This window comes from Parashewanella tropica (assembly GCF_004358445.1).
Lineage (GTDB): Bacteria > Pseudomonadota > Gammaproteobacteria > Enterobacterales > Shewanellaceae > Parashewanella > Parashewanella tropica.
In genome coordinates this window covers 87,501-145,171 of record NZ_CP037951.1, presented here as the reverse complement: position 1 = coordinate 145,171, position 57,671 = coordinate 87,501, and the positions used below count along the sequence as shown (strand labels likewise).

Annotated in this window: 52 protein-coding genes, 4 tRNA genes and 2 rRNA genes (2 of these 58 cut by a window edge); 21 read left to right on the top strand and 37 right to left on the bottom strand. The window is 43.1% G+C overall.

The features are described 5' to 3' along the window. Window positions 1-835, bottom strand: the 5' portion of a protein-coding gene (locus tag E2H97_RS00640; RefSeq protein WP_133405329.1) for a metal-dependent hydrolase family protein. The gene continues 446 nt to the left of window position 1, outside the view; the window shows 835 of its 1,281 coding nt (coding positions 1-835); the start codon lies at window positions 833-835; the stop codon falls past the left edge of the window. A 66-nt stretch (window positions 836-901) separates the two neighbouring features. Between E2H97_RS00640 and E2H97_RS00635 the strand changes: the two genes are divergently transcribed. Next, window positions 902-1,831 carry a phosphotransferase gene (locus tag E2H97_RS00635; protein ID WP_133405328.1) on the top strand — a complete coding sequence of 310 codons (930 nt, stop codon included), beginning with the start codon at window positions 902-904 and terminating at the stop codon, window positions 1,829-1,831. Between the two features lie 67 nt (window positions 1,832-1,898). Here the strand turns inward: E2H97_RS00635 and E2H97_RS00630 are convergent, their stop codons facing one another. After that, on the bottom strand, window positions 1,899-2,423 hold the full coding sequence (locus E2H97_RS00630; RefSeq protein WP_133405327.1) for an outer membrane beta-barrel protein: 525 nt from the start codon (window positions 2,421-2,423) through the stop codon (window positions 1,899-1,901). 270 nt (window positions 2,424-2,693) lie between these two features. On the opposite strand from E2H97_RS00630, the gene hemN reads away from it, so the two are divergent. After that, entirely contained in the window at window positions 2,694-4,070 is a 1,377-nt protein-coding gene (gene hemN, locus E2H97_RS00625; RefSeq protein ID WP_133405326.1) for an oxygen-independent coproporphyrinogen III oxidase, read from the top strand. Between the two features lie 49 nt (window positions 4,071-4,119). Here the strand turns inward: hemN and E2H97_RS00620 are convergent, their stop codons facing one another. From E2H97_RS00620 to E2H97_RS00605, 4 genes are all read right to left on the bottom strand, one after another. Continuing rightward, window positions 4,120-5,145, bottom strand: coding sequence for an ABC transporter ATP-binding protein (locus tag E2H97_RS00620; protein ID WP_133405325.1), 1,026 nt, complete (start codon window positions 5,143-5,145; stop codon window positions 4,120-4,122). Beyond that, the gene (locus E2H97_RS00615; protein ID WP_133405324.1) at window positions 5,145-6,842 is read right to left on the bottom strand and encodes an ABC transporter permease; all 1,698 of its coding nucleotides are present in this window, start codon (window positions 6,840-6,842) and stop codon (window positions 5,145-5,147) included. Before E2H97_RS00615 ends, E2H97_RS00620 begins: the two co-directional genes overlap by 1 nt. A gap of 213 nt (window positions 6,843-7,055) precedes the next feature. Then, window positions 7,056-8,066 carry an extracellular solute-binding protein gene (locus E2H97_RS00610; RefSeq protein WP_133405323.1) on the bottom strand — a complete coding sequence of 337 codons (1,011 nt, stop codon included), beginning with the start codon at window positions 8,064-8,066 and terminating at the stop codon, window positions 7,056-7,058. A 122-nt stretch (window positions 8,067-8,188) separates the two neighbouring features. Continuing rightward, window positions 8,189-8,371 carry a hypothetical protein gene (locus E2H97_RS00605; RefSeq protein ID WP_133405322.1) on the bottom strand — a complete coding sequence of 61 codons (183 nt, stop codon included), beginning with the start codon at window positions 8,369-8,371 and terminating at the stop codon, window positions 8,189-8,191. A gap of 121 nt (window positions 8,372-8,492) precedes the next feature. Between E2H97_RS00605 and E2H97_RS00600 the strand changes: the two genes are divergently transcribed. The 3 genes from E2H97_RS00600 to E2H97_RS00590 all read left to right on the top strand — a co-directional run bounded on the left by E2H97_RS00600 (window position 8,493) and on the right by E2H97_RS00590 (window position 10,461). Continuing rightward, window positions 8,493-9,071 (top strand): TetR/AcrR family transcriptional regulator, encoded by a 579-nt coding sequence (locus E2H97_RS00600; protein WP_133405321.1) that lies wholly within the window; start codon window positions 8,493-8,495, stop codon window positions 9,069-9,071. 86 nt (window positions 9,072-9,157) lie between these two features. Beyond that, entirely contained in the window at window positions 9,158-9,703 is a 546-nt protein-coding gene (locus tag E2H97_RS00595) for a hypothetical protein (protein ID WP_133405320.1), read from the top strand. Between the two features lie 89 nt (window positions 9,704-9,792). Next, window positions 9,793-10,461 (top strand): outer membrane beta-barrel protein, encoded by a 669-nt coding sequence (locus E2H97_RS00590; protein WP_133405319.1) that lies wholly within the window; start codon window positions 9,793-9,795, stop codon window positions 10,459-10,461. Window positions 10,462-10,566: 105 nt separating this feature from the next. Here the strand turns inward: E2H97_RS00590 and E2H97_RS00585 are convergent, their stop codons facing one another. Then, window positions 10,567-11,136 carry a YceI family protein gene (locus E2H97_RS00585; RefSeq protein ID WP_133405318.1) on the bottom strand — a complete coding sequence of 190 codons (570 nt, stop codon included), beginning with the start codon at window positions 11,134-11,136 and terminating at the stop codon, window positions 10,567-10,569. A gap of 9 nt (window positions 11,137-11,145) precedes the next feature. Continuing rightward, the gene (locus E2H97_RS00580) at window positions 11,146-11,700 is read right to left on the bottom strand and encodes a cytochrome b (RefSeq protein WP_133405317.1); all 555 of its coding nucleotides are present in this window, start codon (window positions 11,698-11,700) and stop codon (window positions 11,146-11,148) included. Between the two features lie 116 nt (window positions 11,701-11,816). Here E2H97_RS00580 and E2H97_RS00575 point away from each other — a divergent pair, with 116 nt between their 5' ends. Next, window positions 11,817-12,686, top strand: coding sequence for a LysR family transcriptional regulator (locus E2H97_RS00575; RefSeq protein ID WP_133405316.1), 870 nt, complete (start codon window positions 11,817-11,819; stop codon window positions 12,684-12,686). Here E2H97_RS00575 and E2H97_RS00570 read toward each other — a convergent pair. After that, a complete protein-coding gene (locus E2H97_RS00570; protein ID WP_170308214.1) occupies window positions 12,683-13,363 on the bottom strand; it encodes an SDR family NAD(P)-dependent oxidoreductase in 681 nt (226 codons plus the stop codon). The two genes, E2H97_RS00575 and E2H97_RS00570, sit on opposite strands and share 4 nt — an antisense overlap. A 150-nt stretch (window positions 13,364-13,513) precedes the next feature. Here E2H97_RS00570 and E2H97_RS00565 point away from each other — a divergent pair, with 150 nt between their 5' ends. Next, a complete protein-coding gene (locus E2H97_RS00565; RefSeq protein WP_133405314.1) occupies window positions 13,514-15,022 on the top strand; it encodes a leucyl aminopeptidase in 1,509 nt (502 codons plus the stop codon). A gap of 78 nt (window positions 15,023-15,100) precedes the next feature. Here the strand turns inward: E2H97_RS00565 and E2H97_RS00560 are convergent, their stop codons facing one another. Then, window positions 15,101-15,286 carry a hypothetical protein gene (locus E2H97_RS00560; RefSeq protein WP_133405313.1) on the bottom strand — a complete coding sequence of 62 codons (186 nt, stop codon included), beginning with the start codon at window positions 15,284-15,286 and terminating at the stop codon, window positions 15,101-15,103. A 293-nt stretch (window positions 15,287-15,579) separates the two neighbouring features. On the opposite strand from E2H97_RS00560, the gene E2H97_RS00555 reads away from it, so the two are divergent. Together E2H97_RS00555 and E2H97_RS00550 are read left to right on the top strand one after the other, a co-directional pair. Further along, entirely contained in the window at window positions 15,580-17,703 is a 2,124-nt protein-coding gene (locus E2H97_RS00555) for an ankyrin repeat domain-containing protein (RefSeq protein ID WP_133405312.1), read from the top strand. A gap of 144 nt (window positions 17,704-17,847) precedes the next feature. Beyond that, window positions 17,848-19,167 (top strand): ankyrin repeat domain-containing protein, encoded by a 1,320-nt coding sequence (locus tag E2H97_RS00550; protein ID WP_133405311.1) that lies wholly within the window; start codon window positions 17,848-17,850, stop codon window positions 19,165-19,167. Window positions 19,168-19,278: 111 nt separating this feature from the next. On the opposite strand, the gene tuf (E2H97_RS00545) is transcribed toward E2H97_RS00550, so the two are convergent. The 4 genes from tuf (E2H97_RS00545) to rpsL all read right to left on the bottom strand — a co-directional run bounded on the left by tuf (E2H97_RS00545) (window position 19,279) and on the right by rpsL (window position 23,741). Continuing rightward, window positions 19,279-20,463, bottom strand: a complete 1,185-nt coding sequence (gene tuf, locus E2H97_RS00545) for an elongation factor Tu (RefSeq protein WP_133405295.1) — start codon at window positions 20,461-20,463, stop codon at window positions 19,279-19,281. 84 nt (window positions 20,464-20,547) lie between these two features. Beyond that, entirely contained in the window at window positions 20,548-22,644 is a 2,097-nt protein-coding gene (fusA, locus tag E2H97_RS00540) for an elongation factor G (RefSeq protein WP_133405310.1), read from the bottom strand. A gap of 170 nt (window positions 22,645-22,814) precedes the next feature. Beyond that, on the bottom strand, window positions 22,815-23,285 hold the full coding sequence (rpsG, locus tag E2H97_RS00535) for a 30S ribosomal protein S7 (RefSeq protein ID WP_121839258.1): 471 nt from the start codon (window positions 23,283-23,285) through the stop codon (window positions 22,815-22,817). Between the two features lie 81 nt (window positions 23,286-23,366). Next, window positions 23,367-23,741: a 30S ribosomal protein S12 gene (rpsL, locus tag E2H97_RS00530; RefSeq protein ID WP_121839259.1), complete on the bottom strand. Its 375-nt coding sequence runs from the start codon at window positions 23,739-23,741 to the stop codon at window positions 23,367-23,369. A gap of 222 nt (window positions 23,742-23,963) precedes the next feature. On the opposite strand from rpsL, the gene E2H97_RS00525 reads away from it, so the two are divergent. After that, window positions 23,964-24,467, top strand: coding sequence for a hypothetical protein (locus tag E2H97_RS00525; protein ID WP_133405309.1), 504 nt, complete (start codon window positions 23,964-23,966; stop codon window positions 24,465-24,467). A gap of 146 nt (window positions 24,468-24,613) precedes the next feature. On the opposite strand, the gene E2H97_RS00520 is transcribed toward E2H97_RS00525, so the two are convergent. The 10 genes from E2H97_RS00520 to secE form a co-directional block, all read right to left on the bottom strand. Further along, window positions 24,614-25,093, bottom strand: a complete 480-nt coding sequence (locus tag E2H97_RS00520; protein WP_133405308.1) for a hypothetical protein — start codon at window positions 25,091-25,093, stop codon at window positions 24,614-24,616. A gap of 144 nt (window positions 25,094-25,237) precedes the next feature. After that, on the bottom strand, window positions 25,238-29,443 hold the full coding sequence (gene rpoC, locus E2H97_RS00515) for a DNA-directed RNA polymerase subunit beta' (protein ID WP_133405307.1): 4,206 nt from the start codon (window positions 29,441-29,443) through the stop codon (window positions 25,238-25,240). Between the two features lie 82 nt (window positions 29,444-29,525). Beyond that, window positions 29,526-33,548, bottom strand: coding sequence for a DNA-directed RNA polymerase subunit beta (gene rpoB / locus E2H97_RS00510; protein ID WP_133405306.1), 4,023 nt, complete (start codon window positions 33,546-33,548; stop codon window positions 29,526-29,528). Between the two features lie 41 nt (window positions 33,549-33,589). Then, window positions 33,590-33,760, bottom strand: coding sequence for a hypothetical protein (locus tag E2H97_RS18755; protein WP_170308213.1), 171 nt, complete (start codon window positions 33,758-33,760; stop codon window positions 33,590-33,592). A gap of 54 nt (window positions 33,761-33,814) precedes the next feature. After that, window positions 33,815-34,183 carry a 50S ribosomal protein L7/L12 gene (rplL, locus tag E2H97_RS00505; RefSeq protein ID WP_121839263.1) on the bottom strand — a complete coding sequence of 123 codons (369 nt, stop codon included), beginning with the start codon at window positions 34,181-34,183 and terminating at the stop codon, window positions 33,815-33,817. Window positions 34,184-34,240: 57 nt separating this feature from the next. Continuing rightward, window positions 34,241-34,744, bottom strand: coding sequence for a 50S ribosomal protein L10 (gene rplJ, locus E2H97_RS00500; protein ID WP_133405305.1), 504 nt, complete (start codon window positions 34,742-34,744; stop codon window positions 34,241-34,243). A gap of 327 nt (window positions 34,745-35,071) precedes the next feature. Further along, window positions 35,072-35,770, bottom strand: a complete 699-nt coding sequence (gene rplA / locus E2H97_RS00495; RefSeq protein ID WP_121839265.1) for a 50S ribosomal protein L1 — start codon at window positions 35,768-35,770, stop codon at window positions 35,072-35,074. A 4-nt stretch (window positions 35,771-35,774) separates the two neighbouring features. Then, complete coding sequence (gene rplK, locus E2H97_RS00490; protein WP_133405304.1) at window positions 35,775-36,203, bottom strand: 50S ribosomal protein L11; 429 nt, start codon at window positions 36,201-36,203, stop codon at window positions 35,775-35,777. Window positions 36,204-36,351: 148 nt separating this feature from the next. Further along, window positions 36,352-36,903 carry a transcription termination/antitermination protein NusG gene (gene nusG, locus E2H97_RS00485; RefSeq protein ID WP_133405303.1) on the bottom strand — a complete coding sequence of 184 codons (552 nt, stop codon included), beginning with the start codon at window positions 36,901-36,903 and terminating at the stop codon, window positions 36,352-36,354. Window positions 36,904-36,912: 9 nt separating this feature from the next. Beyond that, complete coding sequence (gene secE, locus E2H97_RS00480; RefSeq protein WP_133405302.1) at window positions 36,913-37,284, bottom strand: preprotein translocase subunit SecE; 372 nt, start codon at window positions 37,282-37,284, stop codon at window positions 36,913-36,915. Between the two features lie 478 nt (window positions 37,285-37,762). Between secE and E2H97_RS00475 the strand changes: the two genes are divergently transcribed. Further along, window positions 37,763-39,079, top strand: a complete 1,317-nt coding sequence (locus E2H97_RS00475; protein WP_133405301.1) for a M28 family metallopeptidase — start codon at window positions 37,763-37,765, stop codon at window positions 39,077-39,079. 49 nt (window positions 39,080-39,128) lie between these two features. Here E2H97_RS00475 and E2H97_RS00470 read toward each other — a convergent pair whose 3' ends face one another. Beyond that, the gene (locus tag E2H97_RS00470) at window positions 39,129-40,187 is read right to left on the bottom strand and encodes an MBL fold metallo-hydrolase (RefSeq protein ID WP_133405300.1); all 1,059 of its coding nucleotides are present in this window, start codon (window positions 40,185-40,187) and stop codon (window positions 39,129-39,131) included. A 106-nt stretch (window positions 40,188-40,293) separates the two neighbouring features. Here E2H97_RS00470 and E2H97_RS00465 point away from each other — a divergent pair, with 106 nt between their 5' ends. From E2H97_RS00465 to E2H97_RS00450, 4 genes are all read left to right on the top strand, one after another. Next, window positions 40,294-40,920: a TetR/AcrR family transcriptional regulator gene (locus E2H97_RS00465; RefSeq protein ID WP_133405299.1), complete on the top strand. Its 627-nt coding sequence runs from the start codon at window positions 40,294-40,296 to the stop codon at window positions 40,918-40,920. A 77-nt stretch (window positions 40,921-40,997) separates the two neighbouring features. Then, window positions 40,998-42,077 carry a YjgN family protein gene (locus E2H97_RS00460; RefSeq protein ID WP_133405298.1) on the top strand — a complete coding sequence of 360 codons (1,080 nt, stop codon included), beginning with the start codon at window positions 40,998-41,000 and terminating at the stop codon, window positions 42,075-42,077. Window positions 42,078-42,086: 9 nt separating this feature from the next. Further along, window positions 42,087-43,115, top strand: coding sequence for a M48 family metallopeptidase (locus tag E2H97_RS00455; protein WP_133405297.1), 1,029 nt, complete (start codon window positions 42,087-42,089; stop codon window positions 43,113-43,115). Window positions 43,116-43,259: 144 nt separating this feature from the next. Then, window positions 43,260-45,767: a hypothetical protein gene (locus tag E2H97_RS00450; protein WP_133405296.1), complete on the top strand. Its 2,508-nt coding sequence runs from the start codon at window positions 43,260-43,262 to the stop codon at window positions 45,765-45,767. Between the two features lie 32 nt (window positions 45,768-45,799). Here the strand turns inward: E2H97_RS00450 and tuf (E2H97_RS00445) are convergent, their stop codons facing one another. The 5 genes from tuf (E2H97_RS00445) to E2H97_RS00425 all read right to left on the bottom strand — a co-directional run bounded on the left by tuf (E2H97_RS00445) (window position 45,800) and on the right by E2H97_RS00425 (window position 47,477). Continuing rightward, on the bottom strand, window positions 45,800-46,984 hold the full coding sequence (gene tuf / locus E2H97_RS00445) for an elongation factor Tu (RefSeq protein ID WP_133405295.1): 1,185 nt from the start codon (window positions 46,982-46,984) through the stop codon (window positions 45,800-45,802). Window positions 46,985-47,111: 127 nt separating this feature from the next. Continuing rightward, a tRNA-Thr gene (locus tag E2H97_RS00440) sits at window positions 47,112-47,187 on the bottom strand. Between the two features lie 10 nt (window positions 47,188-47,197). Next, window positions 47,198-47,271 (bottom strand) — tRNA-Gly (locus E2H97_RS00435). A 40-nt stretch (window positions 47,272-47,311) separates the two neighbouring features. After that, window positions 47,312-47,396, bottom strand: a tRNA-Tyr gene (locus E2H97_RS00430). Window positions 47,397-47,401: 5 nt separating this feature from the next. Further along, a tRNA-Thr gene (locus tag E2H97_RS00425) sits at window positions 47,402-47,477 on the bottom strand. 236 nt (window positions 47,478-47,713) lie between these two features. Here E2H97_RS00425 and coaA point away from each other — a divergent pair. Further along, the gene (gene coaA / locus E2H97_RS00420; protein WP_133405294.1) at window positions 47,714-48,664 is read left to right on the top strand and encodes a type I pantothenate kinase; all 951 of its coding nucleotides are present in this window, start codon (window positions 47,714-47,716) and stop codon (window positions 48,662-48,664) included. A gap of 16 nt (window positions 48,665-48,680) precedes the next feature. Here the strand turns inward: coaA and birA are convergent, their stop codons facing one another. The 4 genes from birA to E2H97_RS00400 all read right to left on the bottom strand — a co-directional run bounded on the left by birA (window position 48,681) and on the right by E2H97_RS00400 (window position 51,672). Then, window positions 48,681-49,643, bottom strand: a complete 963-nt coding sequence (gene birA, locus E2H97_RS00415) for a bifunctional biotin--[acetyl-CoA-carboxylase] ligase/biotin operon repressor BirA (RefSeq protein WP_133405293.1) — start codon at window positions 49,641-49,643, stop codon at window positions 48,681-48,683. Further along, complete coding sequence (murB, locus tag E2H97_RS00410; RefSeq protein ID WP_133405292.1) at window positions 49,636-50,661, bottom strand: UDP-N-acetylmuramate dehydrogenase; 1,026 nt, start codon at window positions 50,659-50,661, stop codon at window positions 49,636-49,638. Before murB ends, birA begins: the two co-directional genes overlap by 8 nt. A 276-nt stretch (window positions 50,662-50,937) precedes the next feature. Further along, window positions 50,938-51,249 carry a helix-turn-helix domain-containing protein gene (locus tag E2H97_RS00405; protein ID WP_133405291.1) on the bottom strand — a complete coding sequence of 104 codons (312 nt, stop codon included), beginning with the start codon at window positions 51,247-51,249 and terminating at the stop codon, window positions 50,938-50,940. A gap of 18 nt (window positions 51,250-51,267) precedes the next feature. Continuing rightward, window positions 51,268-51,672 carry a hypothetical protein gene (locus E2H97_RS00400; RefSeq protein ID WP_133405290.1) on the bottom strand — a complete coding sequence of 135 codons (405 nt, stop codon included), beginning with the start codon at window positions 51,670-51,672 and terminating at the stop codon, window positions 51,268-51,270. Window positions 51,673-51,837: 165 nt separating this feature from the next. Here E2H97_RS00400 and E2H97_RS00395 point away from each other — a divergent pair, with 165 nt between their 5' ends. Further along, window positions 51,838-52,359 carry a flavodoxin family protein gene (locus E2H97_RS00395; protein ID WP_133405289.1) on the top strand — a complete coding sequence of 174 codons (522 nt, stop codon included), beginning with the start codon at window positions 51,838-51,840 and terminating at the stop codon, window positions 52,357-52,359. Here the strand turns inward: E2H97_RS00395 and E2H97_RS00390 are convergent. Continuing rightward, entirely contained in the window at window positions 52,326-53,126 is an 801-nt protein-coding gene (locus tag E2H97_RS00390; RefSeq protein WP_133405288.1) for an MBL fold metallo-hydrolase, read from the bottom strand. The genes E2H97_RS00395 and E2H97_RS00390 overlap by 34 nt on opposite strands. Window positions 53,127-53,566: 440 nt before the next feature. On the opposite strand from E2H97_RS00390, the gene E2H97_RS00385 reads away from it, so the two are divergent. The 4 genes from E2H97_RS00385 (at window position 53,567) to E2H97_RS00370 (ending at window position 56,084) form a co-directional block, all read left to right on the top strand. Continuing rightward, window positions 53,567-53,974, top strand: a complete 408-nt coding sequence (locus E2H97_RS00385) for a hypothetical protein (protein WP_133405287.1) — start codon at window positions 53,567-53,569, stop codon at window positions 53,972-53,974. Continuing rightward, window positions 53,974-54,396, top strand: a complete 423-nt coding sequence (locus E2H97_RS00380) for a hypothetical protein (protein ID WP_133405286.1) — start codon at window positions 53,974-53,976, stop codon at window positions 54,394-54,396. The genes E2H97_RS00385 and E2H97_RS00380 overlap by 1 nt, the downstream gene beginning before the upstream one ends. Window positions 54,397-54,460: 64 nt before the next feature. Next, the gene (locus E2H97_RS00375; protein WP_133405285.1) at window positions 54,461-54,919 is read left to right on the top strand and encodes a hypothetical protein; all 459 of its coding nucleotides are present in this window, start codon (window positions 54,461-54,463) and stop codon (window positions 54,917-54,919) included. 100 nt (window positions 54,920-55,019) lie between these two features. Continuing rightward, window positions 55,020-56,084 carry a CNNM domain-containing protein gene (locus tag E2H97_RS00370; RefSeq protein ID WP_133405284.1) on the top strand — a complete coding sequence of 355 codons (1,065 nt, stop codon included), beginning with the start codon at window positions 55,020-55,022 and terminating at the stop codon, window positions 56,082-56,084. A gap of 226 nt (window positions 56,085-56,310) precedes the next feature. Here the strand turns inward: E2H97_RS00370 and rrf are convergent. Both rrf and E2H97_RS00360 read right to left on the bottom strand, forming a co-directional pair. After that, window positions 56,311-56,426, bottom strand: a 5S ribosomal RNA gene (gene rrf, locus E2H97_RS00365). A gap of 118 nt (window positions 56,427-56,544) precedes the next feature. Beyond that, window positions 56,545-57,671 (bottom strand): 23S ribosomal RNA (locus E2H97_RS00360) (it continues 1,765 nt past the right edge of the window).

The following is a 57,671-nucleotide window of genomic DNA, read 5'->3' as shown; positions in this document are numbered from 1 at the left end:
TTTCTTTATCAAGATAAGTGCCATGTTCAATGGTGTTTACCCCAGCCAAAATCGCCCGTTTTATGCCTTCTTTACCGTGACCATGAACAGCGACTTTAAAGCCATAATCTTTAGCGGCAGCCACAATAGCTTTCAATTCTTTATCAGTAAACTGTGGGTTTTGACCACTTTTCGCCATGGATAACACACCACCAGTAGCGGTGATTTTAATGAGATCTGCCCCTTCTTTGTAGCGCTGACGTACTGCTTTGTAGGCATCTTCAGCCCCATTGATCACGCCTTGTTTCGGACCGGGATCTCCCATCATGGTAAGTCTTCGCCCATTGGTTGGATCGGCATGACCACCTGTGGTCGCTATCGACTTGCCAGCGGTATAAATCGTGGGTCCTTGAATATAGCCTTTATTAATCGCAGTTCGTAACGCGACAGATGCATTACCACTGTCGCCTAGCTCACGTACCGTGGTAAAACCCGCCTTGAGGGTTTTCTTGGCAAATAATGATCCTCGCAGTGCAATATCGGCAGGATTAAGGGTGTAAGGCTCCATATAGGAATTGGGGCTCATTTGAAACGAGAGGTGAGTATGCATATCGATAAACCCGGGCATCACAGTTCCCATTCGATAATCAATCACTTCATCACCTGATTTAGGCGTGATATATCCTCGCTTGATATCTTTAATACGGTCATTGTCGACAACTACTGTCATTTTCTTTTGTGGCTTATCAGATTTACCATCAATCAGTTGTCCAGCATAAATCAGTAAATCGGCATGGGCGGTAAAACTGGCACTCAATGTTCCCAGCAATATTAGTGGTAGGGCTTTGGTTGTCATTATGTTACCTTTTTGTTTGTTTTTTCACAGAATAAGTGACTCAATCTCTCATGACAAGGAGTATTCATGGAGCAAGTTTGGGATAATAATGGCTGGCTTGAACAAGTTAATGACTGGGTTACAAAGCAGTTAAACATACTGGGAATCAATAGCACTGGAGGGTTACAGCCAGTATCTGGCTGGGGGCTGGGACATGTGTTGAAACAACCAGCAGAACAAGGCGATGTTTATTTTAAAGCAACGGCTAAGCTGCCTCTGTTTTCTAATGAAGCCGTGCTATCTCAGTACCTACATTCCATCAATATGCCCACACCCGAAGTGTTGGCCATAGAAGAGACACACCAATATCAATTAACCAAGGACTTTGGTTGCGGGTTGGCTGAAGACAGTCCGGCGGCAATATGGGCAGGGGCATTTGAGCAATTTGCTCAGCTGCAATTAAAAAGCATGTCTTATCTCAAAGACTTCAGCAAACATGGTTGCTTACATCGTCCGATCTCTGGCGTGGTCGCTCAGTTGCAATATCTGATTAAACATCCCGAATTACCTTCGTTGTTGGATAGCGAAATATTACTCGCTACTGAAAAAACCATTGCAAAGCTCTCACACAATATCGATGAGCTTAGTCAATTGGAAATAGGAGAAGCCCTCGTTCACGGCGATCTTCATATTGAAAATGTGGCGATGAATGATGATCAATATCTCTTTTTTGATTGGAGTGACGCCTGTATCAGCCATCCCTTTATTGATGGCACTTATCTATATCGAATGCCAGACTCTCAAGATAAAACCCAAATCATAAACGCCTATCTTAAACCGTGGAAACAATACTATGATCCACAGCAAGTAGAGCATGCTTGGCAACGGTGTGAACATGTATGCTATGCCCATCAAGCGGTCTCTTATGCTTCTATGATGTTACACTTATCTCCACAAGCAAGAGCCGAGCTTAATGCGACATTTCAAAATGCGTTTAAAAGGTTTGCTTATTTATGATCTCTTACTCAAAACGGCTTCTAAATGAAGAGCCACGTAAGTGGCTCTATTAAATGTGGTTTCGAATTTAAAAATGGTAATGGAAACCTACGGTCAATTGTCGATAGTCATCAAACCAATCATACGCAATATCAGCCGATACTTTATCCGAAATGCGATAGCCGAGCCCTCCACCAAAACCGAATTCCCATTCATCATCGGTATAGACATTCCGGCGATCATTGACACTTTTAGCGTCACCATCAATATTGACATAATTAGGCTGAATAAAAAGGCGAATACCATTTTCAAACTGATACGAACCTCGTAAGCTGAGCATAAAGTAGCGTTCTAATTCAAGATCATAGTCAGTCCCTTGATAACTCACTTTGTCGTCACTGATCCCTGTTGCTATTCGGATATTCGGTGTTAATGAAAAGCCATTGTTGAGTATAAATTGATAACCTAACTCTCCTTCGATACCACTAATGGAGTAATTATTTTTGTTGCTATCATTCATAACATTAATGTAATGAAGGCCAGCTTCCCAGTTAGCCAGAGCGATTGAAGAATTACCTAATAGCAAAAGTACAAATGCGGCTCTCTTTAGCATAATGTTTCCTTACCTTATGACTTAAAAATTCCACATCAGTATAGTTAAGGTTTACATATTTACATTGTTGACAACGGGATATTAATGCCTTCATTTGGGTTAACATCAAATATGACTCAATCCCCACTCCAAAGTTTATAGTTAACAATAACGGTAACCTCACTTATCCACTGTCAAAAGCACAATATGCGTTAGATCAAAGTTTTGCGCTATGGTATCAGGCATACTTCACACACTTTCGCTCATTCTAATTAAAGCCGGAGAAGCATTGTGAGTTATTCCTCAAAGATCCGCTGGGATCAATCCATGATTGAAAAGTACAACTACAGCGGTCCACGTTACACTTCTTATCCAACGGCGCTAGAATTTGACGCGAGTTTTACAGAAGACCAATTTTTAAAAGCAATTGAGACCAGCAAAAGCCGTCAGTTGTCGCTTTACATTCATATTCCATTCTGTGCCAAGCTTTGCTATTACTGTGGCTGTAATAAAGTCATTACGCGCCACAAACATAAAGCTGAGCAATACCTAGAGTATTTAAAGTCTGAAATTTTGGCCCGTGCGCCACTGTTTAAAGACTACCAAGTAACACAAATGCACTGGGGTGGCGGTACTCCGACATATCTAGAACCTGAGCAAATCTTGTGGCTAACCGATCAATTGAAATCAGCCTTTAACTTTGTTGATGATGGCGAATTTTCGATTGAAATCGACCCAAGAGAAATCGAACTGTCGATGCTTGATACCCTAAAACAAGCGGGCTTTAATCGTATTTCAGTGGGTATTCAAGATTTCAATAAAGAAGTCCAAGTTGCGGTTAATCGCGAACAAGACGAGCAGTTTATCTTTGACTTAATTGGTCGAGCTAAAGAACTCGGATTCCAATCCACCAATGTCGATTTGATCTATGGTCTTCCGCATCAAACCGCTGAGAGTTTTGCTAAAACCATTGCGCGTACTATTGAGTTATCCCCTGATCGCTTATCAGTATTTAACTATGCACACTTACCTGCCCGTTTTGCTGCGCAGCGTAAGATTAAAGACGAAACCCTGCCTTCACCACGTGAGAAGTTAGAGATCTTGCATCAATCCATTGAAGGTTTAACGGGAGCGGGTTATCAATTTATCGGTATGGATCACTTCGCTAAACCTGATGATGAGTTAGCCAAACTGCAACGAGCGGGCAAGTTACACCGTAACTTCCAAGGCTATACTACTCAAGAAGAGTGTGACTTATTAGGGTTAGGTGTTTCTTCTATAAGCCAAATTGGCGATTGTTATGCGCAAAACCAAAAAGAAGTCAAAGACTACTACCAAGCCATTGATGACAAAAACAATGCGTTATGGAAAGGTTGCTCGTTAGATAGAGATGATGAAATCCGCCGCGCTGTGATCAAACAGCTTATCTGTCATTTCGAATTAGATATGGCAAAGATGGAACAAGAATTAGGTATCGAATTTGAAAGCTATTTTGCTGAAGACTTGAAGCTGCTACAAACCTTCATTAATGATAAGTTAGTCAATATTGATGACCGAGTGATCACCATTGGTGAAACCGGACGTTTATTGATCCGTAATATCTGTATGTGCTTTGATAAATACTTCCGCGAAAAGGCACGTCAGCAACAGTTTTCCCGAGTGATCTAAGACACTGTATTTTATAGGGTAAGTGGTCAAAACACTTACCCTACTTTCTTTATTCGACAATTCTATATGGGGTGTTCTGATAATTTAAGGTGATATTTTCTGGAGCACTCACAGATAGTAAGTGCTGACTAACGATTTTAACTCTTTGCCTTATTTCGTTATCAACAGTGATATCAATCAAATACTCTCTACCTGTAAAGGTTTGCTCAATGTGCTCAACACTAATGCCTTGATTTGAATGCGCAACTTCAATGTCTTCTGGTTTAAACAGCCACTGTCCTGACTCAGTTAACTCGAGTACCTGAAATATCTTATTGGCCTGCTCAGTTGAAAATACATTACCACATTCCATAAACTCAGCGACTTCAACCGATGAGGGCTGATTAACCAACTGTAATGGCTCACCAAACTGAGCGATTTTGCCCTCCAGCATCACCGCCACTTTATCGGCAAACGCAAACGCCTCTTCTTTAGCATGGGTCACAAAAATACAACTGACCTTAGCTTTTTTGAAAATCGCTTTTAGTTCAGCCATCATCTGACGTTTTAATTGCGCATCGACATTAGAAAATGGCTCATCCATCAAGAGTAAATTGGGCTTAGGAGCTAATGCCCGTGCCAAGGCAACCCGTTGTTGCTGTCCGCCAGACAGTTGATGCGGATAGCGATCACCAAATCCAACTAAATCCACCAGCTGTAAACACTCATCAATTCGATGTGCTTTTTCGCTCTTATTCAGTTTTGAAAGCCCATAACCAATATTATCCGCTACTGTCATATGTGGGAATAACGCGTAGTCTTGAAAGATAAAACCAATATTACGCTTTTGCGCTGGCACAAAATCATCACCAAACACCGAAATACCATTAACGTGGATCTGACCTGAATCTGGCGTTAATAATCCCGCAATACATTTAAGTACGGTGGTTTTACCGCAACCACTTGGACCTAGCAGACAAAGGCTCTCACCGATAGCCAGTGTCAGATCCAACCCTTTAACTATGGATTTACCCGAAAAAGATAAATTTATCTGATTGAGCACTAATGCCTGACGAACAGATGATGAATGTGACATTAGTGCACTCCTTTATTTTGGCGATGAAGAAACAGCAGCGGTAACATGCTCACAATGATGATCAGCAAAGCGCCTAATGCGGCATGCTCTAACTGCTCATCACTGGCATATTGATAGACGTAAGTCGATAAGGTTTCAAAATCAAACGGACGTAACAGTAAAGAGGCGGGTAACTCTTTAATGCACTCGATAAACACCAATAAAAATGCGGTAAACACGGCTGGGCGCAATTGAGGTAAGTTAATGTCCTTAAACACCTTAAAGCGAGATGAGCCCAACATTCGTGCCGCATCATCTTGATGCTTTGGGATCTGCTCATACGCTGACTGCACACTGCCGTTAGCAATAGCGGCAAAGCGCACCACATACGCCATGATCAGGGCAAACACACTGCCCGATAATATTAAGCCGACTCGCGGCATATTCAGCTCAACCAAAAGCTTATTGAGCATCAAGTCAGTGCTGCTGAGTGGGATCAATAAGCCAATCGCGAGCACCGTTCCCGGTATCGCATAGCCTAAAGACGACAGTGATAACTTAACTTTAGCGGTTTTTGATTGAGTAATGCGCTGCTCTTGATTCCACAATAGTGCAATCAGGCTCGCCACCGTCGCCGCTATTACCGCCAGCCACAAGCTGCTGGATAAATGCTGCCACAATTGCCCTTGAGTATTTTCCTGCCAGTAATCAGTGACGAATTGGATCAGATATCCCACAGGCAGTAGTAAGGCCAATACGAGCACCGTCAGTGAGTAGCCCCAGATCAAACCTAATTGCTTTTTCGAGGGTTTGGCTCGTACCAGTACATCATTTGCGGCTTTTTCAGTGAAGTATTGTTGCTGTTTACGACTGATTTTTTCAATCCACAACAAGCCTAAAACCAACATCAACATCATCAATGACAACTTGGCGGCGGTCAATAAACTGCCATAAACCAGCCATGCATCATAAATGGCGGTAGTTAGGGTATTGACCGCAAATAGCTGCACGGTACCAAAATCAGCCAATGCCTCCATCGCAATCAAGCTACAGCCAATCACTAAAGCGGGTCGTACTAATGGCAGTTGTACTGTCCAAAATATACGTTTGTTACTGGCGCCAAGCATTTGTGCGGCGGCGGTCATTTGCGGGCTTTGTTTGCTAAAGGCATTCGTCAGTAACAAGAACAAATACGGATACAACGCCAAGGCGAGCATGATGCAGGCACCGGTAGTCGAGCGAACATCGAAAAACCAATATTCCGTTGGTCGCTGCCAATTGAAAGCCTGGCGTAGCCAGCTTTGAATAGGGCCGGCAAAATCCAACAATTCAGTATAAATATAGCCAGACACATAGGCAGGCATTGCCAAGGGCAAAATCAATAACACTTGCAGCAGTTGTCGCCCGCTAAATTGATAACGGCTACACCACCATGATGTTGGCACAGCCAGCAATAAAGCAATCATCACACTGCCAAACATGACAGAAAGGCTGTTGACGATATAGTGATCCAGCACCGTTGCTTTGATTTCAGCAAAGCTATCATCAACGACACCAGAGAATTGTGAGGTAACGACCAGATAAATTAGCGACAGTGCGGGTAATAGTAACATTGCCGTACCGACAGAGGTCACCCCTTTGAGAAAAGCAAACGCTCGCCCATGCGTAACATTGGACGAGCGTGATAAAAAGTTAAAGCGGTAGCGTTTGTTATTCAATGTCGAAACTCGATGTATGAACTAAATTAATCGTCCATTTACAAGCAATAGTACGGACGCCAACTGAAACGTACATCCATGTACTGACGACCGTTACATCCTGTAACGGACGGTTGTCTTACCGCACTATTGCTTCCACCTGAATCCACCAGCCACTCTGTGAATGTCTACATCAAATTTTACGTTGCTTTAACATACAATGCGATTTCAGGATTATAAATCAAAACCCACTTTATCGACGAGCTTTAATGCCTTTTGACGATTTTCAGCAATCTTCTCAAGAGCAATGTTATCTGCCTTAAACTCACCCCAGCTTTGTACTAGCTTAGAGGGTTTTACTTTAGGATTTACCGGATATTCCATATTCAACTTAGCATAAAGACCTTGCGCTTTATCACTGGCTAGGAAGTCGAGTAGTTTTTGCGCCGCCACTTTGTGAGGCGCGTGCTTTGCCATGACCGCACCAGACACATTGATGTGCGAACCACGACCTTTTTGGTTAGGGAAATTCAGATATACTGCATCAGCCCATGCTTTTTGCTTACTGTCTTTGATCATCTTGCCATAGTAATAGCTGTTACCTAATGACACATCACACAGCCCTTCTTTGATCGCTTTCACCTGAGCACGATCATTACCTTGAGGTTTACGAGCCAAATTTGCTTTTACACCGCGTAGCCATTGTTCCGTCTGGGCTTCGCCATCATGGGCAATCATTGAAGCAATCAAGCCTAGATTATATGGATGTTTACCACTACGAGTACAAATACGACCTTTGTATTCCACTTTGGCTAAATCTTCATACTTCAAAGCACCAAGCTTGCCAGCACGATCTTTTGAAGAGTAAACATTACGAACACGTTTGGTTAACGCCAACCAATGATTTGCAGAATCACGAAACTGTGGTGCGATGTTGTTAGATAGACCAGACGTTAATTGATAAGGCTGAGTTAATCCTGAGTCTTTTAACTCTAATAACTTGGAAAAATTAGACGTCAGGACTAAATCCGCTGGCGACAACTCGCCTTCTCGCTTCAGGCGTTGAATCAGTCCTTTCTTAGCAAAAACCACTTTGGTTTTAATGCCCGTTTCTTTGGTGAATTGCTCAAGAATGGGCTTGATCAGAAACGGTTGTCTGAACGAATAAATGTTTACTTGTGACTCTGCCGCTTGCGCGCTTAATGCAGAAAAAGCCAAAATGGATGTTGCTAATAACCGTTTCATAATTCACCTCACAAATGATAATGATTCGCATTTTATCACTTAGTTTGGCGATGAAAAAGGTTTGAGATCATTTTTTCAACATTTTTTACATCAAGCGCATCATATTTGAATGTGGTTTAGAGCTATCCAAAAGAAGGATAGATAAAACAGCTTGCTGCCACCAGCGCCCATACCAACATGGTAAACCAATACATCCCAGGCTCAGAGTCACGACGATACGCCTGCCAGATATAGGCTTCACCACGAACCAAATCGAACAACAACCACAATACTAATGCAAAACCTAACCAGTATGACCAAGGCATAATTAACACCATTTATTTTCTAGATGACAATTTATAAATTACTCGAAAATCAATTTAATTGTCAAGCAGACAATTAAAAAGTAGAATAAAGACTGTATTCCATAATTTAAGAGTCGTTTTCATGGCAAGACCAAGTTTAGCAAGCACCCGACGTGAAGAAATCTTAGATGCGCTTGAGCACTGCATCATAGAAAAAGGCATTCAAGCAAGTTCACTCGAGTATATTGCTGATACTGCCAATATGAAACGCACTATATTACGCCATTACATTGGCAATCGCGACGAAATCATTTGTGCATTGAGTTCTCGCTGGCGTGATAGGTATACCGAGCAATGGGAACAATTATTGTATTGGTTGCCAAAGAAAAAGCGCACAGAAGCCATGATTGATATGTTGTTTTCTTCTCGCACCAAAGACTACATAAAACGCACAACCATTACGGATGCACTATTCACAGAAGCGAAACGGCTTGAGCCTGTTCGGGCTGATCATAAATCGACGATGCTAGAAGGGATCAAATACATCACCGCCATCCTTAAAGAGCAGTTTACCGAAGTCAGTGATGACAAAATTCGCCTAGTAGCATCGGGCATCATTGCCAACTACATCATGAGTGAGAATTTATTAACCTTAGGGCTCACTGATGAGATTTATATGCTAAAAGAAAGCTGCTTGCTGTTAGTTTCAACACTCAAATAATATTAAGCAACTGGGTTTATTTTCCGTTTGACAATTTAATCACCAATAATTAAACTGCGTATAAATTGTTCTTATTGGATCAAATCATGCGCCTTTTCAACTCGATATTCACTGCCCACGCGGTTCTAATCGGTCTTGGCATACTTTTGCTTTTACCAGTAGCGTCAGCAAGTGCTATCACAAACAAAGCTGCCAATAAGTCAGCTTCAAGTAACAACACTTCCGCTTACACTACTCAAGCAATTTCAGGTCTTACCGAGCGTGTCAAACTGCTTGAGCTACCTTCATTTTGGGCCGATTTTCGAAAGTCAAAAGCAGCCACCTCACAACTGTCCAAAAACCCAAGTAAGGTGTTTGTACTTTATAAGAACATCAGTTCAGATTTTTCAGAAGCGACGGTCACTATTGGGTTTGATGTCAAAGAAGTAAAAAATGCCATTGGCAACACCCCGCTTCCTCCTTCCTCAGCGGTGCAACAGCTTTTGCCAAAAGGAAAATATACTAACACGCAGCTTATCCAAGGCTGGAGCAAAATCGACTACGCCCGACCTATTGAGTCGGTTGTTGAGATCAACTATCTCAACAGTAAAGCAGAACCTGAGGCCACTCAGTTATTTGTTCAATACAGATAATCTGAACTAACCAACCTCACAAAGCGCCCGTGTACTCGGGCTTTAATCCACACTTTCAAATTCGCTTTTTTATTAAAGAGGACACCGTTATGTCTATTCATAAGCGTAAACTCACCATGCTGTTAGCATTACCTTTACTTAGTTTATCCGCCACAACAATCGCCAGCGAACTAAGATACAATTATGCTGAGTTGGGAACATCTATTGCTAAAACCCAGTTTCAAGTCGGCAATCAACGCCCTACTTTTTCAGGAAAATCATTCAACGCTACCGTTCAATATACACCGAAAGACGGTGTGTATTTAAAAGGCGTATTTAGTCGATTATCGATAGATGATAGCGATACCATTATTAATACCAAACATACCGCAGATGGTACCACGACAACCTTTGGTGGTGTCTTGGGTGCATACCGCTCGTTAACAGATAACGTCGACATTCGCGCTGGTATTGGCTTGGTCAATGAAAAAAATGATTATGACTTTAGCTATCGATTAAAAGATAAAAAGTACATTCAAAAGAGCGATTTTGATAACACGAGACCTTACATTGAAGCTGGTTTAAAAGTAGATTTTGCTGAGTGGGGAGATTTAGATTTATTGCTATCAAGATACAACGACGGTACCTATTTTACCATCGGCGGTAATATGCCTATCACGGAAACGATTGGTATTGATTTAGGCTACAGCTACAGCCCAAGCGGAAAAGATCGTAAAAGATTTGGTGCTTGGAATATTGGAATGAGATATTACTTCTAATAAAAAGCCGATAACTAAGTTCGTTACAACTTAGCTCGGCTTGAATAATATTTGGTATGCTTTCGCACTTAGCACATTCATGTTAAGTGCGAAAACAAAACTAGATTACAGGCGAATACCTTCAATAGCTAGCTCTAACTCAACATGAGTACTGGCTGGACCCAAGTCATAATTAATACCGTAGTCTTTTAATTTCAACTCAGTCGTGCCCACAAAGCCCGCACGATAACCACCCCATGGATCTTTACCTTCACCCAATTTTTCAATTGGAAAGCTGATGGTTTTAGTAACGCCATGCAGCGTAAACTCACCTGTTACTGTGCCATGAGTCGCATCTTTAAATTCAATCTTGGTACTTTTGAAGGTAGATTTAGGGTACTTTTTAACATCAAGAAAGTGTGGATTACGCAAGTGCTTATCACGCTCAGCATGGTTTGAATCAATACTCGCGGTATCAATTTCAATATTGATCTTTGACGCGTTTGGATTGGCTTTATCCCAACTGAATTTACCGTCAAAATCATTAAAGCGACCGTATAACCAGCTATAACCTAAGTGTTTAATTTTGAAGTTAACAAACGCATGTGCGCCTTCAATGTCCACTTTATAATCGGCCGCATTTACGCTTCCCGTCATTGCAGCAAACAAGGCTGCCATTAATACTGTCTTTTTCATCTTAGTTCCTTAGTCTTGTTTAAATGGCAACATGCGCCTTAGTGTGTTGTCTTTATCAATAAAGTGATGTTTGAGAGCAGCAAATATATGTAGAGCCGTTAAGGTGATTAATCCCCAAGCTAATCCCCAATGGATCACACCCGCAATATCTTCTTGCTGATCATGCATGGCAGGCAACGCCGCGACTTCAAATACCCCGAATACATCAATGCTGCGGCCATCTGCGGTTGAGATCAGGTAACCTGAAATCATTAAAGCCAGTAAACCTAGATACAGCAGTAAATGAGCAGCATGCGCGGCTTTATTCACCAGCGTGCTATTGGTCGCTAAATCCTGAGGCCGAGGGTTGATCCAGCGCCAAATTATTCTCAATCCAAGTGTCAGCATCAACACAATTCCCAAAGCCTTATGAAGCTCTAATGAACCGCGATACCAAGGGTCGTAATAGGTAAGCTCAACCATATACAAACCAAGACCAAACAAACCAAATACGGCTAACGCCATGATCCAGTGTAATAAACTGGCGATGAGTCCATATCGTTGTTGTGAATTTTTTAGCTGCATACATTTTTTCAAACATCAAAAAGTGAACTCTAGATTACAGAAGAATTAACTGGTCGAAAATCGACAAATATGAAAAACTATTGTGCATAAATAGACGGAGTGATTTAGGAACTTTTATGGATGTGCTATGGGATGATTACAAAAGTGCTTTTGCGGTAGCAGAGTCTGGCAGTTTAAGCCAAGCGGCAAAACATCTTAGGCTCGCTCATAGCACAGTATTGAGGCACATTGACCGTCTAGAAGAGAAGTTAGGGGTTAAATTGTTTTTTCGCCACCAGCGAGGCTACCAATTAACAGAAGCTGGGCAAGTGTTTTTAAAAGAGTTTCCCCATATACAGCATCATTTTAAGCGTTTGGAGAATCAGATCCACAATGCCTCGAATGAACTCAGTGGCAATATTGTGATCACTACCGTGCCCACTTATGCCATTCGCTTACATCCTGCCATTAAGTCATTAAGACAGGCTCACCCTCAGTTAAGAGTTACTATGCTCGCCACCGACGCCGTTATTCCACTTGAAAACGGCACGGTTCATGTAGCGATTCGCCCCGGCAGTAAACCTCAAAGCAGCGATGTCGTAGTAAAACCCATACGTGCTACTGAACTGAAAATTTATGCTCATAAAGACATTGCCGTAAAACAAGGGCTGCCAAACTCCATTGCCGATTTACAACATTACGATTGGATCATGCCTACAGGCTTCAAACGCAATATCTCTATTTTCAAAACCATTTTGCCCCATATCCCTTTGGAGCGAGAAGTCTATCAATCCAACCACTTTTCAGATATTGCCCACGCCATTGCCGGAGGGATGGGGCTGGGTGTTGTGGGGATGGAAATTGCCAAAGAAATGCCACAATTGGTAGAAACCCCATTTCAAGTGCCTGATCAGCTCGACAGTTTATGGTTTGTCTACCATCGTGATTTACGTAACAGCAAAAAAGTCGCCGCTTTTTATGAACATGTGATCAAAAATTTGATTTAGCGATTAAGCACAATATCTGACACGTAGCCTTGCTCGCAACTCTCTAACGCCGGAACAATCAGTTCTGCCGCCTGCTCAGCACTCATAAACGTATCAACAGGATAATCTACGCCCGTTTGCTGCCAAAAATCGGTATTCATGCCAGCAGGGTAAACCCCTACAACTCGAATTTTTGAAGACTTTACTTCTTCACGTAGGGCTTCAGTGAACCCTCGCACGCCCCATTTGGCAGCACAATACACGGTTTCATTGGCTTTACCTTTTTGCGCTGCCGTAGACATAACATTAATGATCATGCCATCAGACGTTTTCATTGAATCCACAAAAGCCTTACAAGGATAAATTACAGACAATAAGTTTTGCTCTAAACTGGCTGAAATCTCATCATCATCCAAGTTGGATAACGACCCAAATAGGCCATGCCCTGCACAATTGATCAGTACTTTTGGAATGCCCAAAGCGTCAAGTGTATAGCTTTTTAATGCATTAACCTCTTCAGCTTTAGTCAGATCGGCTACATACATCTCATTGTTAGCGTTCTCTAATTCTGCCAATAAGGCTTCGAGTTTAGCTTGATTGCGCCCTACCAATAACAAACGCTTACCTAGCTTAGCCAAGTAATGTGCCAAAGCGCGGCCTAACCCACCTGTGGCGCCCGTAATAATGTAATAACTCATGAACATCTCTGTAGTGGTATTGTTTCACTGCAATTATATTGCCTTACAAAAAATTCTTAACTTAAGACTTGTGAACTAGGTCGCATTAATTTAAGTTCACCTCATTCTAGGGCGTGCCCTAATAAACACGAAAAAAGTAAGGTACAACTTATGATTGCTAAGCTCTCAAGAATTGCATTGGGTTTGTCACTGGTAACGGCTTCGACATTCTCATTCGCAGAGTCCATCACATTTGAGACTCAAGTAAAAAAAGATACAGATACACTGGTAATTTTTTACGGTGAAAAGCGTGAAAATACCCAATTCGCTGACTTTGATAAGCAAACAAATGGTCAATTAAGCAAAGCTCTAAAAGCGGCGGATTTCAAAGGGAGCTACAGCAGTACCGTTGAAATCTTAGCGCCAAACAATATTAACTACCAACGAGTAGTCATCATTGGTACTGGTGATAAAGCTTTATCAAAAAGCCAAGCGACTAAGCTTGGGGGTAACCTTTCAGGTAAGTTAGAGCAAAAACAAATCAAAACGGTCACGGTAGCCGCTGATGACTTAGCCAATAATGCTGAAACGGCTGCTCAAATTGCGCACGGTATTAATCTTCGCGCATACCGCTTTGAACAGTATTACAAACAAAAACGCGCCGATAAATCCTTCTACTTTGATGTTAACAATGGCAAAGCCGCTGTTAATGCATACAAGCCATTAACTTACATTGAAAGCGGCGTGTTCTTAGCCCGTGATTTAACCAGCGAAACACCAACGGAAATGACGCCTGTTGATTTTGCTAAAGCCGCTAAAGAGCTAAAAAAATACGGCGTAAAAATCACTGTGCTTAACCCTAAGCAACTCAAAAAATTGGGAATGGGTGCATTAGAAGCGGTTGGTCGAGGTAGCGCGGAAGGCTCTCGCTTAGTGGTAGCGCATTATAAAAACAGTGATGAAGCACCAATTGCCATTGCGGGTAAAGGTATTACCTTTGACTCAGGCGGTTACAACATCAAAACCCACAGCTCTATCGTACACATGAAATCGGATATGGCTGGTGCCGCCGCAGCTTTAGGCACGGTAAAAGCCTTAGCCATGGGTAAAGAAAAGGTCAACGTAGTCGCGGTTATGGGCATGGCGGCTAACATGGTATCTGAAACCTCTGTAGCCCCAGGTGATGTACTGACCACAGCCGAAGGCTTAACCGTAGAAATTACCAATACCGATGCCGAAGGTCGTTTGGTGCTGTCTGATGCTATGTGGTATGCCCGTGAAAAATTCAAGCCAAGTGTATTGATTGATGTTGCTACGCTTACGGGTTCTAAAGTCCGTGCTGTTGGTAATGAATACGCCGCCGTATTTTCTGAAGATGATAACTTAGTTAACCAGCTCACCATGGCAGGCAAAGAAGTCAACGAAAACTTATGGCGTCTACCTTTAGGCTACAAGAGCGCCCTTAAGAGCGGCATCGCTGATTTACGTAACACAGGCTCAAGTGGCCCAGGTGCAACCACAGCGGCAACTTTTTTACAGCAATTTGCAGGCGACACCAAATGGGCACACATTGATATCGCGGGTAATGCCTTAGCCAGCTCATCAAAAGGTGAAGTGCCAAAAGGTGGCACTGGTTATGGCGTAAGATTGCTAACTGAATGGATTTTGAATAACAAATAACGCCATTGTTTGTATCCATAAAAGAGAAGAGCGCTGTGGCGCTCTTTTTTGTTATTGCTTACTGGTGAGTAAATAGAGTTATTCCGATTTTGAATCCCAAGAAAAAAAGCAGCTAATTCCCAATAAGGCCCAAACAGAAACGCCAACCCAATATAAAGTCGGCTCTTGGTCGCGATATACAATACTATAAAGATAGGTATAGCCATGATACAAATCCCAACCTGCCCAGCCTAGTAATAAAACACCTATGATTTTCCAAAACATCTTATTTCTCCATGATCTAAAAAACACAACAACTCGCAATTGGCAGTAGAGTGCCAAACAAGGTAACTAGAGGCCATTCCCAATTAGTTTTTTTATTACCCTATCAACTAATCATCACTGATACCGTGTCCGATACAACTTTTATTAGCATTCTGAATCATTAAAGAAAATTAATGTGCTTTAGTCACTAATGGAAAGTAGAGTGTTAACCTGATGTTTTATAAGTCAATCTGTATATTCCGTTGTTCAGTGCTGATATTAATGCACTCCATCTGACGCTGTCGGGAGATAAAATGGCTGGTAAAAATGAAAGAGTTGCTACCCCAACACCTAATCAACTTCAATATTTTCGAAGTCAATTACAAGAATACAATTCCGCAAGCAGTGAACCTCTCCCATCGCACGTAAAAGTCCAGGGCCAACAAAGCGGTTCACGAGATTATCATCTACAAAAAAGTAGCACTAAACAACCTGGAACCCAACGCTCTTTTCATGAATTTTCACATCAACCCACAGAGCATAAACCGACTTCCCGTTCAAAGTACTCTACTTCGACAATAACCTCAATGACCTCTTTTATGTCAAAGCTTTCATCAAGCTCCGATGATGAGGAATCCACGACAAGTCATAATTCTAGTTCCAGTGCGACATCAAGCTCGGATGAAGATGCTTTAGTTGCCCCTCTAAAGCCAACGGGTGGCGTTGTGTCAGATTCTGAAGATGATGACAATATCAGTTTAGTTCCCCCTTTAATACCAACAATTGGCCTTGATACAAGGCAAACTTCTGAAGAGTTCCAAGCTGAAACCCAAGCACTTAAGCAAGCCAAACCTGAGTTGTTTGAAACAAAAAAACTATCCTTAATGCATCTCAGAAGGAAGTCAACAGATCTGAAACGCACGCCGTTAAGACCTCTATCTGCTGCCGTGGGAACAAGTCACACAGGTGAAGTCTTCAAAGGCATGACACGTTCTCAGTCAGAGCAATTTAATCAAGGAGATTCAAGTTCAGCCTCCTCCTCTGCAACAAGCAGTGCTGTAAACAGCAGACCGTGCTCAGCATCATATGCAGATGACAGAGCACTAGAAGCCTTCCAAGAAGAGCTACAACGGCTCCAAACAATAAAAGGCCAGCTTCCTTCTGATACAACTATGTCTGAGAATATCCACGGCACAGTGGCAAAAGGTGAGTTTGCCAAGTTTAAAAGCTTACTCCGCCAAGGTGCCTGTGCCAACTTACCCCTTGCGCCAGACTGGAAAACACCTTTACACAGCCTTACTGAAGCAGTCGGTCAAACGACTCAATATTCGCTACTACAGCAAGCTATGTTAATCCACCTGCTCAAAACCGAAAAAGTGAATCCCAATTGCCAAGATAAAAAAGGAAACACACCTTTACATTATTTATTTGTCAATGGCACTGAAATTCCAGAAAGTGTGCTTCTTCAGTTGCTCAGTTGGGGAGCTAACCCTGCCATTTGTAATTTACAAGGGGAGGCGCCGTGGCAGCTATGTATTGCTCAACCGAATGCTTCAACAGAAACCATTCGCTATCTGGTTAATAACATCGATTCCAAAGACAACATACCAACAGAGGAAAAAGTAAAACTTCTGGCTTGGCTTAAAGCATCAAAGCGAAAGATACCACTTCCTGAATCTCTTAAAACACTGCAAGGTACAGTCACTGCAACCTTTGCCACTGACAAGCAACTGAAAAAGCTTTATCAAAGTGAGCTTGCTGCAGCAAATAAAGCCTTAACTCAAAAAGACAAACTACAAGGGCTCGAATCAGGGTTTACTAATTCACAAATAAGGCGGTATTTAGAATTCATCAACACCAGAGATGTGCAGAGAGTACAAGAGTTCTTAGAGCAAGGGTACCCAGTTTCCTTTCCTGCTAAAACAGCACAACTGCCAATCCACACGGCTTGTCACCCTCATGAACATTCAAGTTCAATGGTTAAATTATTATTATCCCATGGTGCCGATGCAAACGCCTCGACTTACGTGGGTATATCCCCGTTACATATTGCAGCGAGGCACAATAACAGCCAAGTATTTTGGTTATTGAAAGATCACAGGGTAGATATTGACAAACGTGACGTATTTGGCAATACACCACTTCATTACGCTGTAATGTCTAGCACTTCTCAAGATATGGTTCAGTTACTTGTTGATAGTGGTGCCGAAGTACTTTGCAAAAACAATAACCAGCACTCCCCCATTCATATGGCCTTGATAAACGGCCACCGTGGTTCCGCTAAGATAATGATTGATTCCTTAAAGCCCGATGATTTTGTAAATACCAAGCAACTCATACGGCTTACCGCTTGGTTAGTCGAGTATAAAGCTACTGAGTACTTACCAGAGGATTTAAGAGATAAAGTGTCACATTTAATCCCTGCTGCTGAACAATAACATTTGGTGCTGTATCTAAATTAGACACCATGAAGATAAATTAATGTGATCTTTATATCGATTACTAACAAAGTATTTTTACATCGCAACCCGTACACAGCATTGTCTTAATTTTATCTTCCAATAACCAACAAGGTCATGCCTATGGCTAGTCGACCAGCAGCTACTTATGGTAACGACACCCATTACCAATACGGCGTTATATATGGTGACGGGATTCGACAACAACTCGCTGCTCCCCCTTCTTTAGAAGAAGCTCAAAAGCTTGCACAACTCGAACGTTTTCATCAAGAAAATTTGATGTATGACTCTACTTATTTTGGTAGCCCTCAAGCGCAGATTTTGGCGGCTCAGAACGTTGTTTCAAACCCAACTGCCAATGAAGATCATAAGTCAATACTCTCTTCTTATGAGGTAACAGCGGCACACCAAAGAGTTCACGAAGAGAGAAAATGGCGGCACATAAATGAACTTAAAGCCGTTCAACAACAAAGGAAACTCGAAGGTGTGATGGATTTAGAGTATGAAGCTGCTCCTCCCCGCGCACGAACGAATATATTTGAGTATTTTGATTTAAAACCTGAAATTCGCCCAACAGCGTCACCAGGGCAGCATACAAATGAACATCATGTCTTACATGCTCAATGCCGAAGCTCCAAAGCTGTCCTTACAAGCAATGTTCCACAGATTAGAAATACGCCGATAAGCACACAGCCCCCAAGTGATATTAAGCTGTTACTTCCTGGTTATCCATCACAACCAGGCCAACCAATTTTGACAAAATTGCTTCCCCATCAAGCTAAAAGAAATTATGGGGAAATGGCAGAAAAAACAGCCACTGACAAAACATCTTCAGCTCAGGGAACATCGCTAGTTCCTATTGTAAGCCAGAACAGTTCTCGTAGGTGTCAGTTTCGTCAAGCACTCATTACGGCACGAACTCAAATACTGGACTATAAACTTAATCACTTTGACAACAATCAATCGTCCATTTTGAAACGACGAGATTCATCAGCCAACACTAAGCATAAGAAAATACACTGTTGCCATGTAAAAAAAAGCGCAACTCATCTAGAAAACGAGTTATTACAGTGTTCTGCCATTAGGCCTAATGAGAAAGACAGCAGTGGAAAAACTCCTCTTCATTATGCCGCACTTAGTCAACACATTCCCCCTGAGGCGATAACAGTACTTTTTGATCAAGGCGAACGTATAGACGTAAAAGATCATTTGGGCTTTACCCCATGGCAATATGCCTTTGCTCATCAAGCAAAGGAAAATGTCCTCGTATTTATCGAACAATTAGCAAAGCATGTAACGGATGAAATTCGTATAATAGAAATCGTAGCTTGGCATTTTGCAGCGGAAAAAGGCTACTTGATCCCCCAGCAGTTTAACTTTATAAAAGAAGTGGCACTGCCAATTTATGCTGAAACCTCGCTTTTCAGATCAGACATTACTTAAGAAATGTTTGAAGATGTTGATGATATAGCTAAACCTTCGCTAAAGGTCGAAATTTGGATACAAAAAAGGCCGCCTCAGCGACCTTTTTCTGTGTTTGACTAAATGTTGATATTACTCAACGATTTTAGCTACAACACCAGCACCAACTGTACGACCACCTTCACGGATTGCGAAGCGTAGACCTTCGTCCATCGCGATTGGGCAGATTAGAGTAACAACCATCTTGATGTTGTCACCTGGCATTACCATTTCTACGCCTTCTGGTAGCTCGATAGTACCAGTTACGTCAGTTGTACGGAAGTAGAACTGTGGACGGTAACCTTTGAAGAATGGAGTGTGACGTCCACCTTCTTCTTTCGAAAGTACGTATACTTCTGATTCGAAAGTAGTGTGTGGAGTGATAGAACCAGGCTGTGCTAGTACTTGACCACGCTCAACTTCGTCACGCTTAGTACCACGTAGTAGGATACCACAGTTCTCACCTGCACGACCTTCGTCAAGCAGCTTACGGAACATTTCAACACCAGTACAAGTAGTCATAGTCGTATCTTTGATACCTACGATTTCTACTTCGTCACCAACTTTGATGATACCGCGCTCAACACGACCCGTTACAACAGTACCACGGCCTTGGATTGAGAATACGTCTTCGATTGGAAGAATGAACGCACCGTCGATTGCACGCTCTGGCTCTGGGATGTAAGTGTCTAGAGCGTTTGCTAGCTCAAGAATTTTCTCTTCCCACTGTGCTTCACCGTTTAGTGCGCCTAGTGCAGAACCTTGGATAACTGGTAGGTCATCACCTGGGAATTCGTATTCAGATAGAAGTTCACGTACTTCCATTTCTACAAGCTCTAGAAGCTCTTCATCATCTACCATGTCACACTTGTTCATGAATACGATGATGTAAGGTACACCTACCTGACGAGAAAGTAGGATGTGCTCACGAGTTTGTGGCATTGGACCGTCAGTAGAAGCTACTACTAGGATAGCGCCGTCCATCTGTGCAGCACCAGTGATCATGTTTTTAACATAATCCGCGTGACCTGGGCAGTCTACGTGTGCGTAGTGACGAGTCTCAGTGTCATATTCGATGTGAGAAGTATTAATCGTAATACCGCGCTCACGCTCTTCTGGAGCGTTATCGATTTGTGCGAAATCTTTTGTCTCACCACCAAAAGCTTTAGTCAGTACGTGTGAGATAGCTGCTGTTAGGGTAGTTTTACCGTGGTCAACGTGACCGATAGTACCAACGTTAACGTGCGGTTTGCTACGTTCAAATTTTTCTTTAGCCACTTTATATTCCTTTTCTTTCAGGAGTCCTACCACTCGCGATAGGACGGCTTAAGTCATAAGATAAATGTGTTGGAACTCGAAAGCTTAGCCTCGAGCTTCCATCATCGCTTTTGCAATGTTTTGCGGCGCTTCGGTGTACTTCAAGAACTCCATAGAGTAAGAAGCACGACCTTGAGTAGCGGAACGCAAGTCGGTCGCATAACCAAACATTTCAGATAGAGGCACTACGGAGCGAACGATCTTGATGCCGGCCACGCCGTCATCCATACCTTCGATTAAGCCGCGGCGACGGTTTAAGTCACCGACAACATCACCCATGTACTCTTCTGGGGTAGTTACTTCTACCTTCATGCATGGTTCGAGCAACACAGGCGACGCTTCAAGCGCACCTTTTTTGAAGCCCATGGAACCAGCAATCTTGAAAGCCATTTCGTTGGAGTCTACATCATGGTATGACCCATCGTACAAAGTGACCTTCACGTCCAACACAGGGAAGCCGGCTAATACACCGCTCTTCATCTGTTCTTGGATACCTTTGTCAACGGCAGGAATGTATTCACGAGGAACCACACCACCCACAATTTCGTTGACGAATTCATAACCTGAACCCTGCTCTTGCGGCTCAAGTTTCAACCATACGTGACCAAACTGACCACGACCACCGGATTGACGTACGAACTTACCTTCGACTTCAACGGTGTTCTTAATGGTTTCGCGGTACGCCACTTGTGGCTTACCAACGTTACATTCTACTTTAAATTCACGGCGCATACGATCAACGATGATATCAAGGTGCAGTTCACCCATACCTGAAATCAAAGTTTGACCTGACTCTTGATCCGTTTCTACACGGAACGATGGATCTTCAGCCGCCAGCTTTTGCAGTGCAATCGCCATTTTTTCTTGGTCAGCTTTCGAGCGAGGCTCAACTGCAATGGTGATCACTGGATCTGGGAACTCCATACGCTCCAAGATCACTTTGTGTTGATGATCACACAGCGTATCACCCGTGGTCACTTCTTTTAGACCAATGGCAGCGGCAATGTCACCGGCGCGAACTTCTTTCAGCTCTTGGCGATCATTGGCGTGCATTTGTACGATACGACCGATACGTTCTTTCTTCTCTTTAACCGAGTTGTACACCATAGCGCCGGTTTCGAGCACACCAGAGTACACACGCATAAAGGTTAACGTACCCACAAATGGGTCAGTCGCAATTTTGAATGCTAATGCAGAAAATGGCTCTTTGTCGTCTGAATGACGCTCAACCTCACGGTCACGATCGTCAACACCTTTAATCGCAGGGACATCAATCGGAGCAGGAAGGAAGTCAACAACTGCATCCAATACCGCTTGAACACCTTTGTTTTTAAAGGCACTACCACAGGTAGCCAAAACGATTTCGTTGTTGATGGTGCGTTGACGTAAGGCCGTTTTGATTTCTTCTTCGGTTAAGTCACCTTCTTCAAGGTACTTATCCATCAATTCTTCATTGGCTTCAGCCGCAGACTCCACCAAGTACTCACGCATTTCTTCGGCTTTATCTTGCAATTCAGCTGGAATGTCTTCGTAAGTGAAGGTGGTGCCTTGATCGGCTTCATTCCAGTTGATGGCTTTCATCTTAATAAGATCGATAACGCCTTTGAAGTCGTCTTCAGCGCCGATGTTCAACTGGATAGGTACGCAGTTCGCGCCCAAACGATTGCGGATTTGATCCACCACACGGTCAAAATCAGCACCTGCACGGTCCATCTTGTTAACAAACACCATGCGTGGCACGCCGTATTTGTCCGCCTGACGCCAAACCGTTTCAGATTGAGGCTCTACCCCTGATGATCCACAAAAGACGACTACAGCGCCATCTAGCACGCGCAGAGAGCGTTCTACTTCAATGGTGAAGTCAACGTGTCCAGGAGTATCAATGATATTGATGCGATGCTCAGTGAATTGACCGTCCATACCACGCCAGAAAGTGGTGGTAGCGGCAGAAGTGATGGTGATACCACGTTCTTGCTCTTGTTCCATCCAGTCCATGGTCGCGGCACCATCGTGCACTTCACCGATTTTGTGGGACAAGCCTGTGTAAAACAAGACACGCTCTGTGGTAGTGGTCTTACCCGCATCTACGTGAGCGCAGATACCGATGTTACGATAGCGCTCAATAGGAGTGTTACGAGCCACGAAAAAATCCTCTTATTTGACCCTCTTAGGGTTATTTATTTTTGGTTTTATACCAATTCGAAATGACGCTAATGAGACAGTGTAATTGCTTTTTCAAATTTAACATCATTGCGAATTGGCATGTTGCCATGCCAAACCGATGTGAGCCCGAAGGCTCACACACAAAGTCATTACCAGCGGTAATGAGCAAACGCTTTGTTTGCTTCTGCCATACGATGCACGTCTTCGCGCTTCTTAACAGCAGTACCTTTGTTTTCAGATGCATCTAGCATTTCACCTGCTAGACGTAAAGCCATAGATTTTTCACCACGCTTACGTGCAGCTTCAACCAACCAACGCATTGCTAACGCATTACGACGAACTGGACGCACTTCACATGGAACCTGGTATGTTGAACCACCAACACGGCGAGATTTAACCTCTACCGCTGGGCGAACATTTTCCAGAGCAGTTTCAAGGATAACTAGGTGTTCTTCGCCTTTTTTATCAGCAACAACATCCAGTGCCTTGTAGATGATTTTTTCTGCAACCGACTTTTTGCCGTCTTGCATTAGTACGTTGATGAACTTAGCCAACAACTCACTTTTAAATTTTGGGTCTGGTAGGATTTTACGTTGTCCTACAACGCGACGTCTTGGCATAACTATTCTCCGTATGCTTCAGGTTGTTTCCAAAACTGGAATAACAATTGTTTAGTTTGGCCTTACTAACTTAACGGAAAGTTAAGACTTAGGACGCTTAGCACCGTACTTAGAACGGCCTTGGCGACGAGCAGTAACACCTGCACAGTCTAATGCGCCACGAACGGTGTGATAACGCACACCTGGCAAATCTTTAACACGACCGCCACGGATCAAGATAACACTGTGCTCTTGAAGGTTGTGACCTTCACCACCGATGTATGAAGTAACTTCAAAACCGTTGGTTAGACGCACACGCGCTACTTTACGTAGTGCAGAGTTAGGTTTTTTAGGTGTAGTAGTGTAAACACGAGTACAAACACCACGCTTTTGTGGGCACGCTTCCAACGCAGGCACATTAGTTTTAACAACTTTAGGCTTACGAGGCTTACGTACCAACTGGTTAACAGTTGCCATGTAATAGCTCCAATTTCTGTTGAGTTTCCCCAACATAAGGTGTGAAAAATCTATATCCCACAATGGTGGGACGCGGAATTTTAGAAAGCAAATGCCTAACTGTCAAGATTTAGCCAGTTTTTCTCATGATTTTTCCAATAAAGTGAAAAATAATTAACTCATTATCGGTCAAAGTTTGCGATAGGCTGCTAGTTCTTAAAATGAAATATCTGAGGAAATACAATGGCAGGTGCTTCAATAGAGAACCATTCGGCATGCAGTAATTTAGCAAAAGAAACCTTATGTCTTGCCAATTATGTTTCGACACCAATGATAGTCGGCGGCAGTATTGCGGGGCCTCAAGGGGCAGCTGCAGGGTTAGTCATTGGCTCAGCCCGCTATTTTATCGAAGTACAAAATCCATGTGGCCTTGCCGATAGTTCTATTTATCAATTTTTTGCTCGCGTAGCCGATTATGCCGGTCCTGCGTGCTTAATTCTGAGTACAAGTGATGAACTTTATGCCTTAGCTAACAAAGGGGGCGAGTTCTTAGGTTTGATTATTGTTCAAAGTGGGCTCGTAACTTCCGTAAGTGAGGGCCTTGATTACTTTTTTAAAGTAAGTGCTGACGATACCATTCCTTCTTTGAGACAACAATTTTGCCAATTTTTTACCAAAGTTACCGCGACCAGTTTAGCTGCGTTACCGGGATTGGCTATCTATAAGTTGGCGACACTTGGTCAATAACATTTCTTATGTTCTTTACAATAAAAGGCGCCAGTTGGCGCCTTTTATTGTAAAGATTTAATATTCAAGAGTGGCTCACGTTATTAGTAGTGATTGATAGGTTCGGGTTATCTCAATTTATAGAGGAACAATACAATGTAACCACTCTATCTACGCTGTCGCCGTGGGTTAAACTCATTAAAAAGCTCTCGAGTACCTTCACCTACGAGTTTATATTCTAAATTATCATTAAATATATGCAGTGTCATCGCAAGCTTATTCACCCATGTTAACTCAGCTCTTGATTTAACCTCTTCTGCTAATAAGTGGCTTGTGGCAGCTGTCTCTGGCGAAGGGTTTCTTGCATAATATCGTTCTGCCGCAGTGTCACTAAATCGAAGTACATTCCAAACACCCACAGCACCAAACCACTGCCCAATAGCGATAGGAATAGAGATTAAGGGACTCGCTTCCATAAAGTTCAATAACTTGGCCGCGAGTTCTGCGAATCGAAATAATCGAACCTTATATTTGGATTTAGTTTCATCAGCCTGAAATGTCTTAGTTTCATCTTGAGGGACTGTTTTAGTATCAGCCCAATTATCGTGAGTAGCTGTTTGAGTCTGCTCGACACCTTTGCTCGACATTGTTGCTCCATCTCAGTTTAGGTAAATTGATAGAATTATTTTAACACCTGCACTAATCCATTAATAATTAAGGTTTTTTCATTCAGGTACAAAAAAGGCGCCAATTGGCGCCTTTTAAAATCAACGTAATATTAATTATCGTTATTACGAACCAGCAAGATTTAGAAGATCGGCCAAGTTCTGCTCAGCTTCGCTGGCAGAGATTGGTGCTACTTCTGTTTCTTCTTCGGTAGTCGTTTGGTTACGGTTCTGATGATACGCATAACCGGTACCCGCTGGGATCAGACGACCTACGATCACGTTCTCTTTTAGACCACGTAGCGTATCAGACTTACCGCCAACCGCTGCTTCGGTCAATACGCGGGTCGTTTCTTGGAACGATGCCGCTGAGATGAACGATTCAGTCGCAAGCGACGCTTTGGTAATACCTAATAGATCACGTTCAAACGTTGCAGGCGCTTTACCTTGTGCTTCAAGTTCACGGTTAGCAATCTTAACGCGAGATACTTCCGCTTGCTCACCTGGTAGGAACTCTGAATCACCTGCTGATGTGATAGTACACTTACGCAGCATCTGGCGAATGATCACCTCGATGTGCTTATCGTTGATTTTCACACCTTGCAGACGGTATACGTCTTGAACTTCGTTGACGATGTAGTTCGCCACATGGTGAATACCACGTAGACGAAGAATGTCGTGTGCCGCTTCTGGACCATCAGCGATCACTTCACCCTTCTGAACTTTTTCACCTTCGAACACGTTCAGGTTACGCCACTTAGGGATCATCTCTTCGTAAGTGTCGCCACCCTCGGTTGGAGTGATTTGTAGACGACGCTTACCTTTGGTTTCTTTACCAAATGCGATGGTACCTGAGATCTCTGCAAGAATTGCCGGCTCTTTTGGCTTACGCGCTTCGAACAAGTCAGCTACGCGTGGTAGACCACCGGTAATATCGCGAGTCTTCGATGACTCTTGTGGAATACGTGCTAATGCATCACCAACGTTCACATCATCGTTATCTTCCAAGTTAACCAGTGCTTTACCTGGTAGGAAGTATTGAGCAACAACGTCAGTACCTGGGATCATGAGGTCGTTACCGTTGGCATCGACTAGGCGTACCATTGGACGTAACTCTTTACCCGCAGAAGTACGTTCTGCCGCATCGATGATTTGGATAGAAGATAGACCGGTTAACTCGTCAGTTTGACGGTTCATGGTCACGCCTTCAATCATGTCAACGAACTTGATCTTACCCGCCACCTCAGAAATGATTGGGTGAGTATGTGGATCCCAGTTTGCGATGATTTGACCCGCATCGATTGCCGCATCTTCTTGTGCTTCAAGAACGGTACCGTAAGGCACTTTATAACGCTCTTTCTCACGACCCATCTCATCGATGATCGCAAGCTCAGATGAACGAGATACGATAACCAGCTTGCCTTCACTGTTAGTAACAGATTTAGCATTGTGCAGTTTCAGAGTACCTGGGTTCTTAACTTGAACGTTGTTCTCTGCAGATGCTCGAGATGCCGCACCACCGATGTGGAAGGTACGCATCGTAAGCTGCGTTCCTGGCTCACCGATTGACTGAGCGGCAACAACACCAATAGATTCACCTTGGTTGATGATATGACCACGCGCCAAATCACGACCGTAACAGTTCGCACATACACCGAAGTCAGTATCACAGCTAATTACCGAACGAACGATAACTTCATCAACAGACTCTTGCTCTAACTTGTCACACCATGCTTCATCAAGCAGAGTATTACGTGGTGCAAGTACATTTTCAGTACCTGGGTAGAACACATCTTGTGCTACCACACGACCAAGAACACGTTCACGTAGAGGTTCAACAACGTCACCACCTTCAATCAGCGGCTTCATTACTAGACCTTCGTGAGTGCCACAGTCTTCTTCAATCACTACCAAGTCTTGAGCAACGTCTACTAGACGACGAGTTAGGTAACCCGAGTTTGCTGTCTTCAATGCGGTATCGGCTAGACCTTTACGCGCACCGTGGGTTGAGATGAAGTACTGAAGTACGTTTAGACCTTCACGGAAGTTCGCCACAATCGGCGTTTCGATGATAGAGCCATCCGGTTTCGCCATCAGACCACGCATACCCGCTAGCTGACGGATCTGAGCCGCACTACCACGAGCGCCTGAATCGGCCATCATGTAGATGCTGTTGAATGACGCTTGCTTCTCTTCTTCACCGTCACGGTTAATCACGGTTTCAGTCGAGAGATTCTCCATCATCGCTTTCGATACTTTTTCGTTAGCCGATGCCCAGATATCGATCACTTTGTTGTAACGCTCACCCGCAGTAACCAGACCAGATTGGAACTGCTCTTGGATTTCGCGTACTTCGGCTTCAGCGTCAGCAACCAGTGTGTACTTCTCATCTGGAATAACCATGTCGTCGATACCCACAGACGCACCAGATAGAGTTGCGTAGCGGAAACCAGCGTACATTAATTGGTCAGCGAAGATAACTGAGTCTTTAAGACCTAGCTTACGGTAACAAGTGTTTAGAAGCTTAGAAATTTGCTTCTTACCCATGTTTTGGTTCACTAAATCGAATGACAGACCTTTCGGCAAGATTTGTGACAGAAGCGCACGACCAACAGTGGTATCTACGATACGTGTGGTTTCAACTTCTTCACCTGCGTCATCGAACTCAACTTCAGTGATGCGCACTTTAATACGAGAGTGCAGTTCAACAGACTTAGTCGCGTATGCTTTTTCTACTTCATCAGTCGACATGAAGGCCATACCTTCACCTTTACCGTTGATTTTCTCACGGCTGGTGTAGTACAGACCCAATACCACGTCTTGCGATGGAGTGATAACAGGTTCACCGTTTGCAGGCGACAAAATGTTGTTGGTTGACATCATCAACGCACGCGCTTCAAGCTGCGCTTCTAGCGTTAATGGTACGTGAACCGCCATTTGGTCACCATCGAAGTCAGCGTTATACGCCGCACACACCAATGGGTGCAGTTGGATTGCTTTACCTTCGATAAGTACTGGTTCAAACGCTTGGATACCCAGTCTGTGAAGTGTTGGTGCACGGTTAAGTAGCACTGGGTGTTCACGAATGACTTCGTCTAGAACGTCCCAAACTTCACCCACTTCGCGCTCTACCATCTTCTTCGCAGCTTTAATGGTAGTGGCTAGACCACGACCTTCTAGCTTGCCGTAGATGAATGGCTTGAATAGCTCAAGTGCCATCTTCTTAGGAAGACCACATTGATGTAGACGCAGAGTAGGGCCTACGGTAATTACCGAACGACCAGAGTAGTCAACACGCTTACCAAGAAGGTTTTGACGGAAACGGCCTTGCTTACCTTTGATCATGTCTGCCAAAGATTTCAGAGGACGCTTGTTCGAACCAGTGATAGCACGACCACGACGACCGTTATCCAATAGCGCATCCACAGACTCTTGCAACATACGTTTTTCGTTACGTACGATGATGTCTGGTGCCGCTAGGTCAAGAAGACGCTTCAAACGGTTGTTACGGTTGATCACACGACGGTATAGGTCGTTCAGATCTGATGTCGCAAAACGACCGCCATCTAGCGGTACTAGAGGACGTAGATCAGGTGGAAGAACCGGTAGTACTTTTAAGATCATCCACTCTGGCTTGTTGCCAGAAACTTGGAATGCTTCAAGCAGCTTAAGACGCTTGGTGATCTTCTTACGGCGAGTTTCAGAGTTGATTGATGGCAACTCTTCACGCATTTCTTCAATGTCTTTTTCAACGTCAATAGCGCGCAGCAGATCAAGTACCGCTTCTGCACCCATTTTCGCTTCAAATTCATCACCGTACTCTTCTAGTGCATCAAGGTATGCTTCTTCAGTCAGCATTTGACCGCGCTCAAGGCTGGTCATGCCACCTTCGGTCACAACGTATGATTCGAAGTACAGTACGCGCTCGATGTCACGTAGCGTCATATCTAGCATCAAACCGATACGAGATGGCAGTGACTTCAAGAACCAAATGTGGGCAACTGGGCTTGCCAGTTCAATGTGACCCATACGCTCACGGCGTACTTTAGTCTGGGTGACTTCAACGCCACACTTTTCACAAATTACACCACGGTGCTTCAAACGCTTGTACTTACCACACAAACATTCGTAGTCTTTTACTGGACCGAAAATACGAGCACAGAATAAACCTTCACGCTCTGGTTTGAAGGTACGGTAGTTAATGGTTTCTGGCTTTTTAACTTCACCAAATGACCAAGAACGGATCAGATCTGGCGAAGCCAAACCAATTTTGATGCCTTCAAATTCTTCGGTCTTGTTCTGTTGTTTCAGAAACTTTAATAAATCTTTCACGTTTCTCTCCTGAAGGAGTTAAACCGGGTGCCCTGCATAGCAGGACACCATTCATTCAGCCAAACGACGGCTGGGCCATCGTTTATTCCTGATCTAACTCGATATTAATACCAAGCGAACGGATTTCCTTCAGTAATACGTTGAAGGACTCAGGCATACCAGGTTGCATCTGATGGTTACCGTCGACGATGTTCTTATACATCTGAGTACGACCGTTTACGTCATCCGACTTAACCGTCAACATTTCTTGTAGCGTGTAAGCGGCACCGTATGCTTCCAGTGCCCATACTTCCATCTCACCGAAACGCTGACCACCGAATTGTGCTTTACCACCAAGCGGCTGCTGAGTAACAAGACTGTACGAACCAGTAGAACGGGCGTGCATCTTATCGTCAACCAAGTGGTTCAGTTTCAGCATGTACATGTAACCCACGGTTACAGGACGCTCAAACTCGTTACCGGTACGGCCATCAAACAGGGTTACCTGACCAGAAGCTGGCAAGTCTGCAAGTTCAAGCATTTGCTTGATCTCTTTCTCTTTCGCGCCATCAAATGCTGGAGTCGCGATAGGTAGACCAGTCTTCAAGTGTTTCGCTAGGCGTACAACTTCGTCATCAGTGAAGCTGTCGATGTCGACTTTCTGCTGAATGCCTTCACCCAACTCGTACACTTCTTTGATGTAACCACGAAGCTCGGCTAACTCGCGCTGCTCTTCGAGCATAGCGTTGATCTTGTTACCGATGCCTTTCGCTGCCGCACCCATATGAACTTCCAGTACCTGACCGATGTTCATACGCGATGGTACACCCAATGGGTTCAATACGATGTCTACAGGGTTACCGTGCTCATCGTATGGCATGTCTTCGATTGGACAAATCTTCGAGATAACACCTTTGTTACCGTGACGACCTGCCATCTTGTCACCTGGCTGGATAGTACGTTTAACCGCTAGGTAAACCTTAACGATCTTCAGTACGCCTGGAGCAAGATCATCACCTTTAGAGATCTTACGACGCTTGATGTCTAGACGGTTTTCGAAGTCTGCTTTTAGCTCAGCGTGCTGCTCAGCCAATTGCTCAAGCTCAGTTTGCTTGCCTTCATCGCTGATCACTTCTTCAAGAAGTACTTTACCAGCAACACCTTCAACGTTTACGCCAGCACCTTTCAGTAGGTTACGCGCACGGTCGAAAATGCCTTCTTCCAAAATTTGGAATTCTTCAGACAAGTCTTTACGCGCTTGCGCCATGTGCATTTCTTCAATTTCAATCGCACGCTTGTCTTTTTCAACACCGTCACGAGTGAATACTTGAACGTCGATGATGGTACCTTTTACAGAGTTAGGTACACGTAGCGAGCTGTCTTTAACGTCAGACGCTTTTTCACCGAAGATAGCACGTAGAAGCTTTTCTTCTGGAGTCAGCTGAGTTTCACCTTTAGGAGTTACTTTACCCACTAAGATGTCACCGCCTTTCACTTCAGCACCAATGTAAACGATACCTGACTCATCTAACTTAGACAGTGCAGATTCACCTACGTTTGGAATATCAGCCGTGATCTCTTCGCTACCTAGCTTAGTGTCACGAGCGATACAAGAAAGCTCTTGAATGTGAATGGTTGAGAAACGGTCTTCTTGCGCTACGCGCTCAGAAATTAAGATCGAATCCTCAAAGTTGTAACCATTCCAAGGCATGAAGGCGATACGCATGTTTTGACCCAGCGCCAAATCACCTAAGTCAGTCGATGGACCGTCAGCCAGAACGTCACCACGAACCACTGGATCGCCAACTGAGCAACATGGACGTTGGTTGATACAGGTGTTTTGGTTCGAACGGGTGTACTTAGTCAGGTTATAGATATCAATACCTGCTTCACCTGGCTGAAGTTCAGCTTCGTTCACCTTAACCACGATGCGTGAAGCATCAACGTAATCAACCACACCGCCACGGGTAGCTGCAACAACAACACCAGAGTCAACCGCTAGCGTGCGCTCAATACCAGTACCCACAAGTGGCTTTTCAGCTACTAGCGTTGGTACCGCTTGACGTTGCATGTTCGCACCCATCAATGCACGGTTCGCATCATCGTGTTCTAGGAATGGAATTAAAGAGGCTGCCACAGAAATGATCTGTTGTGGCGATACGTCCATATACTCTACTTTGTCAGCAGGCATAAACGTAGATTCACCACGGTGACGACACGCCACTTGCTCTTCTACTAGACGGCCATCTGTATCAACTTCAATGTTCGCCTGTGCAATTACAAAACGACCTTCTTCAATCGCCGATAGGTATTCCACTTCGTCAGTGATCACACCGTCAGTCACTTTACGATACGGAGTTTCTAGGAAACCGTATGGGTTAGTGCGTGCGAATGATGCCAACGAGTTGATAAGACCAATGTTTGGACCTTCAGGCGTTTCAATCGGACATAGACGACCATAGTGAGTCGGGTGTACGTCTCGAACCTCAAAACCAGCACGTTCACGGGTTAGACCACCAGGACCTAATGCCGAGATACGACGCTTGTGAGTTACCTCAGATAATGGGTTGTTTTGATCCATGAACTGAGACAGCTGTGAAGAACCAAAGAATTCTTTAACCGCTGCTGAAATTGGCTTAGCGTTGATCAAGTCTTGTGGCATAAGCTCAGCCAAATCACCAAGACTTAGACGCTCACGTACTGCACGCTCAACACGTACTAGACCAACACGGAATTGGTTTTCTGCCATTTCGCCCACAGAACGAATACGACGGTTACCCAAGTGGTCGATATCGTCCACTTCATCGCCACCGTTACGGATCTCAATGATTTTCTTCATTACCGCAACGATATCGTCGTTAGATAGTGTACCTTCGCCTTCTTCGTTTTCGATGCTTAGACGACGGTTGAACTTCATACGACCCACTTTCGATAGGTCATAACGTTCTGCACTAAAGAACAAGTTACCAAATAGGGCTTCTGCCGCTTCTTTGGTTGGTGGCTCGCCTGGGCGCATCATACGGTAGATTTCTACCAATGCTTCTAGACGGTTAGCGGTTGGATCCAGCTTCAAGGTATCAGAAATGTACGCACCAGCATCAAGCTCGTTGATGTATAGGGTGTCGACTTCTTTAATACCTGCAAGCGATAGATTCGCTAGGTCTTCTAGGCTAATTTCAGCGTTGGCTGAAACCAATACTTCGCCAGTATCAGGATCGATGTAATCTTGTGCCGCAATCTTGCCAACAATATATTCAACTGGCACTTCAAGCTCAGTGGTGTTGGTCTTAGCTAATTGGCGGATATGACGAGCGGTAACACGCTTACCGGCTTCAACCAGTACACTACCTTCTGCGTCTTTGATGTCAAAGCTTGCCGTCTCACCACGTAGGCGATCTGGAACCAATTCCATCATTAATGAGTCTTTCTTAACTTTGAACTGAACTTTGTCAAAGAATAAGTCTAAGATTTCTTGTGTCGAGAACTCTAATGCACGAAGGATGATCGTAGCAGGCAGTTTACGACGACGGTCGATACGTACGAATAACGCATCTTTTGGATCGAACTCAAAGTCCAACCATGAACCACGGTAAGGAATAACGCGTGCATTATAAAGCACCTTACCTGAAGAGTGGGTTTTACCACGGTCGTGATCAAAGAATACACCAGGAGAACGGTGCAACTGAGATACGATCACACGCTCTGTACCGTTGATAACGAAAGTACCGTTACCGGTCATTAATGGGATATCACCCATGTAGACATCTTGCTCTTTGATGTCTTTAACCGTGCCGGCAGCCGCTTCGCGATCATACAGAACCAAACGCAGCTTCACGCGCAATGGCGCAGAATAGGTAACACCGCGGATCTGACATTCTTTCACATCAAATTCAGGCTCACCTAAGGTGTAGCTTACGTATTGCAGCTCAGAGTTACCTGAGAAGCTCTTGATGGGAAAAACGCTACGGAATGCAGCTTCTAAGCCGCGCTCACCAGTTGGATCTTGATCGGTGAATTTCTTAAAAGAGTCTAACTGAATAGACAATAGATACGGAATGTCCAACACTTGTGGACGCTTACCGAAATCTTTACGGATACGCTTCTTTTCAGAATAGGAGTAAACCATGGGGTTCCTCTGATTTAACAGATGTGACCAACACTGAATGGTTAATGAAAGATACCATCAGCACGTTTGCCCATCACCGTTGTAGCAGCCTTAGCCAGTAATCTCTGCCAAGGGTGCAACCAGCCAAAAATCTCTTCCATGACTGGGAATACTTGTGGCGATAAACGGTGAAAATTTCGCCTGCGCTTTAGCGCAAAAAAGCCAGCGGTCAAAAAACCGCCAGCCTACACTCAATTTTGATTGAGTGAGTAAGTCTATATTAGAACTTACTTGATTTCTACTTGAGCACCAGCTTCTTGTAGATCTTTAGCTACTGCTTCAGCTTCTTCTTTAGAGATGCCTTCTTTAACAGCAACAGGGGCAGACTCAGCCATACCTTTAGCTTCTTTAAGACCTAGGCCAGTTGCGCCACGTAGAGCTTTAATTACAGCAACTTTGTTGTCACCGTGAGAAGTAAGAACTACGTCGAACTCAGTCTTCTCTTCAGCAGCAGCACCTTCACCAGCACCACCAGCAACAACAGCAGCAGCTGCAGATACGCCGAACTTCTCTTCCATTGCTTCGATTAGTTCAACAACTTCCATTACTGACATTTCAGCAAAGGCTTCTAAGATTTGATCTTTAGTGATAGACATTAGAAATATTTCCTATTGTTCTGAATTCAATTTTGTTAAGCGGCCAGCAAATAATAATTATGCTGCAGCTTCTTCTTTTTGATCGCGTAGAGCGGCCAGTGTACGAACCATTTTGCCAGCTGAAGCCTCTTTTAGAGTCATCATCAACTGTGCTAGTGCTTCTTCGTAAGTCGGCAGTTTCGCTAAACGATCAATATCAGTTGCAGGGATGAAATCCCCTTCAAAGGCTGCGCCTTTTACTTCGAAGTTGTCTTGCTCTTTAGCGAAGTCTTTTAAAAGACGCGCTGCAGCACCTGGGTGCTCGTTAGAGAAAGCAATCAAAGTAGGACCGGTAAAGCTTTCGCTTAGGCACTCATAGTCAGTACCTTCTACCGCGCGACGTGCTAACGTGTTACGAACAACACGTAAGTAAACGTTGTTTTCGCGAGCGGCTTTACGTAAACCAGTCATATCACCTACAGTTACACCGCGTGAATCGGCTACAACTGCAGATAGCGCACCTTTGGCAACTTCGTTGACTTCAGCAACAATCGCTTTCTTGTCTTCGAGATTTAATGCCATTGGCTTTATGCTCCTGGATTCTACCTAGGGGTTATCCCTAGTATTAACCATACTGAATCTTATGATTCAGTGACTCTTGGTGCAGATGATCCAGCAGAAAAAATTCTATCTGGGGCCTGACACCATCTACGCAGGATAAGTAGTTAAACTTGATTAAGTCTTGTGACACCTACGGTCTTGGATGGAAACCTGTATACGCTCGAGCTGTATTACAGGCTTCAACCCTTGCTAATTCATGAGATTTACTCTGAATTAGGGGCGCAGATTATAAATCAATCGGCGCCACTTGTATAGTGAGAAAATTTGCATTTCCCCACTACGAAATCATTAAGCGATTTCTAAAGAACCTTGCTCTACTGTTACACCTGCACCCATAGTGGTTGAGATAGTAACTTTCTTCATGAAGGTACCTTTTGCAGAAGCAGGCTTTGCTTTCTTAAGAGCAGCCAATAGCGCTTCTAGGTTCTCTTTCAATTGAGCTGGTTCGAAGTCCACTTTACCGATGGTAGTGTGGATGATACCGTTCTTGTCGTTGCGGTAACGGATTTGACCTGCTTTCGCATTCTTAACCGCTTCAGCAACGTTAGGCGTAACAGTACCAGTCTTAGGGTTAGGCATTAGACCACGTGGACCTAAGATTTGACCTAGTTGACCAACAACGCGCATTGCATCTGGAGAAGCAACTACTACGTCGAAGTTCATTTCGCCAGCTTTAACTTGAGCAGCTAAATCGTCCATACCTACAAGTTCAGCGCCAGCTTCTTTAGCCGCTTCTGCGTTTGCACCTTGAGTGAACACAGCAACACGAACTTCACGACCAGTACCGTGTGGTAGTACAGTTGCACCACGAACGTTTTGATCTGATTTACGAGCATCAATGCCTAGGTTAACAGCAACGTCTACACTCTCAACGAACTTAACCGTCGCTAGTTCTTTAAGAAGTGCTACAGCTTCGTTGATTTCGTAGTTTTGAGTCGAATCAACTTTTTCACGGATCACGCGCATGCGTTTAGTAAGCTTTGCCATTGTATTAACCCTCTACTACCAAACCCATTGAACGTGCAGTACCTTCGATAGAGCGGATTTTCGCATCTTCGTCAGCACCAGTCATATCAGCCGCTTTGATCTCAACGATTTCAGCTAGTTGAGCGCGAGTGATGGTTCCCACTTTTTCAGTGTTAGGACGACCTGAGCCAGATTTGATCTTAGCTGCTTTCTTAAGTAAGAAAGACGCAGGTGGAGTCTTAGTTTCGAAAGTGAAAGAACGGTCGTTATATACAGTAATAACAACTGGGATTGGCATGCCCTTTTCCATCTTTTCTGTACGTGCGTTGAACGCTTTACAGAATTCCATGATGTTCACACCTTTTTGACCTAGAGCAGGACCAACTGGTGGCGATGGGTTGGCAGAGCCAGACTTTACTTGTAGCTTGATGTAGCCATCAATTTTCTTAGCCATTTTGACTTTTCCTCAGTTTGGGTTCAAACGCTATGCTGCTGAATGCAGACAGCTCCCCGTAAAACAACGGATGCGGATTATATAGAAATCCGCATCCGCATACAAATCTAATTTGTGCTAAATTTGAGCGCTGTTATATTGCTCGAATTTAGTTTTTCTCGACTTGGCTGAAATCCAATTCAACCGGAGTAGAACGACCAAAGATCATTACCGATACTTTCAGGCGGCTCTTCTCGTAATCCACTTCTTCAACCGTGCCGTTAAAGTCAGCAAATGGACCGTCAGTAACGCGAACCACTTCACCAGGCTCAAACATCACGCGATGAGTTGGAGACTCAGTAGTTTCAGCCAGACGCGCTAAAATCTTATCCGCTTCACGGTCAGTAATTGGCGCTGGGCGATCAGAAGTACCACCAATGAAGCCCATTACGCGTGGAATGCTTTTCACTAAGTGCCAGCTTTCATCGTTCATTTCCATTTGGACTAGAACATAGCCAGGGAAGAACTTACGCTCGCTTTTACGGCGTTGACCAGCACGCATTTCAACCACTTCTTCGGTTGGAACTAATACTTCACCGAAGTAGTCTTCCATATTGTGCATTTTGATGTGCTCAATAAGAGACTTACACACTCGGCCTTCATAGCCAGAGAATGCTTGAACTACATACCATCTTTTTTTAGCTTCAGTCGCTTCTGTCATGCTTGGTGCCTATACGCCAGTGATCAAATTGACAATTTTCATTAAACCCATGTCCAACAACCATAGTACTACTGCAAGAATACCGGTAGCGATCAGAACGATAAACGTCGTGTTAAGAGCTTCTTGACGCGTTGGCCATACCACTTTACGCACTTCAATATTCGCCTCTTTGGCAAATTCTAAAGCTTCCTTACCTTTTACTGTTTGCAGAGCAAAGGCACCCGCAATAGCAAAAGCAACTACTACGCCAATTGCACGAACCAAAACACTGGCTTCACTGTACATTTGGTTACCAATTACGGCAGCAGCAATCAGGATAACCGCTATGCCCCATTTAACAAGGTCCAGAGCATTTCCCTGGTTTTCAGTATTCGTTGTCATCGGTTGTTTCCGTTACTCAATACGACCTGAGTGAAATCTATAGTCTAAATACGTCTATACACAATGAGATGACTCAATGTGTCATGAAACATGGATATTATCGAAATTTTCCGCAGTTTTTCTACAAAAACCTGTGTGACGGGTAAAAAATCGGCCATAGATTGTATGCTTAATCCTGTTAACGATCAAGCCAACAGCGATATTCTCAACTTAAATTTGCTTCATTTATCAACAAATGTGAGTTGATGCGAGGAGAAGATGTCTGTAATGTTATTTGCCTTAGCTAAACACTTCGGATTTTCGATTAACCTAAGTGGTTAGATTAACCGTTTGAGTGACAATGATACGTTCTAATACTGCCATAACCTTTCACCGTTACAAGAGAGGTTAACCGTGCTAATTCGTATCACTCACGGATGAAAATATAATAAACACGTCAGTGATCTTATTAACACACTGCAAAATGGATATGTGCACAATGAAAAAGTCATTCTGTTTAGCGCTACTCAGTGGCGCTATTCTACTGAGCGCCTGTAGCGATAAACCCAACCCTGAAATCACCCTTGCTCCAATTTCTGCTGATGTTCATTACTTAGCGAGTAATGAAATGAAAGGTCGAGCCAGCTTTACTGAATATGCTGATAAAGCGGCCACTTACATTGCCGAGCGCTTTGAAGAAGTTGGCCTGAAACCCTACAACGGCAGCTACCTACAAAAGTTTTCGATATATTTAAGAAGACCGTTATCAACTGACATACAACTGAACGGACAAGCTATAGACCTAAAACAAGTGGCATTTGTAAGTGGTCGCGATGTACTTAAGTGGCAAGATCCGAATAAACTTACTATTTCAGTCGTGGGAGCTGAGGATAATCTTCGTTCCGCGTTCACTAAAGCTAACCAAGAGGGTGGTAATCAATTAATACTGATTAACCCTACTCATAAAAAGCTATTCAAACGCTACAAATCCTACTTCGAATACCCTAAAGCAAAAATGAGTAAAGAAGATAACGGTTCATTGTTTGCGATTCTGACTGATGCCACCGAAGTAAATTCGATCAATATTAACGCCACCAGCGAACTAGAACAAAAACCATTATCCAATGTTGTCGGGGTATTACCCGCTAGCAAATCATCGGATGAAACCATCCTTTACTCCGCACATTACGATCACTTACCGCCTAAATTTAAAGGCGATAAAGAAACCATTTTTAATGGCGCAGACGATAACGCTTCTGGCGTATCAGGGATCATCAGCTTAGCCCAGCACTTTGCCGCTTTAGGAAACAACAAACGTAATTTGATGTTTGTGGCCTTTGGTGCAGAAGAAATCGGTGGCTTTGGTTCAAAGTATTTTTCTACTCATACCGATCCCGACCAAATTGTTGCCATGATCAATTTAGAGATGATTGGTAAGCCTTCAAAGTTTGGTGCAGGTAAATTATGGATGACTGGCTATGAACGCTCAGATCTAGCTCAAATCATGAATCAAGCCCTTAAGCCACTGAATACGGAAATTCATCCCGACCCATACCCTAAACAAAACCTCTTCTATCGCTCAGACAATGCCACTTTGGCTCGTTTAGGCGTTCCGGCTCATAGCTTCAGTAGTACACAAATTGATAAAGATGAACATTATCATCAATCTACTGATGATGTTTCTACTTTGGATTTACAATCATTGACTCAAGTGGTCAAAACGGTCGCAGCGGCCAGTCAGCCACTGGTTTCTGGTGAGGCGACACCAACTCGAATTGATAAGAAGAAGGTAAAACAAGGCGGGAAGATTTTCTAGCTCAGTGTAATGTCATCGCTCCAGTGGGTACTGGAGCGATATTACTAACTTACTTCCACCAGCGTTGCTGATTTTCGCTTTTCAATAAATCAGACAACTCCACTCGCTGCCCTACAATTGGCGTGATCAAACTAATTTCTTTATTATTACTTTCTTTCAAAACTCTATCCAAAGGCTCATGCCAGTCGTGCAAGGCTAAATCAAAGGTACTGTTATGGATCGGCATCATTACTTTGCCTTTTAAATCCAAATGCGCTTGCACACTTTGCTCAGGAAACATATGCACCTTACTCCAACGCTTGTTATAAGCTCCCGTCTCAATAAACGTCAGATCAAAGGGACCGTATTTTTCGCCAATTTCTTTAAAGCCGCTGAAATATCCAGAGTCACCGCTGAAGTATAGATTTTGTTCACCTGTGTTTATGACCCAACTGCCCCATAATGTGGTGTCTTTATCAAATAGCCCTCTGCCTGAGAAATGCTGTGTTGGCGTTAACGTGTATTCAATGCCATTGATGGTATGTGACTGCCACCAGGCCAATTCAATGATCTTATTTTTACTTACACCAACCTCTTCCAGATGCTTTCCTACTTTTAGCGGCACTAAAAACCACTGGGTTTTACTAGTAAGATCAGCTAACGCGCCTTTATCAAGATGATCATAATGATCGTGACTGATCACCACTACATCAATGTTAGGTAAAACTTCAACGCTGAGCGGTGGCTGATGAAAGCGCTTTGGTCCCATCCATTGTATAGGAGAGGCACGTTCGCTAAATACAGGATCAGCCATAACTAATGATCCTGATAATTTAAACAATAAGCTGGAATGACCAAGTTTATACACCACATCTTGGGTTTCTTCATTCAATGCATCGGCATCAATCTCAGTTACTGGGATCGCTTCCTTTGGTACCGCGGCTTTACGCGAAACGGTCATATAATCCTTTAGGATCGCCATCATATTAGTAAAACTGAACCCATCGAGCCATTCTGAATTTTGAAACTTGGTTTTCACCTCAGCAGACTGATTATGTTTATTAATACATGCATTCAACATCACTACCCCCACGCTCACAATTAAGACCGCAATCATTTTGATTTTCATAACCGACACCAAAAGTAAACTACTCGGTGTAGTTTATATATAAAAGATGAAAAGTAAACTCGGTAGTGTAAGATGGAGCTCATTATTTCTTCTAAGCTAGAACCAAATGAAAACTCGTAGCGAGCTCAAACGCCAAGCCATCTTAACTTCAGCCAAGCAGCTGTTCTTAAATGAAGGCGTAGCGAATACCAGCATGGATAAAGTCGCACAGGCGGCACAAGTGTCTAAACGCACCGTATATAATCATTTTGAATCAAAAGAAGTCTTGGTCATCGCCCTATTATCTGATTTATGGCAGCGTGCTCTTGGGGTTGAGATCTTGGATCAGATAACTGAACTCGATATCCAACAGCAACTTCAACACCTGCTTTTAGCAGAAATTCAAATTTTAGGGGAAGCAGAATATCTAGAGCTCTCGAAAGTGGCTTTTGGACACTACCTTTTTAATACTGAAAAGCTGCAGGAGCAAGCCGCGAAATTTCAGCTAAATGAAACGGCATTGTTTAAATGGTTAGAGCATCAACAACAGCAACAAACACTTTCAATCGAAAATGTTGAACAAGCCGCGGAGCAATTACATAGCTTAGTTAAAGGTCAATGTTTCTGGCCACAATTGATAGGGATTAAACCAAATTTGAATCACACTGAAATGCTACAGTTATCAAGGGACACCACAGCTCTCTTTTTAAGTCGATATCTAAAAATAGATACAAGCATACCTGTAGTTAAATAAACAGCCAAAAAACTCATTGTTAGTGTTAACATGATGTTGCATAAAAACAACATCATTTTTCATAGCAAGGAATAGCCATGAGCACGTTGGATAGTACTACACCCAATACCCGTATCGCACAAGCCAAATTTACTGGACAATCCGGTGAGTTTTTCAAAATTTGGATAGTTAATCTGTTACTCAGTATATTAACCTTAGGGATCTACAGCGCTTGGGCCAAAGTACATACCAATCAATATTTACATGGCCACACTAAATTAGAAGACCATGGTTTTCGTTATCTTGCCACTCCGCTGCAAATTCTAAAAGGTCGCCTATTAGCGGTATCTGTGTTTATTGTAATTACCATCTTATCTTCACTAACTCCCATGCTCGCGTTAGGGATGAGTTTGTTGATATTAATTGCAACGCCTTGGCTTATCATGCAAAGCATTAGATTTAACATGCGCATGACTTCTTATCGCAATATTCGGTTTTCTTTTAAGGGGAACTACTGGGAAATCGTTCTGAATTTTTTGTTACTTCCTATGCTGGCTTTATTCTTTACTCTTGGCATCGCCTTACCTTGGGTTCATCAGCGAATTGATAAATACATTTTCGACAATCTCAGTGTCGGCGGTCAGCCCTTTAAACTGAATACTGATGTTGGACAATATTATGTTGCCGCTCTTGTCGCTATTGCGATTATGATGGCCGGGATAATTACGATAGTCATTTTTGCAGTAGGCTATGGCGTGGTCATTGCGCAAGCAGGAGATGGAGCTGGTGAACAATTAACTAACACCTTAATGGGGTTAATCGTTTTGCTTTATGCAGGGCTTTTACTTCTCAACTTTGTCGCTATCGCCGTTTCTCGTGGTATCGTCCTTAAACACATCATCGGCTCATTAAAGATAGAAAACGTTGCTACGTTCAAAACTGATATGTCATTAAGTGGCTATATAAAATTGCAGCTCCTTAACTCGCTCATGCTAATTTTGTCACTTGGGCTTGCTTACCCAGTAACCAAGATCCGTACTCGACGTTTTGTCGCACAACACATCCAAGTCCAACTCACTGAACAAGCAGACACCTTAGTCAACGATGTTCAAGGGAAAGATCCTGCCTTTGGTGAAGAAGCGGCAGGCTTCTTTGATGCCGACTTATCATTTACTTAAGGACGATGCATGTTGCAGGTTAGAGGAAAATATCAGCTAGCTGAAAGCGCGCAATTCCGCGATGCGATTGCCAAAATGAATGATCAAGGTTTTGTGCGCATTATCGATGCTGAAACCTTAGCCTTGATAACAGATGCGAATACGGATGCATACCGCTACAGCGATGTGATCCCCAGTTTGCCAACTGAATTACTTTTTCATAGCGGCTGTCGGTTCATTCCCGACTTAGCCGAATGGACTTGGCCAACACAACACTCAAAAAGCAAGCTACTTGCTTGGCTAGAAACACGTTGGACTGTCGTTCTTGCTTCTCTCATTATCATCCCAGCCTTTATGTGGGTGATGACGACTAAAATCCTCCCTGCGGCTGCCGATGCCGCCGTTCCGCTTCTGCCAGAGGTTGTTGCTAAGAAAACCGGCCAGCAAACACTAACCGTCATGGATAGGACGCTGCTTAAACCTAGCCAATTAACGATTGAAGAGCAAAACAAGGTTGATCAGTTGTGGCAACAAGTACTAAAGACCACGAACGATCCTCTCGTGAATACTGAGCTGCAATTTAGAGATTCAGCCATCGGCGCGAATGCTATGGCGCTACCAGATGGCACAGTGATCGTCACTGATGACATTGTAAAGTTAATGGAAAAACATCCAGATGCATTACAAGCCGTATTACTACATGAAATTGGTCATGTTCATCATCAGCATGGGATGAAGCAATTGGCACGCTCGACAGCCATTACTATGCTATTTGCACTGATGTTAGGCGATATCGAGGGCGCGGGTGAAATGGTGATTGGTGCTGGAGCCAGTTTACTGCAATCGTCTTTTTCCCGCGATATGGAAACACAGGCCGATGAGTATGCATATTTGATGCTACCGAAATTAGGCAAATCTAAACAGGCTTTTGCAAAGGCACTGACGTTATTAGCAGAAGCTCACGGAGAGGAGTTATCTAAAGGCAAAGTACATCACTGGTTAGAATATTTACAAAGCCACCCCGATATTGAAAAACGGATCTCAAATAGTAGCAATTAAGATTACTGCATATCAGAGGCCATAGAAGGCCTCTAGACTCCTCAAGTAAGACTTGAGTATTTTGTGCGTTTTATAAAACGAAATCATCTAACTCAACTACTCTTAATAATGCTCATTCTGATTGAGTCGAAAGGAGTAACTCAAATGAAACTTAAGGATCTATTTTTCATCCTATTGTTGATTCTAACAATATCAGCCTGCGGAGATAAGGATAATAACGATTCCTCTGTTCCTGTATTGAAATCTCTTTCTGGAAAAGTCATGGTGGGATCAAGTTATTTAAAAAATGCCAAAAGTTGCCTAGACATAGATAATAATGCACGTTGTGATGAAACCGATATCCAAACTCAATCAGATAATAATGGCAACTATCGTTTTACGGAGATCCCAGAAGACGTCTACAACACGACGCCCTTAATCGCAGAAATCTCGAACAATACGGTCAACGTCCTGTCAGGAAAATCTATCACTAAGCCTTTCATTATCTCTGCTCCAGCAAAGTCAACAATAATAAGCCCTCTGACGACATTAGTTCATCAGCTCGTCGAATCTGGAAAAGAAATAAATGAAGCCAAAAAGGACATCAAGCAAAGACTAAATACCAGTCTCGATCTAGAAACTGACTATATCGTCGCAGAAGCAACATCTGAGCCCAATAATGCTTCAGATGCAAGGCACATACGAAGTGTGGCTCATATTATCGCTGTTAATCTCGCAAACGGATTTGAAGCGGTCTCTGCCACCTCTTCCCAATCAATAGAGCAACAAAAGGTATCATTACCTGATGATGTATCACTGACAGTTGAAGAGCTCATGTCTTTCTTAGCTTCAAAGCAGATGAAGTCAATGGACGCAATATCTAAAGCGGCCTTTCAATTCGATAACAATGGTCGGGATTTCAATTCAGATACAATAAAGGCGTCACCGATTTTACATCAAGCAATGAACCCATTTCCCTCCGAATCCAACTCAAACATCAATCGTCAGCGCATGGCCGATCTGCTTACAATGATAAAGAAACAAAGTGCCAGTCAAGCCATAGATGTAAACGAACTTTTAACAAGTCCACTGTATAGCATGAGCTTTATATACAATACCCCAGCACCTGCTGCTCAAATCGAATCATTTATTCTTGATATATCAACAAATAACTTAGTTCATGAAGTGAGCAAATGGAGTTTTGATAGCAGTACGTTTTCCGCCCCAGTTTCACCTGAAGCACATCACTTTTTAGTTTACGCCGAAGGAAACTGGAGTAGACCAAACAACCAATATCAAAAGGCCACAAATAACGCAGAAAACTCTCTGTTATTAGTCAATAAAACGATGCCAACATTGAGTATTGAAATCACAGCCAATGAATACGCCCTTGGAGGGACACCTATACAATCACCATTCGTTGGGGACCCTATGCTTAGGTTCTTTCCCAATATGCTAAACGACAATACAAAATTTGGAGATGGTGCCAAAGGAATTGAAACAAACATTACTGCCAAAAACTCAGTTCTTAAAGTCAATAAAAAGTTCGATTGTACTGAACCAGAAACCCCCACCTTAGAAACAACTTGTTTTAGACCATTTATGCTAAAACAAGCTGAAGAAACCTATACACTTTTTCCTACAGAGTTAAGTCAACTAATCTCAAATCAACCATCTGAAGGTAACCTTAATTTATTAACAGGCCCAATTGTGGCTCAAGACGGCAATGAATATATTGTTGCCGAACTGCTCCCCATCCCTTCGCAACAAAGCAGCGGGGAAGTGAATTACTATCTCGTGCAGCAAGGCTTTCAAAATGAAAGTGAACCTACTTTTAAAGCATCGACCCAATTATTTGCTAAAGGTCGATGGAATGAAAACACTAGCCCCTCGGAACCTGATTCGATAATAAACCTTAATTTGCCTGCTAACGTTATGGCAGTTGACAACAGTGGTTTTGCAAAGAGGCATAATATCTATATTGAGCTTGAAGGAAGGGTCAGGCAGGGCAATAAATTACTCGCAGGGCAGCGCTTACCTTCGCCAAAGCTCATACTTAACAATCAAGCGAAGAGCGATGTGATTTCCAACTTGGCCACCAAAGAGTTTGACTTTGTAGATGCAGGCTTGTTCCTTGATTTACAATTGCCGAGATGCGTAACAGGAGATACATTTAACGACTCCGATTCAGAATTGAATTTTAGTACAGACAAAGATTATGCGTTGGCCGTCAAAAAATGTACTGACTTTATGATTACTACAAATCATAAAAAACAGCCTGGATTTAAAACACTTGGACCCGTTTTAATTTCCGCTCGTCCTAATGGGGAAGTAGCAAGAAGCTTTTTTACTGAAAGCCTTCTATCAGAGCAATGGCAGCCTGTACTTTGGGGAGAGTTTGTTGATGCAAAGCCTACACAGCGCTTAGCCCACTGGCGAGTAGATAACAACAACCGCTCACAAATAGAGATAAGGGATGATAACCAGCCAATAGAAAGACTAACCATGTCTTTAGTAAACAGAAAAGAAGGCGTTATTTCCGTTAAAACCTTCCATGAAAAGCAAGTATGGGGAGCGATTGATGGTACAAAAGGCCGAATTTCCAGTAATTTGTATCAGATAATTACATTCGATGATTCAAAACGATTAACCATAAAAAAAGCCGCTGATTAGCGGCTTTTTCTGTGTTCAACTAAATGTCGATATTACTCAACGATTTTAGCTACAACACCAGCACCAACAGTACGACCACCTTCACGGATTGCGAAGCGTAGACCTTCGTCCATCGCGATTGGGCAGATTAGAGTAACAACCATCTTGATGTTGTCACCTGGCATTACCATTTCTACGCCTTCTGGTAGCTCGATAGTACCAGTTACGTCAGTTGTACGGAAGTAGAACTGTGGACGGTAACCTTTGAAGAATGGAGTGTGACGTCCACCTTCTTCTTTCGAAAGTACGTATACTTCTGATTCGAAAGTAGTGTGTGGAGTGATAGAACCAGGCTGTGCTAGTACTTGACCACGCTCAACTTCGTCACGCTTAGTACCACGTAGTAGGATACCACAGTTCTCACCTGCACGACCTTCGTCAAGCAGCTTACGGAACATTTCAACACCAGTACAAGTAGTCATAGTCGTATCTTTGATACCTACGATTTCTACTTCGTCACCAACTTTGATGATACCGCGCTCAACACGACCCGTTACAACAGTACCACGGCCTTGGATTGAGAATACGTCTTCGATTGGAAGAATGAACGCACCGTCGATTGCACGCTCTGGCTCTGGGATGTAAGTGTCTAGAGCGTTTGCTAGCTCAAGAATTTTCTCTTCCCACTGTGCTTCACCGTTTAGTGCGCCTAGTGCAGAACCTTGGATAACTGGTAGGTCATCACCTGGGAATTCGTATTCAGATAGAAGTTCACGTACTTCCATTTCTACAAGCTCTAGAAGCTCTTCATCATCTACCATGTCACACTTGTTCATGAATACGATGATGTAAGGTACACCTACCTGACGAGAAAGTAGGATGTGCTCACGAGTTTGTGGCATTGGACCGTCAGTAGAAGCTACTACTAGGATAGCGCCGTCCATCTGTGCAGCACCAGTGATCATGTTTTTAACATAATCCGCGTGACCTGGGCAGTCTACGTGTGCGTAGTGACGAGTCTCAGTGTCATATTCGATGTGAGAAGTATTAATCGTAATACCGCGCTCACGCTCTTCTGGAGCGTTATCGATTTGTGCGAAATCTTTTGTCTCACCACCGAAAGCTTTAGTCAGTACGTGTGAGATAGCTGCTGTTAGGGTAGTTTTACCGTGGTCAACGTGACCGATAGTACCAACGTTAACGTGCGGTTTGCTACGTTCAAATTTTTCTTTAGCCATGATATGCCTCAGTTCAACCTAAGTTAAGGTAGTGAAAGTCAATATTTATGTATAGCAAAACTTCGACGCAGTAATTTTGCATCGAACGAATTTTAGATTCAAGGTAATGGGAGCGAATATTGAAGGCTGGTGCTGATAGGCAGATTCGAACTGCCGACCTCACCCTTACCAAGGGTGCGCTCTACCAACTGAGCCATATCAGCAACTTGAAAATGGAGCGGGCGGCGGGAATCGAACCCGCGTTATCAGCTTGGAAGGCTGGAGTAATACCATTATACGACGCCCGCGCAACCTAAATAAGGCTACCAACTACCTAGAAGAATGAAATGGTGGAGGGAGAAGGATTCGAACCTTCGAAGGCGGAGCCGTCAGATTTACAGTCTGATCCCTTTGGCCACTCGGGAACCCCTCCATCAATGGTGCCGGCACCAAGAGTCGAACTCGGGACCTACTGATTACAAGTCAGTTGCTCTACCAACTGAGCTATGCCGGCGCATCATTTCGGAGTCGGATATTAGGTAAATGTCGCCCTAAGTGCAATAGAAAATTGCAAATTATCGAAAAAAAAGTGCCAAATGCTGATTTTTTCAGCTCAAAAAGACCGTTTTGATGAAAAATACACCTTTAAAATTAACAAGCTCCTATTTGTCCAGTGTAATTTTCATTGTCGCTTGCATATGAATAAGGTAAGGTGCGCTCAAAACAATTTTATATGTTCTAGGAAAGTAAATGATCTCAGCACAATCTGCGTATCAGGCTCTGTATTTTGCCTTTCAACGTCAGCAATGGCGTAGTTTACGTAATTCTGTGCCTCTTACGCTGACTGAAGCTGACTTAGAGAATTTAAAAGGGATTAACGAGCGCTTATCGCTCGCTGAAGTGACCGATATTTATCTGCCGCTGAGCCGCTTATTAAATTTAATTGTGCAGTCTAAGCAGCAGCGTAGCCAAGTGTTAGATAAATTCTTAGATCATGTGCCACAAAAAACGCCTTACATTATCAGTATTGCGGGCAGTGTCGCTGTCGGTAAAAGTACCACTGCTCGTATTCTTCAAGCGCTACTCCAACATTGGCCTGAACACCCAAAGGTAGAGTTGGTGACTACTGATGGCTTTCTTTATCCACTTAAGGATCTCAAAGAAAGAGGCTTAATGCAGCGTAAAGGCTTTCCTGAAAGTTATGATATGAAAATGCTGATTGATTTCATTTCTGATGTGAAATCAGGTAAACCTAAAGTCAAAGCCCCACTTTATTCTCATATCAGTTATGACCGCTTACCGGATTCATTTTTAGAAGTCGAACAGCCTGACATCTTAATTTTAGAAGGGCTTAATGTTTTACAGACAGGGTTAGATACCGATACGCCAGATCATCGACCTTTCGTCTCAGACTTTGTCGACTTCTCTATATACGTTGATGCCGATTACGACTTATTAAAGAAATGGTATGTGGATCGCTTCTTACAATTTAGAAGTGGCGCTTTCGCCAACAAAAACTCGTATTTCAATCATTATGCGAGTCTTAATGATGCGGCGGCAACCGATATTGCTGAAAATATCTGGGAAAGCATTAACGGCCCAAACTTACTCAACAATATTTTACCGACTCGAGAACGGGCTCATTTAATCCTGCGCAAAGGGCAGGATCATTTAATGAATCAGGTTTTATTGAGAAAATAAGTAAACCTAGCTTGGGTTAACTGTGTGGGCGTAAGCTGATCTCACCGCCCACAAAAGACTTCACCTCACCATCATGCTCTAACAAAATCCCACCTTGTTCATCAATTCCACGACAAACTCCTTCAACGTGGTTTTCACCCATTTCAAGACGGATCACTTGGTCTTTATATAAATCAGTTTGCTGCCAGCGAGATAAGAATGGATTCAGCCCCTGAGTTTCAAATACCTTGAGATCGGCAACCAGTTGTTGATGAAATGCGATGGCAAATTCTGTTTTGCTTGGAATATCCATATCAACTAAATCTGACCACGGCTGATCAATTTGTTCCGCCGAGCTTGATGGCATCACAAAGTTAACCCCGATACCAATGACGATTTGGCATTCTCCGTCTGCTTGCCCAGACATCTCCACCAAAATCCCAGCTAACTTTTTGCCATTCAGGTAAACATCATTGGGCCACTTTACCGCTAACCCACTCACGCCGAGAGCTTCTAACGCCGTCACCAGAGAGCAACCTACGACCAAAGAAAGCCCCATGGCTTGAGCCATGCCTTGTGGGAAATTCCAAAACACAGAACCATAAAAATGGCTGCCATACGGCGATACCCAATTGCGTCCACGACGGCCGCGACCAGCCGTTTGATGTTCAGCAATACAAATATCACCGGATTTCAACTCACTGGCATGCTTCATCATAAAGCTGTTGGTTGAATCAATTTCATCAAAGTAAAAACAGCGCCCTTGAATTGCTTCTAAAAGCTGCTTTTCATCCATCAATGGCACAGCTTTTTGAAGTTTGTAACCTTTACCTTTTACGCTAAAGATCTCCACACCCAGCGTTTCCAATGCATCAATATGATTACTGATGGTCATGCGACTGACGTCTAATTGGTTCGCTAACTCTTCACCAGATATAAACCCTTGATGTTCAGTTAAAGCCTTCAGTATTTGTCTTCGGCGTTGCCATTGTTCAGCCATTGATGGTGATCTCCCCATGTTGTCCTATTAACCGTGGCTCTGGCTCTAATTCAACGCCAAAGGTCTGTTTAATTTGCTTAATAATATATCGTGCTAACACGATGATATCTTCGCCTTTCGCTTGACCACAATTGACCAATACTAGCGCTTGTTTATTATGCACAGCCGCTTGACCAAGCTGATAACCTTTTAAGCCTGCTTTATCAATAAGCCAACCCGCAGCAAGCTTCATTGCATCGCCGTGTGGGTAAGCAACCAGCTCAGGAAAAGCATGCTTAAGTCTTTGGTGATGCTCAATACTGACAATCGGATTTTTAAAAAAACTGCCCACATTTCCAAGTAACTTGGGATCAGGCAATTTTTCTTGCCTCACTTTACATACCAATTCAAAGATATCGCGTGCAGCAACACTCTGCGGATCAAGCGCTTGTAGCGGCCCATAGTTCAAAACCGGCTTCCAGTCTTTCTTTAACTTCAATCCAACCTGAGAGATCACTACTTTACCTTTAAGCGCTTGCTTAAAAATGGAATCTCGATAGCCAAATTGGCATTCATCAGCCGAAATCCTTGTGACCGATTGAGTAGCAACATCCACATATTCAACCCAATCACAGACCTGAGCAAACTCAACACCATAAGCACCAATATTTTGGATCGGCGCAGCGCCGACAGTGCCTGGAATTAAGGCGAGGTTTTCAAGCCCATTGATATTACGTTCAAGGCAATGCTCGACTAATTGATGCCAATCTTCACCTGCGGCAATAGATAAATAATGGAAGTCATCATCAGTAGTATATTCAATTCCTTTGGTTACCATATGCAAGATAACACCCGAAAAATCGTCACAAAGTACAAGATTACTTCCCCCTCCGAGTACTAACCAAGACTTTTTATTTTTTGAAAGTACGCTGATTGCCCCTATAAGCTCACTCGTAGATGTGATCTTAACGAGCTCAGAGCAAGACTGACTAAGTCCAAGCGTATTGTATGAAAGTAACGAAATTTGGCTTGTTGTCATAGTGACGATTTTTGGTAAATAACAGCCATTGTACTGACTCAACAGCTGTTTTTCAGTATTTATGATTAATTTTGCAGACTTTGGATATGCTTGCTTAAGCGCCGGATAAAATAGCCACAAGCCATTATGGAGAAGACGGCTTTTGTTATATCAATCCAATCTGCCGAATCCACTCTAGGATTAAAGACAAAGTACCCTAAGTTATATCCTGTGATACTAATAAATCCAATTGTCATAAAAAAATAAAATAGAAATTTGCACATATAATTTAATCCTTTAATTTAAGATCAAGGTCAACCCAGCACCTAACATCATCCCAATCAATAAAGACACCACGACCAACCAATAGTGTTGCAGTTTGTTATTGGATTTTGGGCGCTCCTCTTTAGTGCTGGCTAAGTTGATAATTTGAGAGATGTCAGTTTCGAAAGCCGAAGCAATCCCCATCGCTGTATCATTTGAAGCTGTTCCATAGCGTTCAACACGTTGAATAGTCCGTAAACTTACCCCACAGATTTCCGCAAGATGTTGTTGTGTCCACCCTTTTACGAGTCGATATTGTTTAATTGTTTTTGCATTAACATCCATTTCTACACCCTTGATCCATTAACCCAAAAACCTTGCCGCCAAGAAACCTGTTATTAATCCAATCATCATCCAAAGTAATAACTCTTTTACCACGACCTTTTTGGGTGTTTCGGGATGCTTATACGCTATTGATTGAGTCTCAACATGAGCACCATCTTCTATCAGAGTGCATTCTAAATGCCCTTTCAAAATATCTACTGCATTAAACTCAATTTCATAAGGAACCTGACCAATGTCAAAGTGGTGCACGGATTTACGCCGATAAGATCGCCCCTCACTGACAATTGAACCGTCTAACTTAATGACTTCTTTCCCTGTCCAACATGATCCCCAAGCAGAAATTGCTTTTCCATTTACCATAAAATTAAACTGATACCCTTCAGTGAACAGTTCATTGCCCTTTACTTTTACTTCGCTACTCATATCCATTTCCTTGTAAAGCACTGATTGCTGATGATAATAAATAAAACTATTCAACAAAAAAGCCCTGCTTTATGACATGGCATCAAACTAACACATGACACTTATACGCCATCATAATAAAATCAATGAGTTAGTTAAAACCTCTAAGCACTATAAAAGGAATTTATGAATTCAATTATCATTCTTGGAAGTAGTAGCCCAAACGGAAATACACATTTAGTTGCAAACGCTATAAGTACAAAAACTAATGCGAAGCTAGTCAGCTTAAGCGATTACAACATAAAACCATTCGATTATAATTTTAATAATCAAGACGATGACTTTCTTCCACTGATTTCAGACATACTCAAGTACGATCGGATTATTTTTGCAACGCCGGTATATTGGTATGCACCGAGCGCGCAAATGAAATTATTTATGGATAGGCTGTCTGACCTACTCAAAATTCATAAGCCGCTAGGCAGACGGTTACGCACGAAACAAACAGCAGTGATTGCAACAGGAAGTGATCGCCAACCTAAACCTTGCTTTGAAGAAGTATTTATTAATACTTTTGATTACTTAGGCATGGATTATCAGGGGATGTTGTACGTCAGCTTTGATGATGTCACCCCAGAGTCAGCTTATCAGCACAAGCTCAACGACTTTTTAAGTCAGTGCACTGTCGAATTTTGTCTAGGTAACTGATAAGTTAAGTTAAAGGGCACCGCAATTTCAATCAGTTTGGGCATGGACAGTTGGGCATCTCTGTTTTGCCGTTTTTCAATATATTCATGCTCCAAGCATTGACTATTTAACATCACGTTCGCCTCTTTTTCCTCTTGTACTGTTACTTCATAAATGGGCTTTTTCCCTTCCTTAGGGTAATCGTGGCAAAGGTGAATATGATAATGCGGTGGAAAGTCATACAACTTATGAATGGAGTGAAAAAGTTGTTCGGCACTGCCATCTGGGAAATCCACTCTAGACGTTCCTCGACTAGGTGCAAATAGAGTATCACCAACAAAAAGATGGTCTTCAATTTTATAGGTTAGTGAATCTGGGGTATGCCCAGGAGTGGCAATGACTTCAATTTGAGTGGAGTTAAATGGCAAATGCGTTGAGTCATCGATAAATAGATCATAATCAGCTAAATCATGCCCATTCAGCTTTGGCTTCCAATGCTTGTATACTTGTTTGATGTTATTTGAAACGACGATTTTCCCACCACATCTAGCTCGTAAATAAGACGCCGCCGATAAATGATCGGCATGGATGTGGGTTTCTAAAATATACGTTAAATTAAGATCTCTCTGCTCTAACTGCTCAACGATAGCTTCGACTGAATTTGTCCTGATCGATTGAGTCTCACCATCATAATCAAGAACAGAGTCAATTACGCAAGCATCTTCACCGTCTATCATTAAATAACTCAAGGTTCCTGTCGAACGATGAAAAAAGGTTTTAATTTCCACAGGTTAGATACCTCACAAGAAAGCGTAAATAAAACCTAGCAAAAATAACAGACGAGATATAATGAAAAAACGTTAATCATCAATGGTAAAAGCAAACTTCGGTAAGCAATTACCAAATAATAACCTCTCACAGATACAACTCTACGAAGCACTAATCAATATACATTTGTGATATCTGAAATACTGTATCTTCAGGCATCAAGAGCATAAAACTGTAGCTGTCAATTACTCACCGTGGTTAAGCTGCAGTTAAGCTCACTAAGACTACGGTACTACTGAACACATATCTCAAAACTGATGGAATCGACTAACGATTCAACACCAAAAGCCTCTTACTCAACAGCAATCTTAGAAATAATTTACCTTCTTAAACTGTCAAGGTTTGGAAAACTGGTTAAAGATTCAAATCACAGACACATCAACAGAACAGGAGTAGGACCATGCTATTTCAACACATACTTTTCATTGCCGCTATGACTGCATCAGTTTGTAGCCATGCCGAAACTCATCACACTAAAGTGAGTTCTACCACAGTTACCAATTTTTCTAATTTCCACTCTGGTCAAGAGTATTGTGCAGATCAAGTAAGCAAGGATCCAAAAATACAGTCATGTATGCCGATATATAACGAAAATAACAACGCCTTTCTTAATATTGAGTCAAAAGTAATAGGATCTCCTCAGCCCGTAGCCCCTGGCACAGTTTTCACCGTAAATGACCATCATGAAACCGATTCAATAAACTTTGTTGTTACAAATGCTGTAGCGAACAAAGTCATATTCTCAGGTCCGGTATACGACATGTTAGGGATTATTTGCGACTATAACAGCTGTAAGCCTTGGAAATAATGAAAAGTGAGGTAGATAATCCAGCGGTCATACTTTGTGTGATCGCCATGATACTTCATTCCGTCAGTTGTTTCGCTGAGGTAATGAACAGCCATAATTCCCAAGCTGAAAATAACTTTGAGGTGTTTAACTCAGGACAAGAGTATTGCGACTATCAAATGGCTAATAACCCAAATATTAGAGCATGTATGCCGCTATTTAATGCAAGCAGTCATACTGCAATAAGCATACAGACAAAAGAAGATGGGCCAAGTCAAAAGCTAGCCCCTAAAAATATATTGCCATCCTATTTTTATGACAATAGAGAATCGTTCAATATCATTGTTAAGAACACTGAAACTAACCAAACGATCTACTCAGGACCTATCTACACAATTATTGGCTTAAGTTGTGACGACTCGAACTGTAAGCCATGGAATTGATACCCATGAATAACAGACACTATCTAGATATCCCATTATCCGAATAGTATTGGAGGGTAAGTATATGAAACGATATTTTAAAAGCCGACTTACTATTTCGATTATCACACTATTAACTGCAACCAACTTGATGGCAAATAGCTCTCTTAAACTACTAAGTAAGGAAAGTAATCGTGCTCAACATTCTCACAACTTTGCATTACAAGCAGCTCCAACTTCTGGCAAAGACTGGTGTACCCAACACAAGTTACTTTCAAACTGTTTCCCACTGAACAATCAGCTAAATAATAGCATTCATGTCTCAATCCCTGAGTTTAAAAATGAAATCGATTTTCCAGCAAATGTGACGTTAAGGTTTGCCGATGTCGCCAATCCACCAAAAATAAAATCGTGTAAGGTTACCATTACAAGCAATAAGACTCATAGCGTCATATACCAAGGAAACTTTAATGACATGGTGGGGCTGATATGCAGTGATAATGGAGGTAAAAGCTCATGTAAAGCTTGGGAAGAATTCAAGTAAAAATTCTGAAGTCAGTGCGTTGAGCTAACAAAAAATGTTTAGATTAGGTTAAAGCTAGGTTAAATTAAACGGATGGTCTATAGCGAGAAAGGATGAGCAATTGCTGTTATTACTGGTTTACGTTTCCATTGCCATTGGCATCTCCTTCTTATGCTCTATCCTTGAAGCGGTGTTGCTGAGTATTACGCCTGGTTATCTTGCATACTTAAAAAAACAGGGGAAGCCATCATATAAACCGCTGACAACATTAAAAGGCGATGTTGATAAACCTTTAGCTTCAATTCTTACCTTAAATACCATAGCTCACACTATCGGTGCGGCCAGTGCAGGTGCACATGCTACTGTCGTTTTTGGCAGCGAATGGTTAGGGGTATTTTCTGCAGTTCTGACCCTAGGCATTTTATTGCTTTCGGAGATCATCCCAAAGACTATAGGTGCGACATACTGGCGACAACTCGCCCCTGTCACTGGCTATATACTGAATTGGTTAGTGTGGGTTTTAACTCCATTTGTATGGATATCAAGTATTGTCACCCGATTCGTTTCACACCAAAAGCCAGAGCCTCAGCTTAGAGAAGAGTTATCTGCCATTGCTTCCCTTGCGGGCGAAACAGGTGAGCTCGATATCAGCGAGTCTAAACTATTTGAAAACATACTCACTTTGAGACAAACCGCCATCAGCAAGGTGTTGACCCCTCGCACCGTCGTATTCCGCGTATCAGATACCTTATCGATCAATGAATTTTTCACTCAATACACTAAAAACCCGTTTTCACGCGTATTGGTATACCATGAAAATAAAGACAATATTGTCGGTTTTGTTCACAAGCTTGAGCTTTATAGGTATCAACAGCAACATGGCGGCGATGCCAGCATTGGTAGAGTATTACGACCCATCTGCGCATTATTTAAAACCATGCCTTTAGGGACAGCGCTCGAATTTATGCTTAGCAACAAACATCAATTAACTATCGTAGTTGATGAATATGGTAGCTTAAATGGTGTTTTATCACTTGAGGATATTTTTGAACATATGCTGGGTGAAGAGATCATGGATGAAGTCGATAACACCCCAAATCTCCAACAAGCCGCTCACAAGCGTTGGGCAAAATGGAAACAAGAACACAGCGTGATTGATCCGAGAGATGAACAGAAAAGCGATTGATTAAGCAAAGCTTATTGAATATATGGTACGGCAACATCCATTAAATTAGGCCTAGCAAGTTTAGCGTCTCTTGATAATTGCTTTCATTTCGCACTACTCCAGATGGGTAATGGAATGCAGACTACGCATACAACTTTCTATATTCCCCATGTTCAATTGAGTCATTATCAACGAACAAACACGAAAAAAGCCCTAGCATTTCTGCTAGGGCTTTCTCTTATTTGGCGTCTGGCAATGACCTACTCTCACATGGGGAAACCCCACACTACCATCGGCGAGGCTGCGTTTCACTTCTGAGTTCGGGATGGATTCAGGTGGGGCCACAGCTCTATTGTCACCAGACAAATTCTGTTATTTAACATTCGGAAAGCTGTTTGTGTTTCTCAATGTTCTCGCTTCATTAAGCGCTTTGTATTCTTACTAAGGTTCAGCTTGTTACTGTAAAACCCATTAGGGTTGTATGGTTAAGCCTCACGAGTCATTAGTACAGGTTAGCTCAACGCCTCACAACGCTTACACACCCTGCCTATCAACGTCCTGGTCTCGGACGGCTCTTTAGAGACCTCTAAGGTCTAGGGATGACTCATCTCAGGGCTCGCTTCCCGCTTAGATGCTTTCAGCGGTTATCGATTCCGAACGTAGCTACCGGGCAATGCATTTGGCAATACAACCCGAACACCAGCGGTTCGTCCACTCCGGTCCTCTCGTACTAGGAGCAGCTCCCTTCAATCATCCAACGCCCACGGCAGATAGGGACCGAACTGTCTCACGACGTTCTGAACCCAGCTCGCGTACCACTTTAAATGGCGAACAGCCATACCCTTGGGACCGACTTCAGCCCCAGGATGTGATGAGCCGACATCGAGGTGCCAAACACCGCCGTCGATATGAACTCTTGGGCGGTATCAGCCTGTTATCCCCGGAGTACCTTTTATCCGTTGAGCGATGGCCCTTCCATTCAGAACCACCGGATCACTATGACCTACTTTCGTACCTGCTCGACGTGTCTGTCTCGCAGTTAAGCTAGCTTATGCCATTGCACTAACCACACGATGTCCGACCGTGTTTAGCTAACCTTCGTGCTCCTCCGTTACTCTTTGGGAGGAGACCGCCCCAGTCAAACTACCCACCAGGCACTGTCCTCAACCCCGATCAGGGGCCAGAGTTAGAACATCAACACTACAAGGGTGGTATTTCAAGGATGGCTCCATGCTATCTGGCGACAACACTTCAAAGCCTCCCACCTATCCTACACATGTAGGGTCAATGTTCAGTGCCAAGCTATAGTAAAGGTTCACGGGGTCTTTCCGTCTAGCCGCGGGTATACGGCATCTTCACCGCAATTTCAACTTCACTGAGTCTCGGCTGGAGACAGCGTGGCCATCATTACGCCATTCGTGCAGGTCGGAACTTACCCGACAAGGAATTTCGCTACCTTAGGACCGTTATAGTTACGGCCGCCGTTTACCGGGGCTTCGATCATGAGCTTCGACCTAAGTCTAACCCAATCAATTAACCTTCCGGCACCGGGCAGGCGTCACACCGTATACGTCATCTTGCGATTTTGCACAGTGCTGTGTTTTTGAT

Excerpts from the sequence above, each read along its gene's own strand:
- E2H97_RS00635 (WP_133405328.1), top strand. The coding sequence starts at position 902 with ATGGAGCAAGTTTGGGATAATAATGGCTGGCTTGAACAAGTTAATGAC.
- E2H97_RS00630 (WP_133405327.1), bottom strand. The coding sequence starts at position 2,423 with ATGCTAAAGAGAGCCGCATTTGTACTTTTGCTATTAGGTAATTCTTCA.
- E2H97_RS00620 (WP_133405325.1), bottom strand. The coding sequence starts at position 5,145 with ATGTCACATTCATCATCTGTTCGTCAGGCATTAGTGCTCAATCAGATA.
- E2H97_RS00610 (WP_133405323.1), bottom strand. The coding sequence starts at position 8,066 with ATGAAACGGTTATTAGCAACATCCATTTTGGCTTTTTCTGCATTAAGC.
- E2H97_RS00605 (WP_133405322.1), bottom strand. The coding sequence starts at position 8,371 with ATGCCTTGGTCATACTGGTTAGGTTTTGCATTAGTATTGTGGTTGTTG.
- E2H97_RS00600 (WP_133405321.1), top strand. The coding sequence starts at position 8,493 with ATGGCAAGACCAAGTTTAGCAAGCACCCGACGTGAAGAAATCTTAGAT.
- E2H97_RS00595 (WP_133405320.1), top strand. The coding sequence starts at position 9,158 with ATGCGCCTTTTCAACTCGATATTCACTGCCCACGCGGTTCTAATCGGT.
- E2H97_RS00590 (WP_133405319.1), top strand. The coding sequence starts at position 9,793 with ATGTCTATTCATAAGCGTAAACTCACCATGCTGTTAGCATTACCTTTA.
- E2H97_RS00585 (WP_133405318.1), bottom strand. The coding sequence starts at position 11,136 with ATGAAAAAGACAGTATTAATGGCAGCCTTGTTTGCTGCAATGACGGGA.
- E2H97_RS00580 (WP_133405317.1), bottom strand. The coding sequence starts at position 11,700 with ATGCAGCTAAAAAATTCACAACAACGATATGGACTCATCGCCAGTTTA.
- E2H97_RS00575 (WP_133405316.1), top strand. The coding sequence starts at position 11,817 with ATGGATGTGCTATGGGATGATTACAAAAGTGCTTTTGCGGTAGCAGAG.
- E2H97_RS00570 (WP_170308214.1), bottom strand. The coding sequence starts at position 13,363 with ATGAGTTATTACATTATTACGGGCGCCACAGGTGGGTTAGGCCGCGCT.
- E2H97_RS00565 (WP_133405314.1), top strand. The coding sequence starts at position 13,514 with ATGATTGCTAAGCTCTCAAGAATTGCATTGGGTTTGTCACTGGTAACG.
- E2H97_RS00560 (WP_133405313.1), bottom strand. The coding sequence starts at position 15,286 with ATGTTTTGGAAAATCATAGGTGTTTTATTACTAGGCTGGGCAGGTTGG.
- E2H97_RS00555 (WP_133405312.1), top strand. The coding sequence starts at position 15,580 with ATGGCTGGTAAAAATGAAAGAGTTGCTACCCCAACACCTAATCAACTT.
- E2H97_RS00550 (WP_133405311.1), top strand. The coding sequence starts at position 17,848 with ATGGCTAGTCGACCAGCAGCTACTTATGGTAACGACACCCATTACCAA.
- rpsG (WP_121839258.1), bottom strand. The coding sequence starts at position 23,285 with ATGCCAAGACGTCGCGTTGTAGGACAACGTAAAATCCTACCAGACCCA.
- rpsL (WP_121839259.1), bottom strand. The coding sequence starts at position 23,741 with ATGGCAACTGTTAACCAGTTGGTACGTAAGCCTCGTAAGCCTAAAGTT.
- E2H97_RS00525 (WP_133405309.1), top strand. The coding sequence starts at position 23,964 with ATGGCAGGTGCTTCAATAGAGAACCATTCGGCATGCAGTAATTTAGCA.
- E2H97_RS00520 (WP_133405308.1), bottom strand. The coding sequence starts at position 25,093 with ATGTCGAGCAAAGGTGTCGAGCAGACTCAAACAGCTACTCACGATAAT.
- rpoB (WP_133405306.1), bottom strand. The coding sequence starts at position 33,548 with ATGGTTTACTCCTATTCTGAAAAGAAGCGTATCCGTAAAGATTTCGGT.
- rplL (WP_121839263.1), bottom strand. The coding sequence starts at position 34,183 with ATGTCTATCACTAAAGATCAAATCTTAGAAGCCTTTGCTGAAATGTCA.
- rplJ (WP_133405305.1), bottom strand. The coding sequence starts at position 34,744 with ATGGCATTAAATCTCGAAGACAAGAAAGCGATTGTTGCTGAAGTCAAC.
- rplA (WP_121839265.1), bottom strand. The coding sequence starts at position 35,770 with ATGGCAAAGCTTACTAAACGCATGCGCGTGATCCGTGAAAAAGTTGAT.
- rplK (WP_133405304.1), bottom strand. The coding sequence starts at position 36,203 with ATGGCTAAGAAAATTGATGGCTACATCAAGCTACAAGTAAAGTCTGGC.
- nusG (WP_133405303.1), bottom strand. The coding sequence starts at position 36,903 with ATGACAGAAGCGACTGAAGCTAAAAAAAGATGGTATGTAGTTCAAGCA.
- secE (WP_133405302.1), bottom strand. The coding sequence starts at position 37,284 with ATGACAACGAATACTGAAAACCAGGGAAATGCTCTGGACCTTGTTAAA.
- E2H97_RS00475 (WP_133405301.1), top strand. The coding sequence starts at position 37,763 with ATGAAAAAGTCATTCTGTTTAGCGCTACTCAGTGGCGCTATTCTACTG.
- E2H97_RS00470 (WP_133405300.1), bottom strand. The coding sequence starts at position 40,187 with ATGAAAATCAAAATGATTGCGGTCTTAATTGTGAGCGTGGGGGTAGTG.
- E2H97_RS00465 (WP_133405299.1), top strand. The coding sequence starts at position 40,294 with ATGAAAACTCGTAGCGAGCTCAAACGCCAAGCCATCTTAACTTCAGCC.
- E2H97_RS00460 (WP_133405298.1), top strand. The coding sequence starts at position 40,998 with ATGAGCACGTTGGATAGTACTACACCCAATACCCGTATCGCACAAGCC.
- E2H97_RS00455 (WP_133405297.1), top strand. The coding sequence starts at position 42,087 with ATGTTGCAGGTTAGAGGAAAATATCAGCTAGCTGAAAGCGCGCAATTC.
- E2H97_RS00450 (WP_133405296.1), top strand. The coding sequence starts at position 43,260 with ATGAAACTTAAGGATCTATTTTTCATCCTATTGTTGATTCTAACAATA.
- tuf (WP_133405295.1), bottom strand. The coding sequence starts at position 46,984 with ATGGCTAAAGAAAAATTTGAACGTAGCAAACCGCACGTTAACGTTGGT.
- coaA (WP_133405294.1), top strand. The coding sequence starts at position 47,714 with ATGATCTCAGCACAATCTGCGTATCAGGCTCTGTATTTTGCCTTTCAA.
- birA (WP_133405293.1), bottom strand. The coding sequence starts at position 49,643 with ATGGCTGAACAATGGCAACGCCGAAGACAAATACTGAAGGCTTTAACT.
- murB (WP_133405292.1), bottom strand. The coding sequence starts at position 50,661 with ATGACAACAAGCCAAATTTCGTTACTTTCATACAATACGCTTGGACTT.
- E2H97_RS00405 (WP_133405291.1), bottom strand. The coding sequence starts at position 51,249 with ATGGATGTTAATGCAAAAACAATTAAACAATATCGACTCGTAAAAGGG.
- E2H97_RS00400 (WP_133405290.1), bottom strand. The coding sequence starts at position 51,672 with ATGAGTAGCGAAGTAAAAGTAAAGGGCAATGAACTGTTCACTGAAGGG.
- E2H97_RS00395 (WP_133405289.1), top strand. The coding sequence starts at position 51,838 with ATGAATTCAATTATCATTCTTGGAAGTAGTAGCCCAAACGGAAATACA.
- E2H97_RS00385 (WP_133405287.1), top strand. The coding sequence starts at position 53,567 with ATGCTATTTCAACACATACTTTTCATTGCCGCTATGACTGCATCAGTT.
- E2H97_RS00380 (WP_133405286.1), top strand. The coding sequence starts at position 53,974 with ATGAAAAGTGAGGTAGATAATCCAGCGGTCATACTTTGTGTGATCGCC.
- E2H97_RS00375 (WP_133405285.1), top strand. The coding sequence starts at position 54,461 with ATGAAACGATATTTTAAAAGCCGACTTACTATTTCGATTATCACACTA.